Genomic DNA, 55,359 nt, shown 5'->3' with positions numbered 1-55,359 from the left:
CTCCTCGGCGCTGTGGCCGTTCTCCACGCTCGGCTGGCCCGACGAGACCCCCGACCTGGCGAAGTTCTACCCGACCAGCGTCCTGGTGACCGGCTACGACATCCTGTTCTTCTGGGTCGCCCGGATGATGATGTTCGGCCTGTACGCGATGGACGGCCGCCAGCCGTTCGACGTCGTCATGCTGCACGGCATGGTCCGCGACCAGCACGGCAAGAAGATGTCGAAGTCGTTCGGCAACGTCGTCGACCCGCTCGACTGGATCGACCGGTTCGGCGCCGACGCGACCCGCTTCACCCTCGCCCGCGGCGCCAACCCCGGCGCCGACGTGCCGGTCAGCGAGGAGTGGGTGCAGGGCGCCCGCAACTTCTGCAACAAGCTGTGGAATGCCACCCGGTTCGGCCTGTCCAACGGCGCGACCGTCGAGGGTGACCTGCCCACCGAGGACCTGTCGACCGTCGACCGGTGGATCCTGTCCCGGCTCCAGCACGTCATCGCCGAGGTCGACGAGCAGTTCGAGGCGTTCGAGCTGGCGAAGGTGTGCGACACGCTCTACCACTTCGCGTGGGACGACGTCTGCGACTGGTACCTGGAGCTGTCGAAGGGCGCGATGACGCCGCAGCGGCAGCGGGTGCTGGGCCACGTGCTCGACCAGCTGCTGCGGCTGCTGCACCCGATCACGCCGTTCGTGACCGAGGAGCTGTGGACGACGCTGACCGGCGCGCCGACGCTGGTGCGGGCCGCCTGGCCGGTCGCCGACCAGGCGCTGGTGGACGACGCCGCCGAGCGGGAGGTCGCCGACCTGCAGCGGGTCGTCACCGAGGTCCGCCGGTTCCGCGCCGACCAGGGCGTCAAGCCGGCCCAGCGGGTCGTCGCCCGGCTCGAAGGCCTCGACGCCGCCGGCCTGTCCGCGCACGAGGGCCTCATCCGGTCCCTGGCGCGGCTCGAGGCGCCCGGCGCGGAGTTCGCGGCCACCGCGAAGCTCAGCGTCGGCGTCGGGGTCACCGTCGAGCTCGACACCCGCGGCACGATCGACGTCGCCGCGGAGCGGGCCCGGCTCGGCAAGGACAAGGCCGCCGCGGAGAAGGAAGCCGCGCAGTGCCGGGCCAAGCTGGAGAACCCGGCGTTCACCGACAAGGCACCCGACGCGGTCGTGGAGAAGATCCGCCAGCGGCTCGCCGCCGCCGAGACCGACCTGGCCCGGATCAACGGGCAGCTGGACGCGCTGTGAGCTGGCAACGGAGCGGGCAACGGCGTGCGGCGGAGGCGCTGGCATGAGCCGGTTCAACGAGGTCGAGCAGGAGCTCAACGGCCGGGGCTTCACCAGGATGGTGTTCGACCTCGGCCGGATCGAGGCCCTGCTCGACTCGCTGGGCAGCCCGCAGCGGGCGTACCCGGCGATCCACCTGACGGGCACCAACGGCAAGACCTCGACGGCCCGGATGATCGACTCGCTGCTGCGCGCGCACGGCCTGCGGACGGGGCGTTACACCAGCCCCCACCTGCAGACGATCCGTGAGCGCATCAGCATCGAGGGCGAGCCGATCACGGAGGAGCGGTTCGTCGAGGTGTACGAGGAGGTCCAGCCCCTCGCCGAGTACCTGGACGCGCGCAGCGACGCGCCGCTGACGTACTTCGACATGACCACGGCGATGGCGTTCGCCGCGTTCGCCGACGCGCCCGTCGACGTCGCCGTCGTCGAGGTCGGCCTCGGCGGCGCCGACGACTCCACCAACGTGCTGCAGGCGCAGACGACCGTGATCACCCCGATCGGCCTCGACCACACCGAGTGGCTCGGCGACACCATCGAGGACATCGCGCTCGCCAAGGCCGGCATCGTGCACAAGGGGTCGACCCTGATCTGCGCGGCACAGCCGGACGAGGCGATGCGCCCGATCCTGGAGCGCTGCGCCGAGGTCGGCGCGACCATCGCCCGGGAGGGCCGCGAGTTCGGCGTCGTCCGGCGCGACCTCGCCGTCGGCGGGCAGGTCCTCACCCTGCAGGGCCTGTCCGGCACGTACGAGGGCGTCTTCCTGCCGCTGCACGGCGAGCACCAGGCGCAGAACGCCGCGATCGCCCTGGCGGCCGTCGAGTCGTTCCTCGGCGCCGGCAACGAGCGGGCGCTGAGCGCCGACGCCGTCCGCGAGGGGTTCGGCGGCGCCACCTCGCCGGGCCGGCTCGAACGGGTCCGCAAGTCACCGCCGATCCTCGTCGACGCCGCGCACAACCCGGTCGGCATGCAGGCCACCGTCCGCGCGCTCAACGAGGAGTTCGCGTTCAGCGGCCTCGTCGCCGTCGTCGCGGCCCTCGCCGACAAGGACGTCGAAGGCATGCTGGAGCTGCTCGAGCCGATCACCGAGAGCATCGTCTGCACCCGCAACAGCTCGCCCCGGGCCATGTCGGCCGCGCAGCTCGGCGCGATCGCCGAGGAGCTGTACGGGCCCGAACGGGTCCACGTCGTGCCCGACTTCGCCGACGCGATCGACGCGGCCGTCACGCTCGCCGAGTCCGACAACGCGATCCCCGGCTCGATCGGCATCCTCGTCACCGGCTCGGTCGTCACCGTCGCCGACGCCCGCGGGCTGCTGAAGCGATGAGCACCACCGGCCTGAAGAACCCCGGCGGCGCCGTCCGCGGCGTCGGCGCGTCCGCGCTCGTCGTGTTCGGCCTGGTCCTGCTGCTCGCGCTGCTGCCCCTGGCGAAGCTCGGCCAGTCGGCCGGCGCGCTGTGGCTCTGCGGCGGGCTCGCCGTGCTCAGCTTCGCCCTCTGCGGGCTGCTGCGGCACGGATGGGCGTGGCACGCGGCGCTGGTCGTGCCGGTCGCGCTGCTCGCCGGCGGCGTCCTGCACTGGTCCCTGCTCGCCCTCGGCATCGTCTTCGGCCTGACGTGGGCTTACGTGTTGTACGTGCGGCGAGCCGTCTACGCGAACAAACCCTGACGCATGCGGGCGAGCCGGCTGCTCTCGACGCTGCTGCTGTTGCAGACCAGGGGCCGGCTCACCGCGCAGCAGATCGCCGACGAGCTCGAGGTCTCGATCCGCACCGTCTACCGCGACATCGAGGCGCTCTCCGCGTCAGGGGTTCCCGTGTACGCGGACCGCGGGCCCGCCGGCGGCTACCAGCTCGTCGACGGCTACCGCACGACGCTGACGGGGCTGACCACCGACGAGGCGGCCGCGCTCTTCCTCGCCGGCAGCGGCGCCACCGCCGGGCACCTGGGCCTCGGGCCGACGCTCGACGCGGCGCAGCTGAAGCTCCTCGCGGCGATGCCCCTGGAGCAGCGCACCATGGCGGCGCGCATCCAGGAGCGCGTCCACGTTGACGCGCCCGGCTGGTTCCGCGACCCGGAGGCGCCGCCGCATCTCGACGCCGTCGCCGGCGCGGTGTGGGACCAGCGGCGGCTGCGGGTGTCGTACCGCAAGTGGGACGGCACCCAGGTCGAACGGAGCCTGGAGCCGCTCGGCCTGGTGCTGAAGGGCACGGCCTGGTACGTCGTCGCCCGCGGACGGGAGCGCGTCAACGCCTACCGGATCTCCCGCGTCGACGCCGTCGACGTGCTGCCGGAGCGGTTCGAGCGGCCCGAGGGCTTCGACCTGCGCGACTACTGGACCGGCTGGTCGGATCGGCTGCAGCGCACCCTGTACCGCGGGGGCGACGCCACCGTCCGCGTCGGGCCCCGCGCGGTGAGCATGTGGTGGATGCTGGGCCCGGTCGCCGAACGGGCCCTGCGCGAGACCGCCGGCCCGCCCGACGCCGACGGCTGGGTGGAGATCGTCCTGCCGATCGAGACCTTCGAGCACGTGCGGGTCGACCTGGGCCGCTTCGGCCCCGACGTCGAGGTGCTCGCCCCGGCGGAGCTGCGCGAGCTGATGCGCCGCACCGCCGAGGAGACCCTCCGCCGCTACTCCGGCTAGCGCCGCAGCTCCCACCTGGTCAGCGCGATCGCGTGGCCGTCGGGGTCGCGGAACGTCGCCGAGCACAGCTCCAGCTGCTCGCCCTGCGGCACGACCCGCGGCCGGTGGACGAAGTCGACGCCCTGTTCGCGGAGCCGCTCGTACGCCTCGTACACGTCGGGGACCTCGAGGTTGAGGTGCACGACCCGGCGGTCGACCGGCGGCATGTCCGCGACCCGGCGCAGCACGACCCTGGCGTCGCCGGTGGCGAGGACCGCGGCGGTGTCGCCGCTGTCGAGCTCGGTGAGGCCGAGGGTGTCGCGGTAGAACCGCCGGGACCGCTCCAGGTCCGACACGATCAGCGTGATGCTCACCCCGTTGACGCCGTCGAGGGGGTTGGGCTGCTGCCGCTGCTCGGTCGCCAGGAACTGCCCGACCGCGCCCTCGGACGGCGGCTGCTCCTCCAGCTGGTCCTCAGGCGAGTCGCCGACGTAGTGCTCCGTGGCGTAAGGGTTCGGGGCGACCGGCTCCTCGTCATCGTCGTCGCCGCTCCCGCCGGGCAGCGCCGTGCCGGGCGTCGGCCACGCGGGCGCGGCGCCGAACACGCCGGTGCCGGGCGGGGTGGCGTCGCGCGAGTGGCCGTTGCTCGACCACGCCGACGTCGTGCGCCCGCCGGCGTCGCCTGTACCCCACGGGCGGACGGTGGCGTTGCCGTTGCTCGCCGGGTCGCCGGCGGCGGCCTCGTTCGCCGACCGCAGCGGCGTCGGCGGCCCGGCCGGCGACGGCCCGAGGACCGGCGACGGCCCGACGACCGGTGCCGGCCCCACGACGGGGGCCGACTCGTCAGTGCCGCCCACGGGCGCGGGGTCGGCGGGGTTGCTGTCCGCCGGGGCCGAGTCCGAGGGAGTGGTGTCGGTGGGAGCGGTGTCGGCGGGTGCAGGGTCGGCGGGCGGCTCGGCGTCGTGGACCTGGATGTGCTCCAGGTGCGGGAGCCGGGTCGGCAGCTGCTCGGTCTCGCGGTCGGGCCACCAGGTGATCCCCGGCGGAAGGGCGGCGGCGCCCGTGGGCTCGTCGGCGGGCTGCTCGACACCCCCCTCGACGGCGGTTTCGACGTCCTGCACTGCGGGCGTCAGCTCCGGAGCCTGTTCCGAGGCCTGCTCAGAAGGCTGGTCGGCGGCGACGGGCTCGGGCAGGTCCGAGGACGGCAGGTCCGGCGGTGGCGAGAGGGTGGAACCCGCCTCCGGGATCGTGTACGATGGTGCGGCCTCCGTGACCGCGGCCGGGGTCTCCTCCGGGGTGGGCGTGACCGCCGGCTCCACGGTCCTCGCCGGTGCGCGGTCGTGGGTGCCGGGGCGGGGACGCGGGCTCGGTCGGCGCCGGGCGCCGCCCCGCACCGGGTTGGACGGCAGGCGCACCACCATCGGCGGGGTGTCCTCGGTCACGACACCCGCGTGCGCGGCCTGGGCGTCGGCGGCGGGATCCGCGATCCCGGCCCCGCTGACGGGCGCGGCGGTGACGGTCCCGACCCCGGCGTGCTCCCCGGCCAGCGCGTGCTCCCCGGTCGCCGCCTGCCCGCCGGTTGCCGCCTGCCCGCCGGCCGATGCCGGTGAGGCGGCCGCCGTGGGCGAGCCGGTTGCCGTGGGCGAAGCGCTCGCGGTGGGCGAGCCGGTGGCCTGCGAGCCCGTCTTGGTGAAGGCGACCGCCGCCGGTGCCGCGAATCCCGACGTGCCGGCGGGGTCGCCGGTGCCGGTGCCGCTGGGCGCGGGGGAGGTCGGCCGCTGGGCGGGCCGGGTCTGGCCGGTGCGGTCACCGCGCCCCGACAGCCGGACCGGCTCGATGACCGGCGCCGCGATCGGGGGGAGGTCGGTGAGCGTGGGCCGGTTGTCCGGCGGGAGGTCTTCGGCGGGCCGCTCGAAGGGCGTGACCGAGCCACCGCCTGGCCCCCTGACTGAGCTCCCGACTGGGCCACCGGCCGGACCACCCACAGCGCCGCCGGCGGCGACCCTGGCGCGTTCGCGCTCGCGCTCGTAGTCGTCGGTGGGGGAGTCGACGACGTCGAACTCGTCGCCGTCGACGGAGTAGCGCGGGCCGCCGCCGCCGCCGGAGGGGCGCCGCTCCGACGCCTGGGCGTCCTGGTGCGACTGGACCTTGTCCCAGACGACGGCGAGCTTGCGCGGGTTGCCCTTGAGGACCTGGACCGGCAGGGTCGCGCCGGCGTCGGGCCACTTGTCCAGCGGGATGGCCGGGTCGACGGTGGAGACGGTGACGCCGTTGATGCCCGTCGCCCTGACGACGAGCTTGAGCCGCCCGCGGGCGGTGCGTCCGTCGGTCGTCGGGCGGGGCGAGATATCGGCGACCCTCGCTGTGCCGTAGACGTATTGCCGCACCTTGTTGCGCGAGTTGAGGACAAGGATCAGCACCGGACCGGCCGCGGCCAGGATGATGCCCAACGCGACCACCAACGCGTTGGTCATCCCCAGTCCGCAGAATGCCAGGAAACTACCGACCACGACGAGCAGTGCGATCACGAGTTTCCTGGTGCCGGTGTCCTGCGCACGATTGCTGGACGGCAAAGTCGACCTCCCCAGACGACTGACATCAGGCTATGCCTGATCATCGCCGGAACGGAAGTCTTCGGCACCCGGGCGGGTCGGGTTCAGTGACGCTGGGTAGGCTCGGGGGCGAACCGGACCCATCTTGGAGGCACGTCGTGGCCGAGCGTTCGCTCGTTTTGATCAAGCCTGATGCCGTGCGCCGTGGACTCGTCGGCGAGATCATCGGGCGCCTGGAGCGCAAGGGCCTCGCCATCGACGCGATGCGGCTGCGCACCATGGATCGGACCCTCGCCGACCAGCACTACGCCGAGCACGTGGAGCGCGATTTCTACCCGCCGCTGCGTGACTTCATGACCAGTGGCGACCTCGTCGCGCTGGTCGTCTCGGGCGACGAGGCGATCGCCGTCATCCGCACCCTGATCGGTTCGACCGACGGCAGGAAGGCCGCGCCGGGCAGCATCCGCGGCGATTTCTCGCTGTCCAACCGGGAGAATCTCGTGCACGCGTCCGACTCGGTGGACAGCGCGAAGCGTGAGATCGCCCTGTGGTTCCCGGAGCTCGCGGAATAAAAATCACCCTGAATGGGCGAGACCTGAATGGCGAGGAGGGCGGGTGCTGGGACACCCGCCCTCCTCACTGTGTTGGGGAAGAAAGCCTTAGGGCAGCGTCGCCAGGTGCGGCTTGACGGTCTTGGCGAAGTTGTTGCCGTTCGTGACGTCCCAGTTGATCGACCAGGTCATCGCGCCCCGGATGCCGGGGTAGGTGTGCGGCGGCTTGAACGTGCCGCAGTTGGTGCCGGACGCCAGGCACGACAGCGCCTGGTTGACCAGCGCCGGGGCGACCACGCCACCGCCGGCGGCGCCGGGGCCGGCCGGCAGGCCGAGGGCGACCTGGTCGGGGCGCAGCCCGTTCTCCAGCTGGATGCAGGCGAGCGCGGTCATGAAGTTGACGGTGCCCTGCGAGTACGCGGCCATCTGGTCGCAGCCGAGCATCGCGCCGGAGTTGTAGTACTGGGTGTAGACCACCGTGAGGATGTCCTTGATGGACAGTGCCAGCGCGAAGTAGCCGGCGCCGGTGGACTGCATGTCGATCGTCTGCGGCGCCATCGTGATGATGAGGTTCGCGCCGGCCTTGGCCCGCAGCGAGCGCAGCGCCTGCGCCATGTAGGTCGGGTTGAGCCCGTTCTCCAGGTCGATGTCGATGCCGTCGAAGCCGTACTGCTGCATCAGCGCCCACGCGCTGTTGGCGAAGTTCGTCGCGGCGGTCGCGTCGCCGACGCTGACCCGTCCGGCCTCGCCGCCGACGGAGAGGATGACCTTCTTGCCGCGGGCATGCAGGGTGGCGATGTCGGACTTGAACTCCGCGTCGGTGTAGCCGCCGAGCGCCGAGGCGAGCTGCGGGTCGACCGCGAAGGTCAGCTGGCCCGGCTGCGAGCCGGTCTCGGCGAACGCGACGTCGATCAGGTCGTACTCGCTGGGGACGTCACGCAGCTTCAGCTTCGCCGCGCTGTTGACGAAGTCCTGCCAGTAGCCGGTCAGGAAGTGCTTCGGCAGCGGGCTGGGCGGCGTCGAGGTCGACGGTGACGGCGAGGTCGACGGGGACTTCGAGACCGACGGCGACACCGACGGCGAGGGCGAGGTCGACCGCGACGGGGACGCGGACGGGGTGGTCGGCTCGAGCGTCGTCGGCGGGGTGCCGCCGGGGCCGTTCAGCGAGAAGTCGTCCGCGGTGTAGGCGGGCTGCCCGTACCAACCGTTGACGTAGACGACCGCCGTCTTCTGCGTCGCGGCGGTGGTGAACGACACCGAGAGCTGCGAGTAGGCGCCGCCGGTGCCGGGCGTCCAGGTGCTGGCGTCGACGCCGCCGGTGACGCCGATGAACACGTAGGAGCCGTTGACGTAGCCGGAGAAGGTGTACTTCGTGTTCGGCTGCACGGACACCGTCTGCTGGCACCGGGCGGTGGTGCCGCCGGGCGTGCCGGTGAGCTTGTAGCTGCCGGACCGGGCGCCGCCGGAGGTGACCGCGGCCGACGGCTCGCAGCTCCAGCTGTTGGCGTTGCCGGTCTCGAAGCCTGGGTTGGTGAGCAGCTCGGCGGCCGAGGCGGGCAGCGCGATCACGACCCCGGCGAGGGTCAGCGCGGCCGCTCCGGTGCCCGCGAGCAGGGCGATAGTGCGTGGACGCATCGTGGCTCCAGGTGGGGGTGACGTCGATGGGCGTCGACGTTTGGTGTCACGAAACTCCAGCGGGGAATTAATGTCAAGGTTTCTTTACTATTCTTTATGGCAGCCGGGGAAACCTGGATGCGCGACGCGGTACCCTGGATGCACAGGCGTCGACCCGGCCATCACCGGCGAGCCTCCGGAAGAACGGGCCGCCGGTCATCGGCGGCCTCAGTAGAACCGGACGGGCACCGGTCCGTTACAGCCGGCCAACGAGCGGCCACCGTCAGGTGGCAAGCGGGGTGGTACCGCGGACCTGTGAAGGTTCGTCCCCGCGTGGAGTCGAGACAGCTGACGTCACGCGAGGAGTGCGACCGCCGATGGCCTATCCGATGCACAATGCCGCGCAGGGTGTGCCGGCCAGCCCCGACCTGCCCGAGGTCGAGCGGGGCGTCCTGGACTACTGGGCCGCCGACAAGACCTTCGAGGCCTCCGTCGAGCAGCGTGACGCGGGCGTCGACGGCGCCAACGAGTTCGTGTTCTACGACGGCCCTCCGTTCGCCAACGGCCTGCCGCACTACGGCCACCTGCTGACCGGCTACGCGAAGGACGTCGTCCCGCGGTACAAGTCGATGCGCGGCTTCCGGGTCGAGCGCCGCTTCGGGTGGGACTGCCACGGCCTGCCGGCCGAGGTCGAGGCGGAGAAGCAGCTCGGCATCAGCACGAAGGCGGAGATCCTCCAGCTCGGCGTCGACAAGTTCAACGCCGCCACCCGGGAGTCCGTGCTGCGTTACACGGCCGAGTGGGAGCGGTACGTGACGCGCCAGGCGCGCTGGGTCGACTTCACCAACGACTACAAGACGCTCGACCTGGACTACATGGAAAGCGTCATGTGGGCCTTCAAGACCCTGCACGACAAGGGTCTCGTCTACGAGGGGTTCCGGGTCCTCGCGTACTGCTGGCGCTGCGAGACCCCGCTGTCCAACACCGAGCTGCGCATGGACGACGACGTCTACCGCGACCGGCAGGACCCGGCGCTGACCGTGGCCTTCCAGCTGGAGAGCGGCGAGAAGATCCTCGCCTGGACGACGACCCCGTGGACGCTGCCGTCCAACCTGGCCCTGGCCGTCGGCCCGGACATCGACTACGCGGTGTTCGAGGAGGACGGGCAGCGGTTCATCCTGGCATCGTCCCGCGTCGCCGCCTACGAGAAGGAACTCGCGAGCGCGGTCCAGGTCGAAACCGTCAAGGGTGCCACCCTGGTCGGTCGCCGGTACACGCCGCTGTTCGACTTCCTCGCCGACACCCCCAACGCGTTCCAGGTGATCGGCGCGGACTTCGTCACCACCGAGGACGGCACCGGCGTCGTGCACATGGCGCCCGCCTTCGGCGAGGACGACCAGGCGGCCTGCGCGTCCGTCGGCATCCCCACCGTCGTCACCGTCGACGAGCACACCCGCTTCACCTCGGTCGTCCCCGCGTACCAGGGGCTGCAGGTCTTCGAGGCCAACAAGCCGGTCATCCGCGACCTGAAGGCCGCGGGCGTCGTCGTGCGCCACGACTCCTACACGCACTCCTACCCGCACTGCTGGCGCTGCGACACGCCGCTGGTCTACAAGGCGGTCTCGTCGTGGTTCGTGGCCGTGTCCACGTTCCGCGACCGGATGGTGGAGCTCAACCAGCAGATCACCTGGACGCCGGAGCACATCAAGGAGGGCTCGTTCGGCAAGTGGCTGGCCAACGCCCGCGACTGGTCGATCAGCCGCAACCGGTTCTGGGGCTCGCCGATCCCGGTGTGGAAGTCCGACGACCCGCAGTACCCGCGCGTCGACGTGTACGGCTCGCTCGACGAGCTCGAGCGCGACTTCGGCGTGCGCCCCGGCGACCTGCACCGGCCCGAGATCGACAACCTGACCCGGCCCAACCCGGACGACCCGACCGGGCAGTCCGTCATGCGCCGCGTGCCGGAGGTCCTCGACTGCTGGTTCGAGTCGGGCTCGATGCCGTTCGCGCAGGTCCACTACCCGTTCGAGAACCGGGACTGGTTCGAGCACCACTACCCGGGCGACTTCATCGTCGAGTACATCGGCCAGACCCGCGGCTGGTTCTACACCATGCACGTGCTGGCCACCGCGCTCTTCGACCGCCCGGCGTTCAACAACTGCGTCAGCCACGGCATCCTCCTCGGCGAGGACGGCCGCAAGATGTCCAAGAGCCTGCGCAACTACCCCGACGTCTACCGGGTGTTCGACGAGTACGGCTCCGACGCGATGCGGTGGTTCCTCGTGGCGTCGCCGGTGCTGCGCGGCGGTGACATGCCGGTCACCGAGGTCGGCATCCGCGACGCGGTCCGGCAGGTGCTCCTGCCGCTGTGGAACGTCTGGTACTTCTTCTCGCTGTACGCCAACGCGGACGGCTACACCGCCCGGCGGCGCGCCGACAGCGCGCACCTGCTCGACCGGTACGTGCTGGCCAAGACCGGCGAGCTGGTCGCGACCGTGACCGCGCAGCTGGACGCCTACGACCTGTCCGGCGCCTGCGGGACGGTCCGGTCCTACCTCGACGCGCTGACCAACTGGTACGTGCGCCGCTCCCGCGACCGGTTCTGGTCCGGCGACCACGACGCGTTCGACACGCTCTACACCGTGCTGTCGACGCTGACGCAGGTCGTCGCGCCGCTCGCGCCGCTGACCGCGGAGGAGATCTTCCGCGGCCTGACCGGCGAGCGGTCGGTGCACCTGACCGACTGGCCGTCGGCGGCGGAGTTCCCCGCCGACCACGCGCTGGTCGCGGACATGGACGCGGTGCGGGACGTCTGCTCGGCGGCGCTCTCCCTGCGCAAGGCCCGCGGGCTGCGGGTACGGCTGCCGCTGCAGACCCTGACGGTGGCCACGCCGCGGGCGGAGGCGCTGCGACCCTTCGCCGCGCTCGTCGCCGACGAGGTCAACGTGAAGGAGGTCGTCTTCACCGGCGACGTCGCCGCGCACTGCACGCCGGTGCTGACGCTGGTGCCGCGGGTGCTCGGCCCACGCCTCGGCAAGGACGTCCAGCAGGTGATCAAGGCGGTCAAGGCCGGCGACTGGCAGCACGCCGGCGACGAGGTCGTGGCCGGCGGCGTGACCCTGCAGGACGGCGAGTACGACCTGAAGCTCGTCGCGGCGGACCCGACCCAGTCGGCGCCGCTGCCCGGCGGCGAGGGCGTGGTCGTGCTCGACAGCACGGTCACCCCGGAGCTGGCGGCCGAGGGGCTCGCCCGCGACCTGGTCAGGGTCGTGCAGCAGGCCCGGCGGGACGCGGACCTGAACGTCTCGGACCGCGTCACGGTCCTCGTGCAGGGCGACGGGCTGGACGCGGTGCTCGCCGCGCACGGCGCGTTCGTGGCCGGCGAGGTCCTCGCCGACACGGTGTCGCTGGGGGCGGTGCCCCAGGGCTTCGCCGGAGAGGTCGGCGACGGTCAGGCCGTCGTCGTCAAGGTGACGAAGGCCTAGGCGCCCGCCGGTCGAACTCGCCCTCGGGCATCACGACCACCATCGTGAGGACCGCCTCCACGTCTGCCGCGTTGCGGTAGGTGTGGGGGCGGTCGGCCCGGAAGTCGATCGTCTCGCCGGTCCGCACGGTGTACTGCGAGCCGTCGACCGTCACCACGAGCGAGCCCTCCCGCAGGTGGATCAGCTCCCGCGTGCCGGAGGAGTGGTCGCCGGAGTCGTGCGTCTCGCCGGGCGGCATCCGCCACTCCCAGACCTCGACGAACGCCGGGTCGTTCACGCCGCGCAGCAGCCTGCCGGTCCCGCCGGCGCCGCCCCGCCACAGCACGGGCGGCTCGTCCGCGCCGACGATCCGCACCACCGGCTCCGGCTCCGACTCCAGCAGCCGGCCGATGCTCACCCCGAACGACTCCGCGATCCTGCACAGCGTGCCGATGCTCGGGTTGGTCTTCGCGCCCTCGATCTGCACCAGCATGCCCTTGCTGACGCCGGACCGGCTGGCCAGCTCGTCGAGGGACCAGCGCCGGCCCTGCCGCAGCGCCTTCACGTGCCTGGCGATCGCCGCCTGGGCGACCTGCGCCACATCGTCGGTCAAAATATTTTCCTTCACAGTCAATATCGTGATACGACTGCGGCATGTTCGCCATCGCCGATGAGGTGCTCGACCTGTGCCGGTCCGTGGGCCATGAGGCTACCGTCCTCGCGGTGCTCGCCGACGGACTCCGCAACGGTCCCAGCGACGGCGCCGTGCTGCACCAGGCGATCAAGGACGCCGGTGGTCCCGGCCTGCCGCTCGACGCTCCGTTGCAGGCATGGCGCGACGTCTACCGGGCCTTCGGGGCGAAGCCGCAGCGCACCCCGTGCTCGGCGGAGGCGCTGCGCAAGCGGGCCGCCCGCGGGGACGTGCCCGTGATCGACCGGATCGTCGACGCGTACAACGCCGTCAGCATCCGCTTCGCCGTGCCGATCGGCGGCGAGGACCGCGCCGCGCTCGCCGGCACCGAGCGGCTCGTGCTCGCCGCCGGCGACGAGCCGTTCGACACGGTGAAGGAGGGCGCGCCGGTCGTGGAGACGCCGGAGCCCGGCGAGGTGATCTGGCGCGACGACCTCGGGGTGACCTGCCGGCGGTGGAACTGGCGCCAGGGCCGCCGCACCGCCGTCACCGCCGCCACCACCTCGGCCGTCTTCCTCCTGGAAGGCCTCGACACCGACCTTACGCCGGCCGCGGAGATGCTCGCCGACCTGCTCGACGCAGACACGATCACCGTACGGAGGCTCGCGTGATCGGGATCGTGCTCGCCGCGCTGTCGGGGCTGGTGTGGGGCGTCGGCGACTTCGCGGGCGGCAAGGCCAGCCAGCGCGTCGACTCGAAGACCGTGGTCGTGCTGTCGAAGGCCGCCAGCATCCCACTGCTGCTGCTCTTCCTGGTGCTCATGCCCGCCGCGCCGCACGCCGGCGCCCTCGGCTGGGGCGCCGCCGCCGGCGCGCTCGGCATGGTCGGGATGATGGTGTTCTACCGGGCGATGGCCGGTGGCGCCATGACGATCGTCGCTCCCGTCAGCGCCGTCACCACCGCCCTGCTGCCCGTCGCCGCCGGCCTGCTCTCCGGCGAGCGCCCCGGTGCGCTCGCCCTGACCGGCGCCGGCTGCGCGATCGTTGCCATCGCGCTCGTCAGCCTGGCGCCCGGCGGCGACAGCGACGGCGACGGTGCCGGCAGGATCTCCGCCCGGCTCCTCGGCATGGCACTCGGCGCCGGCGTCGCGTTCGGTCTGTTCTTCATCTGCCTGTCCGCCGCGAGCGACGCCGCCGGCGGTGCCGCCGGGATGTGGCCGGTCCTCGGCGCGCAGGTCACCGCCGTCGTGCTCGGCGCGCCGCTGCTGCTGCGCGGCCGGGGCGCGGCACGTCCGTCCGGGACGCCGCTGCGCTGGCTGCTCGCCGCCGGGATGCTCGACATGAGCGCCAACGCCCTCTATGTCCTGGCCGTCCAGCGCGGGGACCTGAGCATCATCGCGCCGGTCGCGTCGCTGTACCCGGTGAGCACCGTCCTGCTCGCGATGCTCGTCGACCGCGAGCGGCTGCGCCCAGTGCAGCTCGCCGGGCTCGGGCTGGCCGCGACCGCGCTGGTGCTCGTCGCCTCATGAGCGGGCCGGAGCGGAGGGCTGCGAATCGGCATTGCAGGTTTTGCTCAGGCCGACGCCGGAGCGGAGCGGAGGTGGCGGCATGAGCCGCGGGTGGTGTTGCCCACGGTGTGAGCTCAGCGGCTGACCTGACGACCCGCGCCGTCTACAGTGGGCGGCATCGTCTGTTGAGCCTGGTGGAGGGCATTTGTCCGCGCTGTATGCGGTCGGCAAGTTCGCGATCTCTCCAGTGTCCCGCCTGCTGTGGCGGCCCAAGGTCAGCGGACTGGACAACGTGCCGGCCACCGGCCCGGCCATCCTCGCCAGCAACCACCAGTCCGTCATCGACTCGGTGCTGATGGGCGCGCTCATGCCGCGCAACGTCTACTTCCTCGCCAAGGACGAGTACTTCATCGCCCCCGGGGTCAAGGGCACCGTCATGCGCAACGTCATGTACGGGCTGAACCAGATCCCCGTCGACCGCTCCGGCGGCCGGGCCAGCCTGATGGCCCTCGACGCCGCGCTGCCCGTCCTGCGCGACGGCCACGTCCTCGGCATCTTCCCCGAGGGCACCCGCTCACCCGACGGCCGCCTGTACCGCGGCCGCCCGGGCGTGGCGAAGCTCGCCCTCGACGCGCCCGCCCCGATCATCCCGATCGGCCTGCTCAACACCGAGAAGATCCAGCCGATCGGCGCCTCCGTGCCGCGCATCGGCCCGACGGTCGAGGTCCGCGTCGGCGAGCCGCTCGACCTGAGCCAGTGGCAGGGCGGCGAGATCGACAGCCGTGGCCTGCGCGAGCTGACCCTCAAGCTCATGAACGCGATCCAGCAGCTCACCGGCCAGGAGTACGTCACCCGGTACGCCCCGAAGCGCCCCGACCAGATCGCCGCCGCGAACGGCGCGGCAGAGAAGGACTGAGTCAGCCGCGGCGGACGATGGAGCCGCGGATGTTGTGGGTCAGGGTGCCGGCCTGCTCGACGGACTTGCCGGGGAAGACGGCCAGGGCGATGACGCCGTGGTCGGCCCAGCCGCAGACGGTCGCCGAGCGGCCGTCGAACCGGGCCGCGGCGCAGCGCTGCTCGCCGCCGAAGGGGCCGGGGTCGATGTCGCGCACCGCGCCGACCTGCATCGCGGCCGGGAGCTTGCGGATCGAGGCCTCCAGGTCGCGGGTGGGGTCGGTGATGAAGCGGGTGGCGCCCGCGACGAGGACCCGCAGCTGCTTGTTCGAGGCGTCGGTGTACGTGACCGTGAAGCCGGACTCGTCGAGGTGGTCGGAGGTCAGGGCCTTCTGCAGGTCCGTGGCCGCCTTCTTGGCGTTCGCGTCGCTGGAACGGGTGAGCCCCGGCACCGTCGCGTCCACCTGTACCGAGGCCGGGTACTGCACCCAGTAGGGCCGGGCCCAGGCGTACGAGCCGCCGCAGCAGCCCGCGCACAGGGCGAAGAGCAGCAGCATCACCCACGGCCAGCGCCGCTTGCGCCGCCGGTAGGCCGGGGGCGGCGGACCGTAGCCGGGCGGCGGGCGGTAACCGGGCGGGGGACGGTACCCGGGCGGCGGCGGACCGTACTGCGGCACCGGCACGTACCGGATCTCCGGCGGCGGCGGTGAAGGATCAGCGGGCAGGGGGACCGTCCGCGGCGCGGCGGGCAGATCGAGGGTGTCCTCCCACTGCCGTCGCCGGCGTGACCCGCCCGGAGGCACCGACGCCGAGCCCACCCACGTCGGCGTGGCCGGCTGGCGGTCGGTCGGCGATTCATCCGGATGTGTCACACCCTGAAGGCTAGCGACCCCATGCACGGCCCGCCGTTCAGCGGCGGCAGGTTTGACGGACACCTCGCGCGGATACGGTTGCGGTGTGCTGGGTCTACCGGAACGCGTGACCGCCTGCCTGTTCGACCTCGACGGGGTGCTCACCCCGACCGCGATCATCCACAACAAGGCATGGACCAGGACGTTCGACGACTTCCTCGCCGGACGCGACGGCCAGCGGCCGTTCGACCCGGTCGCCGACTACAACGACCACGTCGACGGCAAGCCGCGCGAGGCCGGCGTCCGCGACTTCCTCGCCTCCCGCGGCATCACGCTGCCCGAAGGCACCCCCGACGACCCTCCGGACGCCCAGACCGTCTACGGGCTCGGCAACCGCAAGAACGAGCTGCTGCTCACCCTCATCAAGGAGGGGCTCGAGCCGTACCCGGGCAGCGTGCGCTACCTGAAGGCGGCCGCCGCGGAAGGGCTGCGCCGGGCGGTGGTCAGCTCCAGCGCCAACACGCTGCAGGTGATCACGTCGACCGGCCTCGACGCCTACCTGGAGGCCAGGGTCGACGGCGTCACGGTCCGCGAGCAGGGGCTGCGCGGCAAGCCCGCCCCGGACACGTTCCTGGCGGCGGCGCGGGACCTCGGCGTCGCGCCGGAGCACGCCGCCGTGTTCGAGGACGCGCTCTCGGGGGTCGCGGCGGGGAAGGCCGGCGGGTTCGGCTACGTCGTCGGGATCGACCGGATCGGCGGCGGGCACGCCGACGACCTGCGGGCCGCCGGCGCCGACATCGTCGTGCCGGACCTCGACGCGCTTCTGGAAAGTCAGGACCAGCCGGAAGGGCGGGAGCGCTGATGGCGACATTCCCGGTCGAGCCTTGGGCGGTCCGCGAGACCGAGCTCGACCTCGACGACCTGGGGCAGACCGAGTCGCTGTTCGCGCTGTCCAACGGGCACGTCGGGCTGCGCGGCAACCTCGACGAGGGCGAGCCGTTCGGGCTGCCCGGCACGTACCTCAACTCCTTCTACGAGGAGCGCCCGCTGCCCTACGCGGAGGCGGGTTACGGCTTCCCGGAAGAGGGCCAGTCGATCCTGAACGTCACCAACGGCAAGGTGTTCCGCCTGCTGGTCGACGACGAGCCGTTCGACGTGCGGTACGGCAACCTCCTGAGCCACGAGCGGGTGCTCGACCTGCGGGCCGGCACGCTGCGGCGCGACGTCGACTGGATGTCGCCGGCCCAGCAGCGGGTCAAGGTCAGCACCACCCGCCTGGTGTCGCTGGAGCAGCGGTCGATCGCCGCGTTCCTGTACGAGGTCGAGCCCGTCGACGGCCCGGCGCGGGTGATCGTGCAGTCGGAGCTGGTCGCCAACGAGGACATCCCGCAGACGAGCAAGGATCCGCGGGTCGCCGCGGCGCTCGGTCATGCCCTCGAGCCCGAGGAGCACACGGCCAGCGGGCTCAACGGCCAGCTGCTGCACCGCACGAAGGCGAGCTGGCTGCGGCTCGGCGCGGAGATGGACCACGAGGTCGACGCGCCGGTGCCGGTCCGCTCGCACACCGAGGCCAGAGAGGACTGGGCGCGCACCACGTTCGCGTGCGAGCTGCAGCCCGGCCAGCGGCTGCGGATCGTCAAGTACCTCGCGTACGGTTGGTCCAGCCAGCGGTCCCGGCAGGCGATCCGCGACCAGGTGCACGGCGCGATCGCCGGCGCCCGGCTCGGCGGCTGGGACGGCCTCGTAGCGGCGCAGCGGCGGTTCCTCGACGGCTTCTGGGCGCAGGCCGACGTCGAGGTCGAGGGCGACGCGGAGATCCAGCAGGCCGTGCGGTTCGCCCTGTTCCACCTGATGCAGGCCGGCGCGCGGGCCGAGGCCAGGCCGATCGCGGCGAAGGGCCTGACCGGCCGCGGCTACGACGGGCACGTGTTCTGGGACACGGAGGGCTTCGTGCTGCCGGTGCTGACCTACACGCACCCGCGGGCGGCCCGCGACGGGCTGCGCTGGCGGCACGACACGCTGCAGCTGGCCCGCGACCGCGCCGCGCAGCTGGGCCTGTCCGGGGCGGCCTTCCCGTGGCGGACGATCCGCGGGCAGGAGTGCTCCGCGTACTGGCCCGCCGGCACCGCCGGGTTCCACGTCAACGCCGCCATCGCGGCCGCCGCGGTCCGCTACGTCCAGGCGACCGGCGACACCGCCTTCGAGGCCGACTTCGGCCTGGAGCTGCTGGTCGAGACGGCCCGGCTGTGGCGCTCCCTGGGCCACCACGACCGGCACGGCGTCTTCCACATCGACGGGGTGACCGGCCCCGACGAGTACAGCGCGATCGCCGACGACAACATCTACACCAATCTCATGGCCCAGCAGAACCTCGTCGCCGCGGCCGGCGCCGCCGAACGCCACCCGGACGAGGCGCGGGCGATCGGCGTCGACGACGAGGAGATCGCGTCGTGGCGCGACGCGGCCGCCAGGATCCACCTGCCCTACAGCAACGAGCTGCGGGTCCACGAGCAGTCCGCCGGCTTCACCCGGCACCAGGAGTGGGACTTCGAGCACACGCCTGACGACCACTACCCGCTGCTGCTGCACTACCCGTACTTCGACCTGTACCGCCGGCAGGTCGTCAAGCAGGCGGACCTGGTCCTGGCCATGCACTGGCGGGGCGACGCCTTCACCGCGGAGGAGAAGGCCCGCAACTTCGCCTACTACGACGAGCGCACGGTCCGCGACTCCTCGCTGTCGGCCTGCACGCAGGCGGTGATGGCCGCCGAGGTCGGGCACACCGAGCTGGCCTACGACTACCTCGGCGAGGCGGCCTTCGTCGACCTGTACAACCTGCAGCACAACTCCGGTGACGGACTGCACATGGCCTCGCTCGCCGGGACGTGGCTGGCGCTCGTCGCAGGCTTCGGCGGGATGCGGGACCACGGCGGGGAGCTGTCGTTCATGCCGCGGCTGCCGGACCGCCTGGACCGGCTGTCGTTCGCGATCACCTGCCACGGCGCCATCCTGCGGGTCACCGTCGACCACGAGGAGGCGACGTACCAGCTGGACTCCGGGGAGATGACACTGCGCCACCACGGCGAGCAGTTCACCGTCACGGCGGACAAACCGGTCACGCTGCAGGTCCCGCCGCCGCGGCCGGCCACGCCGGCGCCCAAGCCGCCCGCCAGGCGGGAGCCGAGGCGGCGGCACCGGAACTCCTGAGGCTGCGGCCGGGGGCGTTCTGAGGCTGCGGGTACCCTGGTAGCTCGTGAGCGTCGCAAGCGTCTTCCCGCAACTCGAGCGTCTCCTGCCCAGGATCAGCAAGCCGATCCAATATGTGGGAGGTGAGCTCGGTGCGGTCGTCAAGGACTGGGACTCCGCCACCGTGCGGTGGGCCCTGTCCTACCCGGACGCCTATGAGGTCGGCCTGCCCAACCAGGGCGTCCAGATCCTCTACGAGGTGCTCAACGAGCAGCCGGACGTGCTCGCCGAGCGCACCTATGCGGTGTGGCCCGACCTGGAGGCGCTCATGCGCGCCGAAGGTGTGCCGCAGTTCACCGTGGAGGCGCACCGCCCGGTGACCGCGTTCGACGTGTTCGGCATCTCGTTCGCCACCGAGCTCGGCTACACCAACATGCTCACCATGCTGGACCTGGCCGGCATCCCCCTCGACTCGCGCGAGCGCGACGACCGGCACCCGGTGGTCGTCGCCGGCGGGCACGCCGCGTTCAACCCCGAGCCGATCGCCGACTTCATCGACGCCGCCGTGCTCGGCGACGGCGAGGAGGCGGTCCTGGAGATCACCGCCATCGTGCGGCAGTGGAAGGCCGACGGCTCGCCCGGCGGCCGCGACGAGCTGCTGCTGCGCCTGGCGCGGACCGAGTCGGTCTACGTGCCGCGCTTCTACGACGTCGACTACCTGCCCGACGGGCGCATCCAGCGGGTCGTGCCCAACCGCGCCGACGTGCCCTTCCGGGTGCACAAGCGCACCACGATGGACCTGGACGCGTGGCCCTACCCCAAGCGCCCGCTGGTGCCCCTCGCGGAGACGGTGCACGAGCGCTACGCCGTCGAGATCTTCCGCGGGTGCACGCGGGGCTGCCGCTTCTGCCAGGCCGGGATGATCACCCGCCCGGTGCGCGAGCGCTCGATCACGACCGTCGGGCAGATGGTCAAGGAGGGGCTCGAGTTCTCCGGCTTCCACGAGGTCGGCCTGCTCTCGCTCTCCTCCGCCGACCACTCCGAGATCGGCGACATGTGCTCCGGCCTCGCCCAGCAGTACGAGGGGACCAACGTCTCCCTGTCGCTGCCCTCGACCCGGGTCGACGCGTTCAACGTGACGCTCGCCCAAGAGCTGGCCCGCAACGGCCGGCGCACCGGCCTGACCTTCGCGCCCGAGGGTGGCTCGGAGCGGATCCGCAAGGTGATCAACAAGATGGTCACCGAGGAGGACCTGATCCGGACCGTCGTCACGGCGTACAGCAACGGCTGGCGGCAGGTGAAGCTGTACTTCATGTGCGGGCTGCCGACCGAGACCGACGACGACGTGCTGCAGATCGCCAAGCTGGCGCACGACGTCATCCGGGCCGGCCGGGAGGCCACCGGCTCCCGGGACATCCGCTGCACGGTGTCGATCGGCGGGTTCGTCCCCAAGCCGCACACGCCGTTCCAGTGGGCGCGCATGGAGCCGCCGGAGGTCATCGACCACCGGCTCCGGGCGCTGAAGACCGCGATCAACGCCGACCGCAACCTCGGCAAGGCGATCGGCTACCGGTACCACGACGGTCAGCCCTCCCTGATCGAGGGCCTGCTCAGCCGGGGTGACCGGCGGGTCGGCGCGGTCATCCGGCGGGTCTGGGAGTCCGGCGGCCGCTTCGACGGCTGGTCCGAGCACTTCTCCTACCAGCGCTGGGTCGACGCCGCCGCGGCGGTGCTGCCCGAGCGCGGCGTGGACCTGGACTGGTACACCACCCGCGAGCGCGACCAGCACGAGGTCCTGCCGTGGGACCACCTCGACTCCGGCCTGGACAAGGACTGGCTCTGGCAGGACTGGCAGGACTCGCTCACCGGGTTCGAGCAGGACGACTGCCGGTGGACGCCGTGCTTCGACTGCGGAGTGTGCCCGAGCCAGGACACCGAGATCCAGATCGGCCCCACGGGCAAGAAGCTGTTGCCGCTGACCCCGGTCGGCGCGGGACTGCGGATGCCTGAGGCGGTGCACCGTCATGGCTAAGCGACAGCCTGAGGGCGGCCAGGACCCCGTCGTGCAGCGGATCCGGCTGCGGTACTCGAAGCGGGGCCCGATGCGCTTCACCTCGCACCGCGACTTCGCCCGGGCGTTCGAGCGGGCGCTGCTGCGCGCCAACGTGCCGATCGCGTACTCGCAGGGCTTCACCCCGCACCCGAAGGTCTCCTACGCCTCCGCCGCTCCGACCGGCGTGGCCAGCGAGGCCGAATACCTGGAGATCGGCCTGCGGGCCGTCGTGGACCCGGGCGACCTGCGGGCCGCCCTCGACGCGGCCCTCTCGCCCGGCCTCGACGTGATCGAGGCCGTCCAGTCGCCGCTCAACGGCGGCGGCAGCCTGGCCGACCGCATCGACGCGTCGGCCTGGCACCTCGAGCTGCCCGGCGTCACGCCGGCCGAGGCCGAGGCGGCGGTCCAGGCCTTCCTGGGCGCCACCGAGGTGCTCGTGGAGCGGCTCACCAAGCAGGGCAAGCGGGTCTTCGACACGCGTGCCGCGGTTGTCCGGCTCGCCGTACTTTCCGTCCCTTCGACCCCCGGTGACGTACCTTCCGAGGTCGCCGAGGCACCGTGTGCGATACTCGACCTTGTCGTGCGGCAGGGAACCCCGACCGTGCGACCCGATGATGTGCTGTCCGGTCTGCGTGTAGTAGCCGACCTGGAGCCTCCGGTCCCGCCTCGTGCGACCCGACTGGCTCAGGGAGTGCTGACCGCGCAGGGAGAGCTTGTCGATCCGCTCGCCGCGGATCGGCCGGCGGTCGTCGTCGGGGCTTCGTCACTGGAGTAGTCGGCGAGGTTGGCAGACTTTCGGCGGATCGTCCGTGTGAGCGGATACCTCCGCCGGCACAACATATATGCGGTGCCCCCGTGTGGCTGCGTTGCTACGCGCCCGGGAGCGCCAGAACTGGAGAACGTCCGCATGTTCGACAACGAGTCGGCAAGCGGCGAGGCAACCGGCGACGCGCCGGTTGCAGACGCCGCTACCACCGAAGAGACCACTCCCGTCCGCCGCACGCGGCGCCGGACCACCAAGGCGGCCGCCACCCCCGCCGCTGAGCCAGACGCGGCCGCTGCCGAGGCGACTCCGGAGGTGACCCCGGAAGCGGCACCGGAAGCGGCACCGGCGGAGGAGGCCGCGCCGGTCCGCCGGACGCGCCGCAGAGCGGCGAAGGCGACAGCGAGCGCCGAATCGGACGATTTGGGCGAGTCTGGACAGCAGGCGCTGCCGCTGGACGCCGGCACCCCGGCCGCCGCCGCTGCGGACAGCCCAGCGGCCGCCGGCGACCAGGCCCCTGAGGCTGGTGAGCCGGCCGTCGCCGCGCCGGTCAAGCGCACCCGCCGCCGGGCGGTCAAGGCCGCGCCGGTGGAGGAGCCCGAGCCGCTGCCGGTGCCCGAGGCCGTCACCCCCGAGGTCGCCGAGGCACCGGTCGCCGAGGCTCCGGAGGAGACCGCTCCGGCCGAGACCGAGGACGAGGAGGCGGTCGAGGAGACCGCCGCCGAGGAGGTCGTCGCGCCGGTCGAGGAGCCGCCCGCCCGCCGGGGGCGCCGGGCCGCGCCGATCCAGGTGCTGTTCATGCCGCCGAGCGAGGAGGTGGAGCCGGTCCGCCCGGCCGCCCCGGCGTTCGGTGCCGCGTCCGGCGCCACGTCCGGCATCGACCCGTTCGCCGCGCCGGCCGTCGCCGCCGTCGACTACGAGGACCTGGGCGAGGAGGCTCCCGAGGAGCCCGTCGGCCGCAGCCGCCGGCGCCGGGGCCGCCGCGGCGCCGAGGAGGCGCCCGCCGCCGTCGAGGCTCCGGTGGAGACCGACGAGGTCGACGCCGAGGTCGACGAGGATGAGGACGAGGACGAGTTCGAGCCCGGCACCCGCCGCCGGCGGCGGCGCGGCCGCCGTGGCCGTGGCCGTGGCCGTGGCACGCTCGGCGACGACGTGGACGAGGTCGAGGGCGAGGCCGAGACCGACGCCGAGGGCGAGGAGGAGGCGGCCGCCGACGAGGACGCCGAGGCGTCCGACGAGGGCGACGAGGACGGCGAGGGCATGACCCGCCGCCGGCGCCGCCGCCGGCGCAAGGGCTCCGCCGACACCGAGCCCGCCGACGACCCGCACGTGGTCGTGAAGATCCGCGAGCCCCGCCCGGCCGCCCGCGAGCGCGAGCGCGACGAGGTGCAGGGGATCTCCGGCTCGACCCGCCTGGAGGCGAAGCGCCAGCGTCGCCGCGACGGCCGCGAGCAGCGCCGGACCCGCCCGCCGATCCTGTCGGAGTCGGAGTTCCTGGCCCGCCGCGAGGCGGTCGACCGCACGATGGTCATCCGGCAGAAGAACGACCGCACGCAGATCGCGGTCCTGGAGGACAAGGTGCTCGTCGAGCACTACGTCACCCGGGCCTCGTCCAGCTCGATGGTGGGCAACGTCTACCTCGGCCGCGTGCAGAACGTGCTGCCCAGCATGGAGGCGGCGTTCGTCGACATCGGCCGGGGCCGCAACGCGGTGCTGTACGCCGGCGAGGTCAACTGGGACGCGACCGGCCTTGAGGGCCGCACCCGCTCGATCGAGCAGGCCCTCAAGTCGGGTGACTCGGTGCTGGTCCAGGTGACCAAGGACCCGATCGGCACCAAGGGCGCCCGGCTGACCAGCCACATCGCGCTGTCCGGCCGGCACCTCGTCTACGTGCCGCACGGCAACGCGTCCGGCATCAGCCGCAAGCTGTCGGACATCGAGCGCAAGCGCCTCCGCGACGTGCTGAAGAACCTGGTGCCCGACGGCGCCGGGGTCATCGTGCGCACCGCGGCCGAGGGCGCCAGCGAGGACGACCTGGCCCGCGACGTGAAGCGGCTACAGGCGCAGTGGGAGGCCATCCAGGAGAAGTCCGGCAGCAGCAGCGCGCCGGCCCTGCTCTACGAGGAGCCCGAGCTGGTCGTGCGGGTCGTCCGTGACCTGTTCAACGAGGACTTCGGCGAGCTGGTCATCCAGGGCAACGACGCCTACGAGTCGGTCGAGCCGTACCTGTCGCACGTGTCGCCGGACCTGGTCGACCGGGTCAAGCGGTACACCGGCGTCAACGACGTCTTCGCGGACCTCCGCATCGACGAGCAGCTGATCAAGGCCCTCGACCGGCGGGTGTTCCTGCCCTCCGGCGGCAGCCTCGTCATCGACCGCACCGAGGCGATGACCGTCATCGACGTCAACACCGGCAAGTACACGGGCGCCGGCGGCAACCTCGAGGAGACGGTCACCCGCAACAACCTCGAGGCGGCCGAGGAGATCGTCCACCAGCTGCGGCTGCGGGACCTCGGCGGCATCATCGTCATCGACTTCATCGACATGGTCCTGGAGTCCAACCGCGACCTGGTGCTGCGCCGGCTGACCGAGTGCCTGGGCCGGGACCGGACCAAGCACCAGGTCACCGAGATCACCTCGCTCGGCCTGGTGCAGATGACCCGCAAGCGGGTCGGTCAGGGCCTGCTCGAGGCGTTCAGCGAGACCTGCGAGGTGTGCAAGGGCCGCGGCCTGATCATCCACACCGAGCCGATCCCCGAGAAGCGCGGTGGCGGCGGCAGCGCCGGCAGCAACGGTCACGGTGCGACGAAGGTGGCCGCGGCGACCGTCACCAGCGGCGTGGAAGAGGCCGACGTCCAGCCGGCCCGCACCGGTCGCCGGCGTGGCCGCCGGGGCGGCGCCGCGGTCGCGGAGGTGGCCGAGGTCGCCGAGTCCGTCGAGGAAGAGACCGACTCGGTGGACGTGCCGCACACGGTGGAGGACGTCGAGGAGGAGGCGGAGTTCACGCCGATCGCCTCCGAGGACGACCCGGACAACATCGACGACGACGAGGACGAGTCGGCCGGCAACGGTGCCCGCCGCCGGACCCGCCGGGGTGGTCTGCGCAGGCGGACCCGCCCCTGATTTGGGGGGTACGCCACCGATGGCGTACCCTTCTCAAGGCGCACTTTCGTGCGTCGGGTCTTTGCGTGCTTTGTATGGGTCACGCGGATGACCAACCGCCAGTAGCTACGACAGGAGTCCGCGTCCGATGTACGCGATCGTCAAGACCGGCGGCAAGCAGTACAAGGTCGCCGAGGGCGATGTGATCGAGGTCGAGAAGCTCGCGGGCCAGCCTGGCGACTCCCTGTCGCTCGCGGCGGTGCTGCTTGTCGACGGCGAAGATCTCATCACCGACGCGGCGAAGCTTGCCAGCGCTGCGGTGACCGCTGAGGTCGTCGCGCACACCAAGGGTCCGAAGATCCGGATCCACAAGTTCAAGAACAAGACCGGCTACCACAAGCGCCAGGGTCACCGCCAGCCGCTGACCCAGGTGAAGGTCACCGGCATCTCCACCGGGAAGTAGGGGCAGCGCGATGGCACATAAAAAAGGTGCGTCCAGCTCGCGGAACGGGCGCGACTCCGCTGCCCAGCGGCTCGGCGTGAAGCGTTTCGGCGGTCAGCTGGTCAACGCCGGCGAGATCATCATCCGGCAGCGCGGCACCAAGTTCCACCCGGGTGACCTGGTGGGCCGCGGTGGCGACGACACGCTGTTCGCGCTCGCCGCGGGCCACGTGCTCTTCGGCACCAAGCGGGGCCGCAAGACGGTCAGCATCACCCCAGCCGCAGGCTGAAGTTTCTTTCCGGACGGCGGGCCGGGGGCATATTCGCTCCCGGCCCGCCGTTCTTGTGTTCGTGAGGTCCTCGGGGTGCGGCAGTGCCGTGCCGCCGGCGATCTGTGAGGTTGAGGGGATCGGGTCGTGACCACGTTCGTTGACCGCGTCGTGCTGCACGTGAGGGCGGGCGACGGTGGCCATGGCTGCGTGTCCATCCACCGCGAGAAGTTCAAGCCGTTCGGCGGCCCCGACGGCGGTGACGGTGGCCACGGCGGCAGCGTCAAGCTCGTCGTCGACCCGGCCGTGCACACGCTGCTCGACTTCCACTTCCACCCGCACCAGAAGGGTGGCAACGGCGCCGGCGGCGCGGGCAACGACCGCGACGGCGCCAACGGGCAGACGCTCGTGCTGCGGGTGCCCGACGGCACCGTCGTGCACAGCATGGACGGCGAGGTCATCGCCGACCTGATCGGCGAGGGCACCGAGTTCGAGCTGGCCCGCGGCGGGCGGGGCGGCCGCGGCAACGCGGCCCTCGCCAACACCCGCCGCAAGGCGCCCGGCTTCGCGGAGCTCGGCGAGCCCGGCGAAGAGATCGACGTCGTCCTGGAGCTCAAGAGCGTCGCCGACATCGGCCTGGTCGGCTTCCCGTCGGCCGGAAAGTCGTCGCTGATCTCGGTCATCTCCGCGGCCCGGCCCAAGATCGCCGACTACCCGTTCACCACCCTGGTGCCCAACCTGGGCGTCGTGCAGGCCGGCGACAACACGTTCACCGTCGCCGACGTGCCCGGCCTGATCCCCGGCGCCGCCACCGGCAAGGGCCTCGGCATGCAGTTCCTGCGGCACATCGAGCGCACCGCGGTGCTGGTCCACGTGGTCGACACCGCCGCCCTGGAGACCGAGCGCGACCCGGTGTCCGACATCGACGCGATCGAGGCTGAGCTGGCGGCGTATGGCGGCCTGGAGGACCGGCCGCGGATCGTCGCGCTGAACAAGATCGACGTGCCGGACGGGCGCGACCTCGCCGACATCATGCGCGCCGACCTGGAGGAGCGCGGCTACGCCGTGTATGCGGTGAGCGCCGTCACCCACGAGGGGCTCAAGGAGCTCATCTTCGCGATGTCGGAGCTGGTCGGGCAGCAGCGCAAGCTGGCCCCGCCGCCGGAGCGCACCCGCATCGTCATCCGTCCCGCCGCCGTCGACGACAGCGGCTTCACCATCGTCCAGGACGACGAGGGCGTCTTCGTGGTCCGGGGCGGCGCGCCCGAGCGCTGGGTCCGGCAGACCAACTTCGACAACGACGAGGCCGTCGGCTACCTCGCCGACCGGCTCGCCCGCCTCGGCGTCGAGGACGCGCTCAAGAAGGCCGGCGCGGAGCCCGGGTCGCCGGTCCGCATCGGCGCCCGCGAGTTCGACTGGCAGCCCAACACGTACACCGCCGACGACTTCGTGCCGGGCAACCGGGGCACCGACTACCGCCTGGAGGAGCCCAACAAGCGGGTCCGCGCCGCGGAGCGCAAGGCGATGCGGGGTGCCCGCCGCCAGCCGTACGAGACGCTGGAGCTCGCCCCCTCGGACGAGGACGACCAGGACGACTTCTGACCCGCCGATCCGTTTGTACGAATCTGCGGGTTACGTCCGTCTACTGTCCGCTCAGCCTCTGCTACGAAAAACCGGCAATGGCCGCCGAGGCCATCGCGCGGGGGCTCGCGTGAGGCTAATGTTCGGTCGGTGGGCATCCTCGAGCGGCTGACCCGACCTGCGCGATCGCCACGTGAGCGCTTCGCCGACCAGGTGCTGGCAGAGTTGCGCAGGCTCGGTGTCCGGGACGCCGAGTTCCGCCCGACCCAGTTCGCGATCGTGTGCGAGTGCGGTCAGGACGCGTACAGCTGGCTCTTCCTGGCCAAGGCATTCAGCCAGTACCAACGCAGACCCGGCGACCGGAAGCGCTTCGTGCGGGACTTCGTGGCCAGCAGCCTCGCGCCGCCGGCCCAGCCTTCGACGTTCGAAGAGGCGCTGCCGCGGCTGCGCCTCGCCCTGCGGCACGCCGCCCGTGGCACCCGCACGCTGCGCCGGCCCGCGCTGCCGCACCTCGACGAGGTCGTGCTCGTCGAGGACATCCCGGTCGACCTGGACAGCCCGGCCCGCTGGGGGGTCAGCGCCGAGCAGATCTTCGCGGCCGCGCACGAGCACACCCTCGCCCGCGCCGAACTGCCGGCCAGCGCCGCGCTCTTCGGCCCGTCGGTGCTGCACGTGCCCGACCACTCCGGCGACCACCTGGTCTCCTGGGTGCTCCTGGAGGGCTGGCTGGCCGACCTGGACGAGCAGGTCGGCGGGCGGGCCGTCGCGTTCCTGCCGAGCACGCTGATGCTGCTGGTCTGCGCCGACGAGCCGCGCCTGGTGGAGCAGCTGTTCGACCTGGCCGCCGACGAGTACGCGCGCACGCCGGTGCCGCTGTCGCCCATGGCGTACACCACCGACGACGACGGACGGGTCGTGCCCTTCGACCCGTCGCCGGGCCACCCGGCGTTCCACGCCGCGGCGAAGGCCCGCCGCCGCCTGGCCACCGACGTGGCCGAGCACCAGCGGCGGACCCTCGCCGACCCGCGCCTGTCCGACTGCACCCTGACCGCCCGGCCCGACGGCTCCACGTTCACCACCGCCGTCTGGGCGGTCGGCACGCCGACGCTGCTGCCGGTCGTCGACTTCGTCGGGGTGGCGCTGCCGGGGGAGCGGGTGTTCTACGTGCCGTGGGCGCTGATGATCGAGGCCGACCTGCTGATCGAGGAGATCGACTTCCGGCCGGCGCGCTTCACCGCGGTCGACCGGCCGTCACCGGCGTCGCTGGGCTACCTGCGGGAGCGCGCCGTCCACCTGTGAGGCCGATCGCCGCCTTGGCGCGGCGCACGGTCGCGTCGGCGGTCTGGGCGGCCTGCTCGGCGCCCTTGGCGAGGACGGCCTCGATCTCCTCGTCGGTCAGCTCCTGGTAGCGGCGCTGGAGCGGCTCCAGGGTGGCGATCACCGCGTCGGCGACCTGGGTCTTGAGCCGGCCGTACCCGCTGCCCCGGAAGTCGATGCTCTCCGGCGCGCGGTCGGTCAGCGCGCCCAGGATGTCGAGGAGGTTGGCGATGCCGGGGCTGCCCTCCGGGTCGTACACCACCTCCGTGCCGGCGTCGGTGACCGCCCGCATCACCTTGCGGCGCAGCACGTCCGGCGGGTCGAGCAGGAACAGCACGCCCGCCGTGGAGGCGTTGGTCTTGCCCATCTTGCGGGCCGGGTCGGCGAGGTCCGCGATCCGGGCGGCGAACGCCGGGTGGACCGCCCGCGGCACGGTGAACGTGCGGCCGTACCGCTCGTTGAACCGCTCCGCCAGGTCGCGGGTCAGCTCGACGTGCTGGCGCTGGTCGCGGCCCACCGGTACCTCGTCGATGTCGTGCACCAGGATGTCGGCGGCCATCAGGACCGGGTACGTCAGCAGCGACAGCCGTGAGCCGCCACCGCCGCCCTTCTCCTTGAACTGGATCATCCGGTGCGCCTCACCGTAGCTGGCGACGCATTCGAGCAGGTAGTGCAGCTCCAGGTGGGCGGCGACGTCGGACTGGCGGTAGAGCAGCGTCCGATCGGGATCGACGCCCGCGGCGAGCATCAGGCCGGCCACCTCGCGGGACCGGCTCTGCAGCAGGACGGGGTCGTGCTGGACGGTCAGGGCGTGCAGGTCGGCGATGAACGCCACCGTGTCCTGCTCGTGCTGGCCCCGGACGACGGGTCTGATGGCGCCGACGTAGTTGCCGAGCTGCAGCGGGCCGGTGGGCTTGAAGCCTGAGATGCGGCGGGACATGGGGGGCTCCTCGGTCTGGGTCTGGAGGCCCGCCGCCACCGGGACACGCAAAAGGCCGCCCGGAAACGGACGGCCTCGATGGGGATGTGTGCAGGAAACAGCGGCCGCCCCTAGCGGGCGCGCCAGCTCGAATCACGGTGCAGCACGTCACCACGATAGCAGCCCGCGATGGCACTTGCCGTGGTCACAGTGGCCCCCTCTCTGGCCCCTCCCAAGCGGCGGATCCAGGTGTTGGCTGGAGCGGAGGTTCGATCGGGGAGGCGCGACATGCACGAGATGACAGGGGCGGACATCGACGTGGCGGGGGAGCGGCACTGGCTGCGGCTCAGCTGTCCCGGCTGCCGGGGGTGGCTGGGGGTGCCCGGTGAGGTGCCGCCGGGGATGGCGGCGCAGCTGGTGGCGCGGCGCATCGACGCGTTCGTGCAGCGGCACGCGCGGTGCGGGCGGTGACCATGCTGCGCCAGTTTCGCCTGACCGCCAGCGGGCCGCTGGACGACGAGCGGGCCGACCTGTTGTTCGACAGGGCGGACGACCTGAGCGTGGAGGTGGTGCCCGGCGAGGGGGTCGCCTGGGTGGCGTTCGACCGGGTCGCGCCGACGCTGGTCGACGCGGTCGTGTCCGGGGTCCGCGACCTGGACGCGGCGGGGGTCGGCATCGTGCGGGCGGTCGCCGACGACCCGCTGGTGACCCTGGAGGTGATCGCGGCCCGGGTGCGGCGGCCGGTCGAGGTCGTGCGGGGGTGGACGCACGCCGGGTTTCCGGCGCCGGTCCGGGAGCACCCGCGGCGGCCGGTCTACCACTGGCCGGACGTGTCCGCCTGGCTCGACCTGCACCGCGCGCCGGTGCCGTCCGCCGGGAACGCCGACGTGACGCTGGAGGCGGTCACGCTGGCGCTCCGGCTGCGGGCGCTGGCACCGCAGCTGGAGCGGATGCCGCCGATCCGGTCGCTGCTGTATCCGTGACGGTCGGTCGTCGCCGCGGCCGTCGCTGTTGCGGCGGCTGCGGCGTTACGGCTTTGCGTCTGTCGCCGCTGTGCGGCTTTTCAGACGTCGAACTCGCCGTCTTTGGCGCCGGCCACGAAGGCGTCCCACTCGTCCTGGGTGAAGACGAGCACCGGGCTGTGCGGGTCGGCGCCGTTGCGCAGGCCGATCAGGTCGTCCACGAACGCGACCTCCACGCGGCTGCCGTGGCTCTCGCCCGGGGCCGAGCGCCACACGGCGCGGGAGCTGTCAAAGGCACCCTTCGGGTGCGACAACGTCATGGAACTTGAGGCTACACGTACAACATGGGACGACGGAAACGGAGCACTCGTCCGGGCGACGTGGTGATCACTACGATGCCAGGATGCGCGTGGGCATCATGGGTGGGACGTTCGACCCGATCCACCACGGCCACCTGGTCGCGGCGAGCGAGGTGGCCGATCGGTTCGGGCTGGACCAGGTGGTGTTCGTGCCGACCGGCGACCCCTGGCAGAAAACGGGGTCGGTGGTCAGCTCGCCGGAGGACCGCTACCTGATGACGGTCATCGCGACCGCCTCCAACCCGCGGTTCACCGTCAGCCGCGTCGACGTGGACCGCGGCGGGCCGACGTACACCGTCGACACGCTGCGTGACCTGCGCGAGCAGTACGGCGCGTCGGCGGAGCTGTTCTTCATCACCGGCGCCGACGCGCTCAAGAAGATCCTGTCGTGGAAGGACGCGCGGGACCTCTTCGACCTCGCGCACTTCGTCGGCGTCACGCGGCCCGGGTTCGAGCTCGACGCCTCCCACCTGCCGGCGGACTCGGTGAGCCTGGTCCAGGTGCCGGCGATGGCGATCTCGTCCACCGACTGCCGGCGGCGGGTCGCGTCCGGCAAGCCGGTCTGGTATCTCGTCCCCGACGGAGTGGTGCAATACATCGCTAAGCGCGGTTTGTACCGAAAAGTCGACAACATCTGAGGGGCAGAGTGTCGTACGGGCGTGAGAGGCTAGAACGAGCCCGGCACAGCAGGCCGGGGGAGACCGACGAAGGGAGCCCGGTGCCCGCGACTGAGCGTGCCATCGAGCTGGCGCTCACCGCTGCACAGGCGGCCGCCGACAAGAAGGCTGAAGACATCGTCATCCTGGATGTCGCCGACCAGTTGGCCATCACCGACGCGTTCGTGATCGCGTCGGCGCCCAACGAGCGGCAGGTCCTCTCGATCGTCGATGCCATCGAGGAGCAGCTGGTGCAGCTGCCCGAGAAGGCGAAGCCGGTGCGTCGCGAGGGCAACCGGGGCGGGCGCTGGGTCCTGCTGGACTATGTCGACATCGTCGTGCACGTGCAGCACAGCGAGGAGCGCGAGTTCTACCAGCTCGACAAGCTGTGGAAGGACTGCCCGGTCATCGAGTTCGTCGACCGCGACCTGCCCGCGCCGGCGTGACCAGGCTGATTCTCTGGAGGCACGGACAGACCTCCTGGAATGCCGGTGGGCGGGTGCAGGGGCAGATCGACACGCCGCTGTCCGAGACCGGTCTGGCGCAGGCGGCCGCGGCCGCGCCGCGGCTGGCCGCGCTTGAGCCCGCCGTGCTCGTCTCCAGCGATCTGCGCCGCGCCAGCACCACCATGGACGCCTTGGCCGCGCTCGTGGACGTGCCGGTCACCCGTGACCCGCGCCTGCGCGAGCGCAGCTTCGGCGAGTGGGAGGGGCTGACGCACGCCGAGATCGGCGCGACCTGGCCGGAGGCGTTCGAGCGGTGGCGGCGGGGCGAGCCCGTCGACGACGCCGGCGTCGAGGAGGTCGACGCGCTCAGCAAGCGCATGACCGAGGCGCTGCAGGAGATCGTCGCGGCGGCGCCGGACGGGTCGACGATCGTGGTCGCGACGCACGGCGCCGTGGCCAGGCACGGCACGTGCGCGCTGCTGGGCTGGCCGCACGCGCTGGCGGCGACGCTGGGCGCGCTGCACAACTGCCACTCGACCGACCTGCGGTTCGACGCGACCCGGGGGTGGCAGCTGGCTGGCCACAACCTGCCATGATTGTCGCGGAACCGGGCGGGCGCCGGTAGCGTCGAAGGGATCATGGCAGTGCGTTCTGTGCTTCTGGTGGCCGCCGTAGCTCTCGCGCTCGGCGGCTGTGCCGCGTCTCCGACCTCCTCTCCCGGGGAGCCTCCGTCGGTCTCCGCTCCCGCTCCCGCTCCGTCGTCCATGTCGGTCGCGCCGTCGTCGGCCGCCCCCGGCTCCGCTCCCGCCGCCATCACCGTCTCCGGTCAGGTCGTCGAGGGTGTCGAGTCGGGCTGCCTGCTGCTTCGCGCGCCCGACAAGACGTACCTGCTGATCGGTGGTGACCGGGCCGTGCTGCAGGTCGGCAAGCAGGTCACCGTCACCGGGCGGCCCACCCCGGACCTGATGAGCACGTGCCAGCAGGGCACCCCGTTCCAGGTGAGCTCGGTCCAGGGCGGCTGATCGGCTACCGTGCCGTCATGACCGGAGCGGAGCGGAGCGGACGGTCGGGTACCGTGCCGTCATGACCGGACCGGAGCGGACGGTCGGGTACCGTGCCGTCATGACCGGACCGGAGCGGAGCGTCGGCATCATGAGCGCAGTCCGTCGGCCAGGCCGATGCCGGAGCGCAGCGGAGGTGGCGGCATGACCGGCGCACCCTCCGCCGTCGCCGTTGTCACCGACTCGACCGCCTGCCTGCCGGCCGAGCTGGCCACCGACCCGGCGCGGCGGCTCACCGTCGTGCCGCTGGCCGTCGTCGTCAACGGCGTCCCCGGCCTCGACACCGTCGATGTCGACTCCGCCACCGTCGCCGAGGCGCTCAACGCCCGGCGGGTCGCCGTCACCACCTCCAGGCCCTCGCCGGAGGCGTTCGCCGACGTCTACCGGGGGCTGCTCGCCGCCGGGGCGACCGCGGTCCTGTCCGTGCACCTGTCGGCGAAGCTCTCCGGCACCTACGACGCGGCCAGCCTCGCGGCGGCCGAGTTCGGCGATGCCGTCTCCGTGGTCGACACCCAGTCCACCGGGATGGGGCTGGGCTTTCCCGCCCTCGCCGCGGCGGCCGCGGCCTCTTCGGGTGCCGCGCTGTCGGAGGCGAGGCAGGCCGCCCTTGACGCGGTCGGCCGCACCTCGACGCTCTTCTACGTCGACACCCTGGAGTTCCTGCGCCGGGGCGGGCGGATCGGGGCGGCGGCGGCGCTGCTCGGCACCGCGCTGTCGGTGAAGCCGATCCTGCACACCACCGACCAAGGCGTCGTCGTGCGGGAGAAGGTCCGCACGGCGAGCCGCGCGCTGGCCCGGCTGGTCGACATGGCGGACGAGGCGGCGGGGCCGTCGGTCGTCGACGTGGCGGTGCACCACCTGGCCGCGCCGGAGCGCGCCGATGCGCTGCTCACGACGTTGAAGGAGCGGCTCGGGGAGCGGCTGCGGGGGGTGTACCTGACGGAGGTGGGCGCGGTAGTCGGCGCCCACGTCGGGCCGGGGATGGTGGCCGTGGTGGTGCACACGGTGTAGCCGCCGCTGTCGGTTGTCCCTTCGTGTCGGTTGTCCACAAGCGCGTGGTTGTCCACAGGGCGGTGCGTTCGCGGGGGTGGCGCGGTCGTGACCGGTCTTAGCGTGACCGGGCATGAGGCGCAGTACTGCAGACGGTGACAGCGAGACGGCGGGGCGGCTGGCGAGGGTGGTCGGGCTCCCGCCGGATCCCGATCCGTATCCGTGGGATGAGTCGTTTCGGTCCGCCGGGTCTCCGGACCCTCGCCCTGACCTTGGCCTGGACCCCGGTCCCGGTCCGGACGCCTCCGGTGGGCGGTCGTGGCTGTCGGCGGTCGACCCCGGTCGGCGCGGAGTGCGGACCCTCGTCGTGGTCGCCGTGCTGGTCGTCTGCGTGGCCGCGTTCCTGGCCTGGCGCTCCCGGCCGCAGGTCACCCCGGCGCCGCCGGTCGCCTCCGTCTCCGCCGCCCCGCCCGCGGCGGCCTCCAGCGCCCCGCCCCGGCTGGTCGTCTCGGTCGTCGGCAAGGTGCAGCGCCCCGGCCTCGTCGACCTGCCACCCGGGGCCCGCGTCGCCGACGCCATCACCGCCGCCGGCGGCCTGCTGCCCGGCGCCGAGCCGACCGGCCTCAACCTCGCCCGCAAGGTCGTCGACGGCGAGATGATCGCGGTCGGGATCCCTGCGCCGCCCGGTGCCGCGCCACCCGGTGCGGGCGGCGGCTCCGGCGGCGGTGGCCCCGTCAACCTCAACACCGCCACCGTCGCGGAGCTCCAGACGCTGCCCGGCATCGGTCAGGTCCTCGCGCAGCGCATCATCGACTACCGCGACCGTCACGGCGGCTTCCGCGCCGTCACCGACCTGCGCCAGGTCGAAGGCATCGGCGACGCCAAGTTCGCGCAGCTCAAGGACCGGGTGACGGTGTGAGCACCGACCTGCGCCTGGCCGGCGCCGCGGTCGGTTGCTGGCTGACCGCGCTGGGCTGCCTGTTCTGCCCCGCGCGGGCCGGCTGGGCGGTCGGTCTCGGCGCGGTGGCCCTCGCCGCGCTGTGGGGGCGGCTTCCCGTGCGGGCGCTGCGCCCGACCCGGTGGGTGGTCGTCGCGGCACTGCTCGGCGTCGCCTGCGGCGCGGTCACCACCGCCGCCCGGGTCGGCGAGCGCGACGCCGAGCCCCTCGCCGGCCTCGCGGCCGCGCACACGACGGTGCGGCTCGGCCTGCGGATCTCCGACGACCCGCGGCTCGGCCGTTCCACGGCGGGCCGGTCGCCGACGGTCGTCGTGCCCGCCCGGCTGACCTGGCTGCGCACGGCCGACGGCACGAACGTGGACCTGGGCGCACGGGTGCTGGTCCTCGCCGCCGACAAGGGCTGGCTGGGGCTGCTGCCGGGCCAGCGGGTCGAGACGACCGGCCGGCTGTCCCCGGCCGACGGCGGCGACCTGCGCGCCGCGATCATCTCCGTCACCGACGCCCCGGCCCGCGTCACCCCGGCGCCGGCGATCCAGCGGGCCGCCGGCACGCTGCGGTCCGGCCTCCAGCGGGCCTGCCTGCCCCTGCCCGCGGAACCGGGCGGCCTGCTGCCGGGGCTCGTCGTCGGCGACACCAGCCGGCTCGACCAGCAGCTCGCCGACGACTTCCGCGCCACCGGCCTGACCCACCTGACCGCCGTGTCCGGCGCGAACCTGGCGATCGTGGTCGGGCTGGTGCTGCTGCTCGCCCGATGGTGCCGCGCCGGCCCGAAGGTCGCCGCGCTGATCTGCGTGCTGGCCCTCGCGGGGTTCGTCGTGCTGGTCCGGCCGTCGCCGAGCGTGCTGCGGGCCGCGGCGATGGGCGGCCTCGCCCTGGTCGCGCTCGCGCTCGGCCGCCCGCGGGCGGTCCTGCCGTCCCTCGCGACCAGCGTCCTCGTGCTCGTGGTCGCCGACCCCGAGCTGGCCATCGACGCCGGCTTCGCGCTGTCCGTCCTCGCCACCGGCGGCCTGGTCCTGCTCGCGCCGCGCTGGGCGGAGGCCCTGCGCGCCAAGGGCTGGCCGGCGTTCGCGGCCGAGGCGGTCTGCGTGCCCGCCGCGGCGCAGGCGGCGTGCGCGCCGGTGATCGCCGGCATCTCCGGCGGCGTCAGCCTGACGACCGTGCCGGCCAACCTGCTCGCCGCGCCCGCCGTCGCCCCCGCCACGATCCTCGGCATCATCACCGCCGTGACGTCGCCGGTGCTGCCTGGCGTCGCGGCGTTCACCGCCTGGGTGGCCGCCTGGCCGGCCCGCTGGCTCGTCGCGATCGCCCACCACGGCGCCGCCGTCCCGGACGGTGTGCTCCCGTGGCCGGGCGGCGCGTTCGGCGGGATCCTGCTCGGCGGGCTGCTCGCGGCGCTGATCCTCGCGTTCCGGCGCCGGGCGGTGCGGCGGATCGTCGTCGTCATCACCCTCGCCGGCGTGCTCGGCGCCGTCCCCGTCAGAATCCTCACCGGCGGCTGGCCGCCGCCCGGCTGGGTCGTCGTCGCCTGCGACATCGGCCAGGGCGACGCGCTCGTCGTGGCCGCCGGGGGCGGCGACGCCGTCGTCGTCGACGCGGGACCGCAGGCCGACCCCGTCGACCGCTGCCTGCGCGACCTCGGGGTCCGCCGCGTCCCACTGCTGATCGTCAGCCACTTCCACGTCGACCACATCGGCGGCCTCGACGGCGTCCTGCGCCGCCGCCGCGTCGACCGGCTGCTCGTGCCGCCCTTCGCCGAGCCCGCGAGCGGCCGCCGGGCCGTCCTCGCCCGCGGCGTCGCCACCCTCGACGCGCCCGCCGGCACCGTCCTCACCGCCGGCGCGGCGCGGCTCACCGTCCTCGGCCCGGCCCGCCCCGTGACCGGCACCCGGTCCGACGTCAACTCCGATAGGGCGGATTGCCTCCCGCGCATCCCGTGAACGAGCAGCAGGTCAGCGGCACCCCGAACGTCTCGGGGCTGTGCCGCTTGTGCCTGGTGTGCGCCCCGCGCACCCAGTGAAGTGATACGGCCGTGAGACGTCGGGACCGCCAATCAGGCGGCCCCGGATGCGGTGTCTGACCACCGTCCGGGGCCTCGACCGGGATGGAGCCCCGATCGTGACCCAAACCGTACCCAAGGCAACCGTCGGACCGGCCACGGCCGCCCTGACCGCCGGTGCCGAACACTTGGCCGTCTGGCACGGCCCCGACACCTCCGGCGCCCGGGTGCGCGCCGGGCACGACGCCCTCACCGCGATCGACAGCGCCCTGCGCGCGCTGTACGACGCCCGCGCCGCGCTGGTCGCGGAGATCCGCCGGGACGACGTCGAGCGCGCCGCCCGGGTCGACGAGTTGCTCGCCCAGGTCCGGGCCGAGCGGTTCGGCCACCCCGCAGGCTTCACGTACATCCGCGAGCCGGAGGAGCACGTCTGTGACGACGAGCCCTTGCGGCCGGGTGTCGAAGGCTGGCGCATCGGCAACCGGGGCGCCCGGTGAGCCTGGAGGCGACCACGTGGGCGTTGACGCTCGCGCCGGACGTGCCGCCGCAGACGATGACGGTCCTGCTCGGCCTCGCGAACCACGCCCACGCGAACGGTCGCGGCGCCTACCCGAGTCAGGACCGGCTCGCCTGGTACGCCCGCAAGACGGTGCGGTCCGTGCGCAACGACCTGGCTGAGCTGGAGCGGCTCGGGTTGATCCGGCGCGGTGACCAGCGGCACGTGGCGTTCATGCCGCCGGACCGGCGACCGGTCGTGTGGGACCTGGCGATCGAGCGCCGCCGGGAGGTGCCCACGCACCTCGACCCGGCCGCCGAGCCGCGCTCCGGCACCACGACGGAGCCTGTGGATAACCGGGCGGAAGCAGGGTTCCGGGCGGTGCTGAACCGGCCGGAAGCCCAGTACCGGACGGCCGGAAGCCAGGTACCGGACGGCCGGAAGCGGGCTTCCGACGAACCGTCCAGAACCTTCAAGAACTCTCTCCGCGCGCCCGCGCCCTCCCGGGCGGGCGGCGCTGCACTGCCACCCGCCGCCGGGACCGCGCGCTGCGCCAAGCACCCCACCCAGCTTGCCCACACCTGCCCGACCTGCCGGTCGGAAGCCCTCGGAGGGTCGCGATGACCACCACGCGGATCACGTCGCTGTTCTACTTCGTCGTCCTGGGCGTCGCCCTCACCGGCGCCGGGCAGGCCGCCGCCGGATGGCTCGGGTGGTGGCCGCCGTTCGCGTTCGCGGCGGTCGCCGCCGTCGAGCTGGGTGGGGTCGCGCTGTCCGCGCACGCCGACGAGCGGCGCCGCGTCGGGGAGCGGGCCGTCGGCGCCCGGTTGCTGTCCGGTGCCGTCGCGGTCGGCGCGATCCTGGTCAACTTCTTCGGCCACGCCGACCAGGTCGGGCAGGCGTACTTCTTCGCCGGGATGTCCGGCCTGGGGTACTCGGTGTGGCTGATCCACTCCGGTGCCCGCCGTCGCGACCAGCTGCGCCGGGTCGGCAAGCTCGGCGACACCGCCCCGGTCTACGGGCTGCTGGCGTGGCTGCGGCACCCGGCGCTGACCCTGCGGGCGCGCGGCCTGGCGCTGGCGAACCCGACGCTGGGGAAGGTCGGCAGCCTCGCCTCCGCCCGCGCCGAGGTGCGCCGGGAGGTGCGCACGTCGGCGATCGCGAAGGTGCTGCACCGCAAGATCCGTGCGTCCGTCGACCCGGCCACCGCCGACATCGCGACCGCCGTCTACGACCTCGACGAGATCGCTGAGCGGCTGCGCGTCGGCGCCGACTACAACGGGCTGACGGCCCTGATCGCCGCCGACCTGGTTCCGGCCCGGCTCGCACCGGCGACCACCGCCCGGGCGCGGATCGTGGAGGTCGAACGGGAGCGGATTCCGGCGGAGTTGGAGGCCGTCGAAGTTCCGGCCGCCGAGTCGGTGAACGTCGAGGTCAGCGCCCCGGCGGAGGAGGCCGCAGTTCCGGAGATCGCCGCCGCCCCGGAGGCGGCACCGCAGGCACCTGAACGGCCCGCCAGAAGGCCCAAGAAGGCGTCCGGCACCTCCGTGCCGAGGCGCACCGCGATCGCCACGCAGCAGGCCGCACAGACGCTCGCGAACACCGGCATGAACACGCAAGAGGTCGCGCAGCTGCTCGGCATCTCGGAGCGCTACGCCAGGCAGCTGCTCGGCTCCCGCGAGCTGCCCGCTGCCGCCGCAGGGCCCGCGACCGGTCACGACGGCCAGGCCGACGACGTCGACCGGATCAACGGTGCCGAGGTCGAGCTGACCGGGGTGACCCGATGACTGCCGATACCAGCCACGCCACCTCCTTCGAGGTCGACCTGGACGAGGAGCCGGAGCCGACGCGGGAGCCGGTGTACGTCGACATCACCACGCGGGACCACGAGCGGCGGCCGGTCATCCCGGCCGCACTCCGGGGCACCAGCAACATGAAGGCCGCCGCCCGGCGGGCCGCTGGCCGTGCCGGGCACACCCTGGCCTACCACGTGGTGCGCCTGCCGCGTTACGTCGTCCTGGCGGCGTTCTGGGCGGTCGTCGGCGCCGGTCGGCTCGCCGGGCGGCAGGTCCGCTGGTGGTGGGTCGCCGAGCAGTCCACCCTCCGGCAGGAGGCGGCGACCCGCAACGACCCGGCGACGTGGCTGGCGCTGCACCGCGAGGCCCGCGCCACCCGGCTGTGGCGGGCCACGGTGCTCGGCGCCGAGCTGCTCGGCATCATCGTCGTCGGCTTGGTCCTCGCGCTCGTCGCCCCCGGATGGGTGCAGGTGCTCACGATGGCGGTCACGGTGCCGCTGCTGGCGCGAGTCGGTCGGCCGGTCGGCAGGCCGATCATGTCGGCGGCCGTGGTCACCCCGAGGTTCCGGAAGCTGACCGCCGACATCGTGCTGCGCGCGTACTACGCCGCCCGCCTCGGCGACCCGGTCAAGCCCGGCCAGGAGATCACGTTCGGCAGCACCATGGCGCGCGACGGCAACGGCTCCCGCGTCGTGGTCGACCTGCCGTACGGCCGGGGCCTCGACGACGCGGTGAAGGCGCGCGGCGCCATCGCCTCCGGCCTCGACGTCGCGGTGTCGCAGGTGTTCATCACCCGCGACCCGACCTCACACCGGCGGCACGTGCTGTGGGTCGCCGACGTCGACCCTCTCGCGGTGCCCGCCGGTCGCACACCGCTGCTGCGGCTACGGCAGACGGACATCTGGGAGCCCGCGCCGTTCGGCCTCGACGAGCGCGGCGGCAAGGTGCTGCTCGGCCTGCTGTGGAACAGCGTCATGATCGGCGCGATCCCCCGGCAGGGCAAGACGTTCTCCGCCCGCGCACTCGCTCTGTACGCCGCGCTCGACCCGTACGTGCAGCTCACCGTCTTCGACGGCAAAGGCTCCCCGGACTGGCGGAAGTTCGCCCTCGTCGCCGACCGGTGCGGGTTCGGCCTGGCGATGACCCGCGACGGCGACCCGGTGGAGCTGTTCCTGGAGGCGTTGCGCGAGATCAAGGCCGACGTGCAGGACCGCTACCAGCGGCTGTCGGAGCTGCCCGCGTCGGTCTGCCCGGAGGGGAAGCTCACCAGGGAGATCGCCCGCGACCCGAAGTACCGGATGCCGGTCCGCCTGGTCGTCATCGACGAGTTCCAGGAGTATTTCGACCTTGGCGAGCCCTCCAAGGAGATCGCGAGCCTGCTGGTCTTCCTGGTGAAGGTCGCCCCGGCCGCCGGGGTAATCGTGCTCGGCGCCACCCAGAAGCCCTCCGGTATCGGCACCGGCGCCGTCGCCCAGCAGTTCACCGCCTTCCGCGACAACTTCGCGGTGCGGTTCAGCCTGCGCACCGGCTCCTGGCAGGTCTCCGATCTCGTCCTCGGGTCCGGCGCCTACTCCGAGGGCTACGACTCCTCGACCCTGCTCCCGGCCTACAAGGGCGTCGGCATCCTGCGCGGCGCCACCGACGCGACGCCGACGGTGCGGACGTACCTGGCCGACCAGGAGGACGCCGAACGCATCCTCACCGCCGCCAGGGCCCTGCGGGAGCGGGCCGGGACGCTCACCGGCGAGGCCGCCGGGGAGTCCGCCGCCCGGCAGGCCCGCGACGTCCTGGCCGACGTCGTCAAGGTGTGGAGCCACGTCGGACGGCCCGGCGTCCAGTGGCCCGCGCTCGCCGAGCTGCTCGCCGCGCACCTCCCCGAGGGATACGCGGGCGCAACGCCCGAGTCGGTGTCGGCGCTGCTGCGCGCCGAGGGCGTCACGTCGGTCGACGTCAAGGCGTCCGGCGTGGTCTTGAAGGGCTGCAAGCTCGCCGACGTCGAGACGGCGATCCACCGGCGGCAGCTCACCGGGTAGCGCCCGGCCCGCGACCGGTAGCGGCGGCGCGACCCACGCCGCTACCGGTCTGACCGGCCCAAACACCGTCCGGTAGCGGGTCGCGCAGACCCTCCCCGCCTCTCCTCCCACCCCCTGAAGGGCCTTTCGATGCTCCTGCTCGCCGCGACCGCGACCGCCGACCACCCTGTGCGCGGCGGCCTGGTCCTCGCCGCCGTCGTCTTTGCCGGGGCCGCGTTCTACGCCGCCTCGTGCGCCTGGTGGCCCTTCAAGGCCTGCCGCCGGTGCTCCGGCGCGGGGAAGCTCCGCAGCCCCTTCGGGCGGGCCTTCCGGCTGTGCCCGCGCTGCAAGGGCACCGGTCGCCGACTGCGGCTCGGCCGGGTCGTCTACAACGCGATCGCCCGCGTCCGCCGCGACGGGACCCGGGGGAACCGGTGAGCCGCCCTCGTCGACGTGCTGGTGCTCGGGCGCATCGGGCTGGAGATCAAGGAGGGCATCCTGACTGGTGCGCCGGTGGTCATCGGTGCGGCCTGGGCGAGCATCGCAGCGACCCGCACGCGGTCGACGTCCCCGGTGTCGGCCGGATGATCGTCGTGCGGGTCCTGGCTGCGGACGGCTCCGAGCACGCCGAGGTGCGCGGGTCGGTGCGTCTGCCCGATCACGAGGGGTGGGCCCGGCGCAGGCTGCTGCACCTACTCGCCGACCTCGCTGGGGCGCTGAGCAGGTGATAGGTGCTGACGAGCGGTGCCCACCGATCGCAGCTATCTCGTGGTAGGCGGTGAGCCCAGGACTTCGGCCGCCGCTCGGAACACCCTGCGCGAGAAGCTGAGGAGGGCAATCCCACGCACCATCGGCAGGTCACGCTCGACGATCTGCCGGATGCTGTCACGCTCGCGAGCAGCTAGGCATTCAAGCGCAGTGCCTAAGATCACCAGCGGCAGCAGGCCGATTCCACCGAATATGCGGACGCAGGTGCGGAGTGCCCGAACGCTCGGATGCGCCCCACGATGGGACCCGAGGGATGCGGAGGTGAGGTCATGCATCAGGCGCCTCAGCAACCGTCCCTCGATGTTCTTGAGCGTCAAATGCAATCGACGCCCACACGCTCTGCTCAGCCCGCCCAAGGCGAAGCTCAAGGCCGTTCCGAGCTTGAGAATCCCTCCAGGCCGCTCGGCAATCAGCGCGGCCCACTCCTCCGCGTAAATCGCGCGGCGATCGGGGTTGATCGTCCAGAGCCTGGCCGCTACAGGGACGATGCGGAGCGCGGCCCACTTGAAGACGCTGAGCAGGTCGCCGAGTGCCCAGCCGACCAGCCCGCCGATGATGATCTCGTTCCAGTTCACGCGTGTGCCTCCCCGCCGAGCAGATGGCCCCAGCGCGAGGCGGTCTGCGGGCGGCGCTCGGCGAGCAACTGGTGGGCGTGCGCTCGGCCGTTCGGGGTGAGCTTGTAGAAGCGGCGGCGCGGCCGGTTGTCCTCCGGGCCGAGTTCCTCCCACCGTTCGGTGAGCAGGTCGGCACCGGCGAGGCGCTCCAGGATCTTGTACACGGTCGGTCCGGCACGCTTGGTGCCCTTGATGATCGCCCAGCCGTGAAGCTCGAAGTCCTCGGCGGCGAGCAACGCCTCCAGGACATCGAGCGTCGGCTGGGTCACTCGCTCGGTCATGCTCTAACTGTACTACATGAATTAGACCTAGGTGAAATAAGGTCGGACGAAGCCCTTGGGTGCCTCGGGGTGCCAGAGGGTCACTGTGGCTGCACGGCTGGCGACTGTCAGCTTCTCTCGCCATCGGTAGCTCAACGTCACTATCACTGAGGCAAGGGGTGACGGCGAACTTCGATCGCTAGAACGAACGTACGATTATGCCGCCAGAGTTGATGTGGCGATGGCCACCGCGCTTTTCCATTGACGCAGGGTCATGAGAACGGCCCGAAATTGGATCATTACATCAAGTCACCCTGGTCGCGCCCATGCCGTCGGATTGGAGGGGCCCTATCGTTCTGGATTTCGGCAGCTCAAGGCTGTTACGGCTGGCCAGGACGGGTCGCCTTCGGGCGAGTCGCTGTGACTTGCGGCTAGTCACAGCGACTGACTGTAGTCGTAGTGATGCCTCCAGTAGTCGCGGCGCCCGGCTGCGCCGAACTGTCGGGTGTGTGTGCCAGCATGTTCAAGGACGCGAAAGTCGTCTGACCAAAGAAGTCGTCCAGCTACGTCTCGACCCTCCCGCGAACGTGCCGCGGGGGAATCGCTACAACGAAGACGGGCCGCCGGTGTCCTACCACCGACGGCCCAGGCACGAAGTCCCGAACGGCTCTGTACGCGCATTAAGGAGTTCGCGTTGTCCAAAGTACAGGGGACCGTCGGTCCCCAGAGCAAACCTGCCCGGAAATCACAGGATCCGCAGGTTGAGCCCAAGTCGCCGATGACGTCGCCGCAGCTCATCGCGATCTTCGCGGTGCTGTTCGTGTTCATGTTCGTCGTGATCGTGCTCTGGCTCGGCGGCGCGATCAGCACCCTGCCCACCATGCTCACGGCGCTCGGCGGTGCGCTCGCCGCCGCGCTCGGTGGCGTCGCGGCCATCGTCGCGGCGACGAGTTGACGCAGCAGCGGGAACGGTCCGTCGGCGCCCTGATGCGGCAGGCGAGGCGGGCTGTCGACCTGACGGTGGGCGGCCCGCCCTGCGTGCGCTTCTGCCCGGCGGGGTGGCGAACACGCTGCTGATGCGGCCGATCGACACCACCGTGATCGTGGTGCCGACCTGCGTGATGAAGGTCCTCACCGGCTTCGACTACCCGGGGTGTGTCGTGGTGGCTGGCGCCTCTGCCCACCGCGATTCGCGGCGCCAGGGCTGTCGCCACCCTGGCGATCGACGAGATGTACAAGCAGGGCACCCACCTGGACAGCGGTTTGCTGCCGGTACCGCGTCGGCGCTGGATGCCGCCGTTGCCCTAGTAGCTCGCACAACAATCAGCAGGTCAGCGGCACAATCCAATCGGCACGTAGCTATCAGAACATCCAGTCGGCGTGTTGGTGCGGGTGCCCCGGAAATGTCGGAGCCCTGTGGCAGCATGCTCTCAGCGAGCAATCGCCTGTAGTGGCGGCGACCTCTTCGACACTTCGGCCGAGGACCGAAGTTGGCGAGGGTCACCCGAACTACAGGCGAGCCGCCGGTCTTGCACACCGGCGGCCCGCACGCGAAGTCACCAACGTCAGCTTGCGACCGGACCCAGGAGAACTCCGCAATGCCCAAAGTACACCGGGGCCATCGGCCCCAGAGCCACCGCACCCAGGACGCGCCACCTCAGGATGGCGAGTGGAGCCTTGAGGGCTCCCCGCCCTTGAGTCCGGCACTCGACGCGCCCAGGTCAACGCTCGTGTCGCCACCGCTCATCGCGGTTTTGGCGGTGCTCGTCGTCCTCGTCGTCATGGTCGTCGTGCTGGCGCTCAACGGCGCGATCGGTACCCTGCCCGCAACGGTGGCGGCATTCACCGGCTTGCTCGGCGGCCTCGCCACCCTGGTCGCGGCGATGAATCGACAGCGGCGGCACTGACGGTCCAGGCGAGCCGTCGACCGTCAGCATGCTGGGCCAGGCGTCAGTACGAGCCGTTGCATGGCAGGCGGCCCGCCGAGCCCACCTTCCGTCGACCGGCGTGCGTTCCGCGTCGGCTTCGAGCGGTGCGACCTGCGTGAGCCGTGACCCACATCGGCAACAACCTGACCCGCAGAGTCAACAAAACTTGGGCCGCAGAATCAAACACTTGACGAGCAGAGGTGCGAGATTGCTCTAGAGCGGGCCACCGGCGGCAACCAGTGACCCGCTGCAACGAATTGCCCCCAGTCCTCCACAGACGAAAGGAGCCTGCTCGTCGATGAGCAGCGTAACCGAAGAGGACCCAGGTCCTCAGGATGAACCTGTGCACACACCCTCTGGCCTCGGCGAATTCATCCGGGGGCCATGGTTCCCGCTGGTGTGCGTGCTCGTCGTCATCCTCGTGATCGTCGTTGTGCTCGTGCTCACCGGCTCGATCACCGGCCTGCCCGCCGTGCTCACCGCCCTCGCGGCGGTCATCACGGCGGTCGGTGGCCTCATAGCCGCGACGCGCTTCAGGAGCTGACGTGCGGGTCGGCGGCTAAGGTCGCCGACCCATCATCCACAGTGGACGATCAGCGTCGGTGCGCGGATCCTGGAGGTCATGCGCACCGCCGTCGAGGTCATCGCCCACCGGGTCCCGGACCGGCCGGAGGAGATCGCTGTCCCGTGCGCGGAGCACGGCGTCTGGGAGCGCCGCAGGATCACCACGGTCCCGACCGGGACGCCGCACTTCGACCGGTGCCTCCGCGTCGAGGTCACCATCGTGATCGACCCGGAGCCGTTCGACCCCCGGTGGGCCTTCCGCCTGTACGGCCGTCCGAACATCGCCGCGTCCTACGCCCGCCGGTAGCCCGGCGCCGAGGCCGGAACCGCGGCTTGAACGAGTCGAGCCGCAGCCCACTCGGACTGCGGCTCGGTTGCACCGGGTACTTCAGCAGGGCGCCGTTGCCATTGCCTCGGTCTGAACGTTTGCCTGACTCAAGGCGTGCGCGATCTCGTCCCCGGTCGGCCAACCGGAGGTCCCGTCACCGAGCGCGTGGAGCGCTGTCCGGGTTGCCGTAGACGCCTTGATCAGTGCTTCCAGGTGGTCCTCAGTCATCACACACAGGTCCACTGTCACGACCTTGGTTCGGGCGTCGCCAGCGACAGAGGTGTCGCTTAGCGTGGCGTCGCTCTCCTCCAGGTCCATGAGCTCGTCCGTGAACGCTTCGACGTGCTGATGGAAGTCATCCGAGGTTGTGGGACTGGTGGTGGCAAGCGTGAGTTCGATCATGACTCTGATCGCGGCGGGGTTCGTCATCGCTCCTCCTTCCATCACCAACACGGCAGCTTCTGCACGAAGCTTAGGCAATTTCGGTAGTAATTCGGGTCTGATGGGCTGAGATGTACCGTTTTGATGTGCATCCCGCAGGACTCGGGGCATAAAACTTTGTAGTACCTCTTCTTCCTGGTAATACGCCACCCATGGGTGTGAAACTCCAGCAGAAGCTCCTCACCCATCTTCTCCGTGTGCTTCTGCCAGTAGCCCAAGCATGGCTCCGAACATGAGGGAGTATCTAGTTTTCTTTGTCACTGCTGTCAAGCGCTTGAACACTTAGTAGCAGCTCAGCTACTTGATCGCCATGTGTAAAAAGGTCACTTCACGCACCTAGGCGAAAACACGACATCGACGTGAACCGTTTTTCTGTGGCCATATGAGTCCCGGTTGAACGCTCACTAAGGGCCACATGGCCAGCAAGCGAACGCCGAGCCTGCCCTCTGTGCAGCGTTCACGCACGAACCCCGCGGTGGTCGTGCAGCGCGGGATGCTCGTCAAGTTATGCACCCCTGTCGGCTACTCACTCCAGCCGACAGCGAGCGAAAACTGACCGCTCGGCCTGGAATCTCGGCGACGCGTGCGCATGATTTCGACTGGCCGCGCCTACGCGATGCGTCTTCGGCTCTTCGTGGCTAACTGAAGGGCGACCCCGGATGATGCTGGCGGCTGCCGGGCATCTCGTTTTGCCGCGGCCCGCGCTACTGGCTCGGCATTCCCGGCATTTTCGCAGGTCAGATGCGCGAACCCCATGTGATCGAACGCGTGTTCTAGTGGCGTTCACCGGCATGGACGACACCACTGCCGCGACCTGCACGGCCTCGAAGATGACCCCGACGGCGACCGGTGACCGCGAGGTGGCGTGCGTGAAGAACGCCGGGCACGTCGAGCGCGGCGACCTGGTCCACGAAGGCAGGATCGGCGTCTTCCCGGTTCGCTGGACGAACGCATAGACCAGATACCCTCGGGGTGAACGCTGACACGCCACGTGTCCGCCGTAGGTCCTCCGGACGGTGCCCATGCCCAGTGAGGTCGACCCGCGCTTCGCCGACCGTCTGCGCGAACTGCTTCAGCAGCGGGGCCTCTCGTACCGGGCGCTGGCCGCGCACATCCACTACGGCAAGAGCCACGTGCACGACTTGGCGGCTGGGCGGAAGACGCCGACGCCGGACGTTGCCCGCCGTCTCGACGACGCGCTTGGCGCAGGCGGGGAACTGATCGCCCTCGCGGCGGCGCCCGCCACCACCTCCGACCTCGCGCCTGACGGTGGCGACCTGGACGCCGAAGTGGAGGCGATCGAGCTGGTGCGCAGGATCGAGGCCAGCGACGTCAGCGACGGCACCCTCGGTCGACTGGAGCGGGTCGCCGACCGGATGGCGATGTCGTACGCGGGCACCCCACCGGCCGAGCTGCTGCCGAGGGTGCGGCGGCACCTGGCCTACGTCACGCGGTTGCAGGATGCGCGGATGACGCTCGCGCAGCGCCGTCGGCTTCTCGTCGCCGGGGGATGGCTTGCGCTCCTGGCGGCCACCCTGCACATCGACCTGCGCCAAGGCGGCGCTGCCGAGGCGTGGTTGCTCACCGCCGAGGAGATGGCCGGGCACGCCGGACATGACGAGATCGCCGCGTGGTGCTACGAGACCAGGGCGTGGGACGTGCTGACGGCCGGTCGGTACCGGGAGGCCCTGGAGCTGTCGCAGCGGGCGCAGGCCATCGCACCCGCAGGTTCGTCGGCGCTGATCCAGGCGACCGCGCAGGAGGGGCGTGCGTGGGCCAGGATGGGTGCCGCGCAGGACACTCGGGGCGCCCTGGAGCGGGTGGCGCGGCTGGTGAGCAACCTCGCCACCCCGGAGCACCCGGAGCATCACTACCGGTACGACCCGGCGAAGGCGATCTCCTACACCGCGACGACGCTGTCGTGGGTCGGCGACCCGGCTGCCGAAGACTTCGCCCGGACCGCGATCGGCGAGCTGGAGGCGGAGCCCGGTGGGGTGCCCCGCCCACGGCGGGTCGCGTCGGCCCGACTTGACCTCGGTCTCGCCCTGCTCGCCGCCGGTCGACCGGATGAGGCCAGCGCGGAGGCCCTGGCCGCGATCACCTCCGGCCGCATCGTGCCGTCGAACTGGTGGCGCGTGGTCGAGGTCTTCCGGGGTGTCGAACGGGCTGGTGTCCCTGAGGCGGCCGAGCTGCGCGACGCCTTCCAGGCATTCCGCCCGGCCCTACCAGCTGCTCCCGCCTGAGCTGTCCGCCGTCTTGCGGACGTCCGTGGACAGCAGCGGACGCGCCGGAGCACCCAAATCTGGCCGGTGAGCGGCACGCTACGGATCAACACACACCGATCGAGTGCGCGAGTCCGGTGTGTTCCGTAGACGGGGTGCGGTGGCTGCCGGGCGGATCGCTGCGAGCCGTGGCCGCCGCGCCCCTCCAACTCGTGGAGGTCGACGTGCAGCTCGACGAGGCCGTCGCGCAGCGGCAGCACCACCGGCGGGAGCCGGGCACGATCCGGTGTTCGGTCTGCCACGAGCACCATCCGTGCCGGGCCTGGCGGCTCGCCCGCGCCCAGGTCTTGATCATGGTCCGGAGGGCCTTCCAGGCGGCGCGGTCGGGGGAGCCGCTGTGAGCGAGGCCCACCGGCCGGTCCAGCCGTCGTGGACCTGCGGCACCTGCCAGGCGCCCTGGCCGTGCGAGCCGCGCCGGATCCGCTTCGCCGCCGACTACGCCGGGCGCCGCCAGGAGCTGCGGGCCGTGCTGGCGTTGTTCATGATCAGCGCCCTCGACGATCTGATCGAGCCCATCGAGGTGGTGCACAGCAGGTTTGTCGGCTGGGTCTCCGGCCATAGTTGATCCCTCTGGCGGGGTAAAAGTCGCCGATGCGCTGCGGGCTGCCGTAACCACTTTGTCCACCTGGTCGTTTGGCGCCTCAAAATCAGAAGGAGGTTCCGATATGGACCAATGCTGTGACCCTGAGCTGCGTGCCGCCCTCGACGACTGGATCACCGGCGGCTTCGCGTCGTACGTGCGGCTCGTCGACCGGGCTGTCACCCCGGTCGAGCTGCTCCGGCAGATCCTGCCGTCGCACCCCTGCGAGTACGTGCTGCGCCACGACCGCGCCGAGACGGTTGCGGAGCACGTCGGCTACGACGGGCCGGTTGTGGAGATGACGTACCCGCTCGCGGCCAGCACCCTGCTGATCGACATCACCCAGGGGAACCGGGCGGCTCAGGAGCACCTGCGCGGCAAGCTGGAGCCGGTGACCTTGGAGCCGGTGCTCCCGGGTCAGCCGTACCCGCTGATTGACTAGCCGTTGCGGCGGTGTGCGATCGTCGGTCGGCAAAGTCTATGCTCATGCTGGCTTCAACCGTGCGTCGCCTAAGCGGATGAAGATCACCGTCATCAGCTCGACGATCTAGCGGCGCGCCAGATCTATGAATAGCGTCCCGGCTATGACGTCTGAGATTCCCGACCTGGCTACCCCGATCCAGCTCGTCACCTCCGTGGAGGGCAGCAGCATCCGTGTCCGCCTCGCTGGGCGAACTGTCGCGCACGGAGTCTGGGTGAGCGGAATCCACGACCCTCGCGAGATGCAGAACAGGCTGCACGAAGGTGCGCTGGACGCGTTGGCAGAGGCGGTTAAGCTCGCCGCCCACCCCGACTTGTGGATGTTCAACTGGCAGCTGACGAACAAACGGGAGCTGCTGCCTGGACGTCGTGACGACGCCTGACCGACCGACGGAACGGACCCGGCCCCGCCGTCGCGGCGGGGCTGGGCCTATCCGATGCGTGCCTGTCCGTTGTCCTGTAGATCGATCGCGACCGTCTTACCCATCTCCTGGCGGGCGGCCCGCTCCTGTTGGCGAAGGTCTTCGAGCGTCTCGCGGGCGTTGCCGTCGTCGTTGTGTGAGATGGATTCGGCGACCCTCGTCGCACGCGCGACCAGGAGTCGCCATTGGTCGGCCTTGACCTTGGCGTCTCTGGAGCCGAACGCCATCACCCGGGCGAACACCCTCTGCTGCGCCTCAAACGAGGGCAAGGGCGGCGGGTCTGGCCTCGGGCCGATCATCGGGTGCACCAGGACGATCCACATGCCGACGACCTCCGCCATCTCCAGCAATTCGACGTAGGCGTCGGCGCGGCGGTCGCGGATCCACTGCTCCTGGGCGGCAGCCCGCTCGTGTTGGTGGCGTTCCTTGGACAGCCTCAACTCATGCTTGCGAGCGGAGGATGCGATCCATACGCCGCTTGCGACACCGGCGGCGCCGATCACTGCACCGCTGAGTGGTCCCACCCAATCCCATGCCACTGCCGCAGTGTGGCGGGGCGGGCGCCGGGCGCGCAAACCCTTGGCGAGCTACGCACACCATGATGACGAGCGCCAGGTATGTGCAGACATTGACTCGCCGCGTCCCGCGTCCCGCGACATGCGACGTGCCTTGCGCAGCTTTTGGTGTCGGACCACTACGGTGCGCTGATGGACACATCTGATGTGATCGCCATCTGGGCTGCCTCAGGTGCAGCGGCCATCTCGATCGCTGGCGTGGTCGTCGGCGCCATCACCATCGCCTCTGCTCGCAAATCCGCCCGGGAGGCCCTCCAGTCGGCACGTGTGTCTGCCGACGAGGCAAAACGCTCCGCGGACCAGGCCGAAGAAGCGAAACGGATCATGCTCGACCAGCGGCACGACGAGCTGCGCCCGAAAGAGGCGATGGACATGACGTTCAGCGTGCGCGGGAATCCACGAGACGGGACGACCAATCTGTGGGGCCAGTTCACCACGACGCGGGACTACCGGGTTCGGGCAGAGGCCCACACCGGCAACTCCAGGTCGCAGCTCAGCGTCGATCTTCTCCTTCGCGCGGGTGCCTGCGACGTGATGATCGAGATGTGGCCGGAAGGGCGGGAGCGATCCAACACCAAGTTTGTGGTGCTGAAGTTCTGGCCCCCCGAGGACGTCGATGAAACCGAGCACTGGAACTGTCGGTGTGGTCGTGGCGTCCACTACGGCGACGGCACCGGACCCGGCCACTGGGAGGTGCGGGTGCCGGTCGACTACCAAGAGCTGATTGACGGCCCGGAGCTGATCCGCCAAATCAGGAACCGCCCGCGCCGATAGGGGTATGGCACGGCGGGTCAAGCATCCCCGACAGGCTCATCGTGCGCGAACAGCCCGGCTACCAGGTACGCCGGTGAACGGTCGAGCGACCCGCGCGACCGGTCGTAACGCCTGGTCGTTCGGGGATCGGCGTGACCTAGAAGATCTTGCACATCGCGGAGGGGTGCACCGGCGTCGAGCGCTGCCGTGGCCAGCGTGTGCCGAAGCCCGTGTGGTGAGAGTCGGTCGGCGTTGGGCAGACCGGCGGCCTTCGCGGTGCGGCGCACCAGCGTGAACACGTTAGGCTGCGCCATCCGGCCGCCGGAGGAGGTCACGAACAGGGGGCCGGTCAAGGGGACGGCAACCGCGTCGGCCTGGTCCCCGCCGTCACCCTGGCGTTGGTCGAGGTACGCGTCGAGGTCGCGGCCGAGCGGCGCCGGGATCGGCAACTCGCGCATCTTGCCGCCCTTGCCGGGTACCTGAACCGTCCGGTGACCCCGGTTGTGGCGCAAGTGCTCGACGTCGAGCGCGATCACCTCGCCGACGCGCAAGCCGAGCTCGGCCATGAAGCCGAGCAGCGCGGTATCCCGGCGTGCCGTCCGACCGGTGGCGGCCCGCGCCGACCGCATGAAGGCGCCGACCTGCGTGTTGGACAGCCCGACCGTCGGCGAGGCGTCCCGGTCGACCTCCGGCCGGTCGACCGCGTTCACCGGGTTCACGGTCGTGACGCCGTTCGAGACCAGGTAGTCGAACCAGGAACTGAGCGCGGAGAGCTGCCGTGCCCTGGTCGCCGCCGCCCGAGGCGCGCCGGACCCGACAAACGCGTCGAGGTCGCCTCGCCGGGCCTGCCGGGGGTCGAGACCGGAGCGCTCGCACCACGAGAGAAAGCCGGACAACTCCCGGAAGTACGCGCGACGGGTGTGGTCCGATCGGCGGGAGGCGAGCCACGCGGCTGTAGCCGACCGGCAGTTCCACCGGTCTGCCTGGTCGTCGTCCGGGAGGGGCAGTGCGGCGACGGCAGCAATGATCGGGTCGGTGTGGTCGGCGGCGGCGAGAGCGCGAGTCACGTACATATGATAACTGTAATTATCACATAGGCAACCACGATGGTTGACATGTGCGCAAGTCGCCCCTGTAGCGGGTTCGCCCGGCCTACCCTCCGTTGGGGAGGTAGCCGTGGAGACGGATGTGAACGTGTGTGACTGCGCCACTTGTGGCCACCCCTGTAGGGACGGTGCCGACCGGAAGCCCTGCCCATCCTGCGGTGGGATGACGCGCTCGATGGGAAGGTCGTGCCACGACAGCGTCAGCGTCACCGACGTGGTCACCCGCGTTGCCATGACTTACCAGCCCGTCCGGCCATGGCGGGAGCATTGGCGGCGAGTCGAGCGCTACCACCTGCGGGTGCGGGCCATTTACGACGGAACGGCGCCCGGAAACAGCGAGGACTGGAAGGACGTCATCTTCGACTTCTTTGTCGCGGCGCACCACCTGTTCGAGTGGATCGAGAGTGATCCACGTGAACCCCTGGTGGTCGCGCCCGTCGCCCGTGAATGGGTCAAGGCCGATCAGAGCCTGTGGCTTGCACGGGAGTTCTCCAACACCTACAAGCACCACACGCGCAGCACTGGCGTGCCCGTTCGGATCGGTGGCACGATCACCGAACGAGGGCAGAACAGCATGGTGATCGAGTGGCTCGATCCCATCTCAGGGGTGCCGAACGCGATCGACGCGTTGGACCTGGCCGACCGGTGCATGCAGGCCTGGCGCAACTTCTTCGTGCTGCACGGCCTGAACCCCGCTGGCTAGTCGGTGTAGCTGTATCCGTCGTCCCAGGCGTACTCGCCGCCTTCGTCGCCGACCTCGAACTCGTCGTCCAGGTCCTCGTCGAGGACCGCCGCGTCGAATCCCTCCGCCGGTCGGCGGGTGCCGTCGAGCAGGTCCGACGTCGGCGGCCGACCCCAGCCGGTCGCCCGGGTCGCGAACCGCCACAAGCTGGAGGCCTCGACGATCTCCGCCTCGCGGGCGCCCTGAACCGACCGGCAGGCCTGCGCCTCGAAGTCGAGTTCGGTCGGCCAGTCCCGGGTGGCGTGGGACACGCCGCCGCCGGTCTCGGTGATCCGGTCGTTCACTTCCGCCAGCCAGCCCATTCCAGTCTCCTTGCGCTCCCACGGCGTTTACTTCATACAGCGTAGACCGTTTCGGTAAGCTGTGGACGGCTTCCACGGCCGCCTCGCGCCGCCTCGACCCACTGCCCCGGGTCGGGGCGGCGCACCCATGTGACCGCCAGGCGTGTGTGTGACGCCTCACATCCGGCGTACCGCGCTTTACCAGGGGAAATCCTCCCGTTCGCGGTGTCGGTCGGTATGGTTTGCCACGCCCTTAAACTACTGGCTCGATAGGATTTGATGCGGTCTAGGTTGCCGGGCGGGCGGCGGCGCCCCGAAGGGTGTCTCCGGGGCGCCGTCGCTCGTCCTAGCCCGGGAGGTCCGCCCTGCCCTCCCGCTTGGCGGCCCGGGTACTGCTGGCGGTTCCGGGCCCGCTGACGACCACCACACCGGCCTTCCTGGGTGTCACCGGGACGACCAGATATCGATTGCCTCCGAGTGGGATGACCCTCACCTGCGTCGCGGGGGTGCGCTGCTGGTTGTTCACCACCCGGTAGAACCCGCCACTAGAGCTGTTGGCGCTCATGTCCTTCCTTTCGTTGAGTTGGAGCGATCGGGCGACGGTGGGCGGCCTGGGATGCTCCGCAGGGGCCGTCCGCCGGTTGCATAGCGAGCACGCGGCCTGGCACCGGGCTGAGTCGTCGCCGTACGCCTTGCCCGTGCACGGCTCACCGGACCACCCCCGCCCCAGCTTCGATGAGCATGCCGCCCACGAGGATCAGCGGTAGCGGCGTCGCCTCCAGGAGCTGTCGCATCAGGTTGGCCTTCGTGGTGCGCATGGTCTCGATGGCCTGCTGCCGCTTCCTGCGCCTGACCCAAGCCGTGTCGCTGGCGTGATCGATGTGAAGGACGAACCCGGCCCCCTTGAGGGCCTCGACGACTCCGGTGAGTCCGAGGTTCTCCACGGTCCACATGCAACGGTCCGGGTCCCATCGGGCACCCCCAGCCCTGAGGGCGTCCTTGGCCCAGATCGGTGAGTGGATGAGTGCTTCTTGCCCCTGCACCTCGATCCGGACGATTCCCCGGACGGGCCGACCGGACATACGCCCTCCTAAAGGAGGGCGCACGTCCGTCCGGTCAACGTTGGCCACGGTTGACGTCATGTCCGGTCGAATTTCCGGTGCTTGACCTGCGGTTTCGTCAAACGTCCGGTCGATTTCCACTCGGATGTCCGCTCGAAGTTGCCTGAGTCGACCGTTGTGGATGTCCGGTCGAATTCCGCTCATGACGTAGCGCCCTGCGATCATCACGTCACTCATGGCTTATGCCGTCTTCCTGGTACGCGTTCTCCGAGTGCTGCGCGACACGGGCGGCCGGGTTTGCCGTGTAGAAGACGTTTCGGCCCTGCTCGCGCTTGACAAGCACGCCCTGGGTGATGCGGGTGTTGGCGAGTTTGCGGGTGGCGTCCTCGTTCTTGCCCAGGAAGGCGGCGAGCTTCTTGAGGGGCACGCCCTCTGCGCCGAACCCGTTCACGTAGTGCCAGAGACCCTCGCCGTGCCCCTGGGCGAGGTGGCCGGATCGGGTGCCGTTGACGGCCGTGAAGGTGAGCGTGATGTCGTCGAGCTTCTGGGCGTCCTTCGACTTCGTCTGGTCGAGCTTCCGGTCACGGGACTCACCGACGCGGGCGATCTTCCACACCGCGTCGGCGTCGTCCTCGATGCAGGACGCGCCCCGGCTGCGCTCCCCGGCGTGCCCGGTGTGGTGAACGTAGAGCGTTGTCGCTCCGGACCGTTCGCGGATCTGGTCGGCGAATCCGGTGAGGACCGGGCTCATCTGGGTGTTGCTGTCCTCGTCGAGCCCGGCCGTGCACCGGCGCAGCGTGTCGATGACGACCAGGTCGGCACCGACGTCGGTGGCAACGTCTGCGAGGTGCTTGGCGT

Annotated in this window: 60 protein-coding genes (2 of these 60 running past the window's edge); 46 read left to right on the top strand and 14 right to left on the bottom strand. The window is 71.4% G+C overall.

What is annotated here, in order from left to right:
- The 4 genes in view from ABZ321_RS43865 to ABZ321_RS43850 are tightly spaced (at most 43 nt apart) and all read left to right on the top strand, a layout consistent with a single transcriptional unit that may run on beyond the window.
- A protein-coding gene (locus tag ABZ321_RS43865; RefSeq protein WP_354901754.1) for a valine--tRNA ligase crosses the window boundary here: on the top strand, positions 1–1,228 show its end. The gene continues 1,391 nt to the left of window position 1, outside the view; 1,228 of the gene's 2,619 nt are visible here — the last part of the coding sequence; its start codon lies off the left edge, out of view; the stop codon is at positions 1,226–1,228.
- A 43-nt stretch (positions 1,229–1,271) separates the two neighbouring features.
- A complete protein-coding gene (locus ABZ321_RS43860; RefSeq protein WP_354901752.1) occupies positions 1,272–2,594 on the top strand; it encodes a folylpolyglutamate synthase/dihydrofolate synthase family protein in 1,323 nt (440 codons plus the stop codon).
- The gene (locus ABZ321_RS43855; RefSeq protein ID WP_344512276.1) at positions 2,591–2,935 is read left to right on the top strand and encodes a DUF4233 domain-containing protein; all 345 of its coding nucleotides are present in this window, start codon (positions 2,591–2,593) and stop codon (positions 2,933–2,935) included. The genes ABZ321_RS43860 and ABZ321_RS43855 overlap by 4 nt, the downstream gene beginning before the upstream one ends.
- Before the next feature lie 3 nt (positions 2,936–2,938).
- Entirely contained in the window at positions 2,939–3,910 is a 972-nt protein-coding gene (locus ABZ321_RS43850) for a YafY family protein (protein ID WP_344512278.1), read from the top strand.
- Here ABZ321_RS43850 and ABZ321_RS43845 read toward each other — a convergent pair.
- Positions 3,907–6,363, bottom strand: coding sequence for a VOC family protein (locus ABZ321_RS43845; protein WP_354901749.1), 2,457 nt, complete (start codon positions 6,361–6,363; stop codon positions 3,907–3,909). The two genes, ABZ321_RS43850 and ABZ321_RS43845, sit on opposite strands and share 4 nt — an antisense overlap.
- A gap of 236 nt (positions 6,364–6,599) precedes the next feature.
- Here ABZ321_RS43845 and ndk point away from each other — a divergent pair, with 236 nt between their 5' ends.
- Positions 6,600–7,013: a nucleoside-diphosphate kinase gene (ndk, locus tag ABZ321_RS43840; protein ID WP_354901747.1), complete on the top strand. Its 414-nt coding sequence runs from the start codon at positions 6,600–6,602 to the stop codon at positions 7,011–7,013.
- Between the two features lie 87 nt (positions 7,014–7,100).
- Here the strand turns inward: ndk and ABZ321_RS43835 are convergent, their stop codons facing one another.
- A complete protein-coding gene (locus ABZ321_RS43835) occupies positions 7,101–8,627 on the bottom strand; it encodes a glycosyl hydrolase family 18 protein (RefSeq protein ID WP_344512284.1) in 1,527 nt (508 codons plus the stop codon).
- A 356-nt stretch (positions 8,628–8,983) separates the two neighbouring features.
- Here ABZ321_RS43835 and ileS point away from each other — a divergent pair, with 356 nt between their 5' ends.
- Positions 8,984–12,091 (top strand): isoleucine--tRNA ligase, encoded by a 3,108-nt coding sequence (gene ileS / locus ABZ321_RS43830; RefSeq protein ID WP_344512286.1) that lies wholly within the window; start codon positions 8,984–8,986, stop codon positions 12,089–12,091.
- Here the strand turns inward: ileS and ABZ321_RS43825 are convergent.
- Entirely contained in the window at positions 12,072–12,683 is a 612-nt protein-coding gene (locus ABZ321_RS43825; RefSeq protein ID WP_344512288.1) for an XRE family transcriptional regulator, read from the bottom strand. The two genes, ileS and ABZ321_RS43825, sit on opposite strands and share 20 nt — an antisense overlap.
- Before the next feature lie 41 nt (positions 12,684–12,724).
- Here ABZ321_RS43825 and ABZ321_RS43820 point away from each other — a divergent pair, with 41 nt between their 5' ends.
- The 3 genes from ABZ321_RS43820 (at position 12,725) to ABZ321_RS43810 (ending at position 15,124) form a co-directional block, all read left to right on the top strand.
- Entirely contained in the window at positions 12,725–13,372 is a 648-nt protein-coding gene (locus ABZ321_RS43820) for a phenylalanine--tRNA ligase beta subunit-related protein (protein ID WP_344512290.1), read from the top strand.
- On the top strand, positions 13,369–14,229 hold the full coding sequence (locus tag ABZ321_RS43815; protein WP_344512292.1) for a DMT family transporter: 861 nt from the start codon (positions 13,369–13,371) through the stop codon (positions 14,227–14,229). The genes ABZ321_RS43820 and ABZ321_RS43815 overlap by 4 nt, the downstream gene beginning before the upstream one ends.
- 184 nt (positions 14,230–14,413) lie before the next feature.
- On the top strand, positions 14,414–15,124 hold the full coding sequence (locus tag ABZ321_RS43810) for a lysophospholipid acyltransferase family protein (protein WP_354901744.1): 711 nt from the start codon (positions 14,414–14,416) through the stop codon (positions 15,122–15,124).
- A 1-nt stretch (position 15,125) separates the two neighbouring features.
- Here ABZ321_RS43810 and ABZ321_RS43805 read toward each other — a convergent pair whose 3' ends face one another.
- A complete protein-coding gene (locus ABZ321_RS43805) occupies positions 15,126–15,974 on the bottom strand; it encodes a hypothetical protein (RefSeq protein WP_354901742.1) in 849 nt (282 codons plus the stop codon).
- Between the two features lie 85 nt (positions 15,975–16,059).
- Here ABZ321_RS43805 and ABZ321_RS43800 point away from each other — a divergent pair, with 85 nt between their 5' ends.
- From ABZ321_RS43800 to ABZ321_RS43760, 9 genes are all read left to right on the top strand, one after another.
- Entirely contained in the window at positions 16,060–16,815 is a 756-nt protein-coding gene (locus ABZ321_RS43800; RefSeq protein ID WP_354901740.1) for a beta-phosphoglucomutase family hydrolase, read from the top strand.
- A complete protein-coding gene (locus ABZ321_RS43795; protein WP_354901738.1) occupies positions 16,815–19,160 on the top strand; it encodes a glycosyl hydrolase family 65 protein in 2,346 nt (781 codons plus the stop codon). Before ABZ321_RS43800 ends, ABZ321_RS43795 begins: the two co-directional genes overlap by 1 nt.
- 46 nt (positions 19,161–19,206) lie before the next feature.
- The gene (locus ABZ321_RS43790; protein WP_344512301.1) at positions 19,207–21,171 is read left to right on the top strand and encodes a TIGR03960 family B12-binding radical SAM protein; all 1,965 of its coding nucleotides are present in this window, start codon (positions 19,207–19,209) and stop codon (positions 21,169–21,171) included.
- On the top strand, positions 21,164–21,967 hold the full coding sequence (locus ABZ321_RS43785; RefSeq protein ID WP_344512303.1) for a TIGR03936 family radical SAM-associated protein: 804 nt from the start codon (positions 21,164–21,166) through the stop codon (positions 21,965–21,967). Before ABZ321_RS43790 ends, ABZ321_RS43785 begins: the two co-directional genes overlap by 8 nt.
- Before the next feature lie 132 nt (positions 21,968–22,099).
- Complete coding sequence (locus tag ABZ321_RS43780; RefSeq protein ID WP_354901736.1) at positions 22,100–25,078, top strand: Rne/Rng family ribonuclease; 2,979 nt, start codon at positions 22,100–22,102, stop codon at positions 25,076–25,078.
- 127 nt (positions 25,079–25,205) lie between these two features.
- Positions 25,206–25,520, top strand: coding sequence for a 50S ribosomal protein L21 (gene rplU / locus ABZ321_RS43775; RefSeq protein ID WP_033365478.1), 315 nt, complete (start codon positions 25,206–25,208; stop codon positions 25,518–25,520).
- 10 nt (positions 25,521–25,530) lie between these two features.
- Positions 25,531–25,788, top strand: a complete 258-nt coding sequence (gene rpmA / locus ABZ321_RS43770; protein WP_033365480.1) for a 50S ribosomal protein L27 — start codon at positions 25,531–25,533, stop codon at positions 25,786–25,788.
- A 126-nt stretch (positions 25,789–25,914) separates the two neighbouring features.
- Positions 25,915–27,369: a GTPase ObgE gene (gene obgE / locus ABZ321_RS43765; protein WP_344512311.1), complete on the top strand. Its 1,455-nt coding sequence runs from the start codon at positions 25,915–25,917 to the stop codon at positions 27,367–27,369.
- Positions 27,370–27,498: 129 nt separating this feature from the next.
- Complete coding sequence (locus ABZ321_RS43760) at positions 27,499–28,647, top strand: hypothetical protein (RefSeq protein WP_344512312.1); 1,149 nt, start codon at positions 27,499–27,501, stop codon at positions 28,645–28,647.
- Here the strand turns inward: ABZ321_RS43760 and trpS are convergent.
- Positions 28,580–29,605, bottom strand: coding sequence for a tryptophan--tRNA ligase (gene trpS / locus ABZ321_RS43755; protein ID WP_354901735.1), 1,026 nt, complete (start codon positions 29,603–29,605; stop codon positions 28,580–28,582). The two genes, ABZ321_RS43760 and trpS, sit on opposite strands and share 68 nt — an antisense overlap.
- Before the next feature lie 267 nt (positions 29,606–29,872).
- Between trpS and ABZ321_RS43750 the strand changes: the two genes are divergently transcribed.
- Positions 29,873–30,055 (top strand): hypothetical protein, encoded by a 183-nt coding sequence (locus tag ABZ321_RS43750; protein ID WP_344512316.1) that lies wholly within the window; start codon positions 29,873–29,875, stop codon positions 30,053–30,055.
- Entirely contained in the window at positions 30,052–30,567 is a 516-nt protein-coding gene (locus tag ABZ321_RS43745) for a hypothetical protein (protein ID WP_344512318.1), read from the top strand. Before ABZ321_RS43750 ends, ABZ321_RS43745 begins: the two co-directional genes overlap by 4 nt.
- Positions 30,568–30,647: 80 nt before the next feature.
- Here ABZ321_RS43745 and ABZ321_RS43740 read toward each other — a convergent pair whose 3' ends face one another.
- A complete protein-coding gene (locus ABZ321_RS43740; protein ID WP_033365485.1) occupies positions 30,648–30,866 on the bottom strand; it encodes a DUF397 domain-containing protein in 219 nt (72 codons plus the stop codon).
- An 83-nt stretch (positions 30,867–30,949) separates the two neighbouring features.
- On the opposite strand from ABZ321_RS43740, the gene nadD reads away from it, so the two are divergent.
- The 14 genes from nadD to ABZ321_RS43670 all read left to right on the top strand — a co-directional run bounded on the left by nadD (position 30,950) and on the right by ABZ321_RS43670 (position 42,044).
- On the top strand, positions 30,950–31,543 hold the full coding sequence (gene nadD, locus ABZ321_RS43735; RefSeq protein WP_344512320.1) for a nicotinate-nucleotide adenylyltransferase: 594 nt from the start codon (positions 30,950–30,952) through the stop codon (positions 31,541–31,543).
- A gap of 80 nt (positions 31,544–31,623) precedes the next feature.
- A complete protein-coding gene (gene rsfS, locus ABZ321_RS43730; RefSeq protein ID WP_344512322.1) occupies positions 31,624–32,007 on the top strand; it encodes a ribosome silencing factor in 384 nt (127 codons plus the stop codon).
- Positions 32,004–32,603, top strand: coding sequence for a histidine phosphatase family protein (locus ABZ321_RS43725; RefSeq protein WP_354901732.1), 600 nt, complete (start codon positions 32,004–32,006; stop codon positions 32,601–32,603). The genes rsfS and ABZ321_RS43725 overlap by 4 nt, the downstream gene beginning before the upstream one ends.
- A 168-nt stretch (positions 32,604–32,771) precedes the next feature.
- Complete coding sequence (locus ABZ321_RS43720; protein ID WP_344512326.1) at positions 32,772–33,029, top strand: hypothetical protein; 258 nt, start codon at positions 32,772–32,774, stop codon at positions 33,027–33,029.
- A gap of 183 nt (positions 33,030–33,212) precedes the next feature.
- A complete protein-coding gene (locus ABZ321_RS43715) occupies positions 33,213–34,079 on the top strand; it encodes a DegV family protein (RefSeq protein WP_354901730.1) in 867 nt (288 codons plus the stop codon).
- 112 nt (positions 34,080–34,191) lie between these two features.
- Positions 34,192–34,977 (top strand): ComEA family DNA-binding protein, encoded by a 786-nt coding sequence (locus ABZ321_RS43710; protein ID WP_354901729.1) that lies wholly within the window; start codon positions 34,192–34,194, stop codon positions 34,975–34,977.
- Positions 34,974–36,953 (top strand): ComEC/Rec2 family competence protein, encoded by a 1,980-nt coding sequence (locus ABZ321_RS43705; protein ID WP_354901727.1) that lies wholly within the window; start codon positions 34,974–34,976, stop codon positions 36,951–36,953. The genes ABZ321_RS43710 and ABZ321_RS43705 overlap by 4 nt, the downstream gene beginning before the upstream one ends.
- A gap of 178 nt (positions 36,954–37,131) precedes the next feature.
- Positions 37,132–37,509, top strand: coding sequence for a hypothetical protein (locus tag ABZ321_RS43700; RefSeq protein WP_354901725.1), 378 nt, complete (start codon positions 37,132–37,134; stop codon positions 37,507–37,509).
- On the top strand, positions 37,506–38,132 hold the full coding sequence (locus ABZ321_RS43695; protein ID WP_354901723.1) for a helix-turn-helix domain-containing protein: 627 nt from the start codon (positions 37,506–37,508) through the stop codon (positions 38,130–38,132). Before ABZ321_RS43700 ends, ABZ321_RS43695 begins: the two co-directional genes overlap by 4 nt.
- Positions 38,129–39,295 carry a hypothetical protein gene (locus ABZ321_RS43690; protein ID WP_354901721.1) on the top strand — a complete coding sequence of 389 codons (1,167 nt, stop codon included), beginning with the start codon at positions 38,129–38,131 and terminating at the stop codon, positions 39,293–39,295. Before ABZ321_RS43695 ends, ABZ321_RS43690 begins: the two co-directional genes overlap by 4 nt.
- Positions 39,292–41,337 (top strand): cell division protein FtsK, encoded by a 2,046-nt coding sequence (locus ABZ321_RS43685; protein ID WP_354901720.1) that lies wholly within the window; start codon positions 39,292–39,294, stop codon positions 41,335–41,337. The genes ABZ321_RS43690 and ABZ321_RS43685 overlap by 4 nt, the downstream gene beginning before the upstream one ends.
- 129 nt (positions 41,338–41,466) lie before the next feature.
- On the top strand, positions 41,467–41,754 hold the full coding sequence (locus ABZ321_RS43680; RefSeq protein WP_354901718.1) for a hypothetical protein: 288 nt from the start codon (positions 41,467–41,469) through the stop codon (positions 41,752–41,754).
- A 15-nt stretch (positions 41,755–41,769) separates the two neighbouring features.
- Positions 41,770–41,904 (top strand): hypothetical protein, encoded by a 135-nt coding sequence (locus ABZ321_RS43675; protein WP_354901717.1) that lies wholly within the window; start codon positions 41,770–41,772, stop codon positions 41,902–41,904.
- On the top strand, positions 41,901–42,044 hold the full coding sequence (locus ABZ321_RS43670) for a hypothetical protein (RefSeq protein WP_354901715.1): 144 nt from the start codon (positions 41,901–41,903) through the stop codon (positions 42,042–42,044). The genes ABZ321_RS43675 and ABZ321_RS43670 overlap by 4 nt, the downstream gene beginning before the upstream one ends.
- A gap of 33 nt (positions 42,045–42,077) precedes the next feature.
- Here the strand turns inward: ABZ321_RS43670 and ABZ321_RS43665 are convergent, their stop codons facing one another.
- Together ABZ321_RS43665 and ABZ321_RS43660 are read right to left on the bottom strand one after the other, a co-directional pair.
- Positions 42,078–42,659: a hypothetical protein gene (locus ABZ321_RS43665; RefSeq protein ID WP_354901713.1), complete on the bottom strand. Its 582-nt coding sequence runs from the start codon at positions 42,657–42,659 to the stop codon at positions 42,078–42,080.
- Positions 42,656–42,979: a PadR family transcriptional regulator gene (locus tag ABZ321_RS43660; protein ID WP_354901711.1), complete on the bottom strand. Its 324-nt coding sequence runs from the start codon at positions 42,977–42,979 to the stop codon at positions 42,656–42,658. The genes ABZ321_RS43665 and ABZ321_RS43660 overlap by 4 nt, the downstream gene beginning before the upstream one ends.
- Positions 42,980–43,736: 757 nt before the next feature.
- Between ABZ321_RS43660 and ABZ321_RS43655 the strand changes: the two genes are divergently transcribed.
- The 4 genes from ABZ321_RS43655 (at position 43,737) to ABZ321_RS43640 (ending at position 45,757) form a co-directional block, all read left to right on the top strand.
- Positions 43,737–43,913, top strand: coding sequence for a hypothetical protein (locus tag ABZ321_RS43655; protein WP_354901709.1), 177 nt, complete (start codon positions 43,737–43,739; stop codon positions 43,911–43,913).
- 805 nt (positions 43,914–44,718) lie between these two features.
- On the top strand, positions 44,719–44,865 hold the full coding sequence (locus ABZ321_RS43650) for a hypothetical protein (RefSeq protein WP_354901707.1): 147 nt from the start codon (positions 44,719–44,721) through the stop codon (positions 44,863–44,865).
- Between the two features lie 319 nt (positions 44,866–45,184).
- Entirely contained in the window at positions 45,185–45,430 is a 246-nt protein-coding gene (locus ABZ321_RS43645; protein WP_354901705.1) for a hypothetical protein, read from the top strand.
- 78 nt (positions 45,431–45,508) lie between these two features.
- Positions 45,509–45,757: a hypothetical protein gene (locus ABZ321_RS43640; RefSeq protein WP_354901703.1), complete on the top strand. Its 249-nt coding sequence runs from the start codon at positions 45,509–45,511 to the stop codon at positions 45,755–45,757.
- Between the two features lie 81 nt (positions 45,758–45,838).
- Here the strand turns inward: ABZ321_RS43640 and ABZ321_RS43635 are convergent, their stop codons facing one another.
- Entirely contained in the window at positions 45,839–46,207 is a 369-nt protein-coding gene (locus tag ABZ321_RS43635) for a hypothetical protein (RefSeq protein ID WP_354901701.1), read from the bottom strand.
- A gap of 803 nt (positions 46,208–47,010) precedes the next feature.
- Between ABZ321_RS43635 and ABZ321_RS43630 the strand changes: the two genes are divergently transcribed.
- The 6 genes from ABZ321_RS43630 (at position 47,011) to ABZ321_RS43605 (ending at position 49,944) form a co-directional block, all read left to right on the top strand.
- Positions 47,011–47,175 carry a hypothetical protein gene (locus tag ABZ321_RS43630; RefSeq protein WP_354901700.1) on the top strand — a complete coding sequence of 55 codons (165 nt, stop codon included), beginning with the start codon at positions 47,011–47,013 and terminating at the stop codon, positions 47,173–47,175.
- A 66-nt stretch (positions 47,176–47,241) separates the two neighbouring features.
- Entirely contained in the window at positions 47,242–48,462 is a 1,221-nt protein-coding gene (locus ABZ321_RS43625) for a helix-turn-helix transcriptional regulator (RefSeq protein ID WP_354901698.1), read from the top strand.
- Between the two features lie 134 nt (positions 48,463–48,596).
- Positions 48,597–48,842 carry a hypothetical protein gene (locus tag ABZ321_RS43620; protein WP_354901696.1) on the top strand — a complete coding sequence of 82 codons (246 nt, stop codon included), beginning with the start codon at positions 48,597–48,599 and terminating at the stop codon, positions 48,840–48,842.
- On the top strand, positions 48,839–49,066 hold the full coding sequence (locus ABZ321_RS43615; RefSeq protein WP_354901694.1) for a hypothetical protein: 228 nt from the start codon (positions 48,839–48,841) through the stop codon (positions 49,064–49,066). Before ABZ321_RS43620 ends, ABZ321_RS43615 begins: the two co-directional genes overlap by 4 nt.
- A gap of 100 nt (positions 49,067–49,166) precedes the next feature.
- Positions 49,167–49,523: a hypothetical protein gene (locus tag ABZ321_RS43610; protein ID WP_354901692.1), complete on the top strand. Its 357-nt coding sequence runs from the start codon at positions 49,167–49,169 to the stop codon at positions 49,521–49,523.
- A 142-nt stretch (positions 49,524–49,665) separates the two neighbouring features.
- Positions 49,666–49,944, top strand: coding sequence for a hypothetical protein (locus ABZ321_RS43605; RefSeq protein WP_354901690.1), 279 nt, complete (start codon positions 49,666–49,668; stop codon positions 49,942–49,944).
- 47 nt (positions 49,945–49,991) lie between these two features.
- Here the strand turns inward: ABZ321_RS43605 and ABZ321_RS43600 are convergent, their stop codons facing one another.
- The gene (locus tag ABZ321_RS43600) at positions 49,992–50,522 is read right to left on the bottom strand and encodes a hypothetical protein (RefSeq protein WP_354901688.1); all 531 of its coding nucleotides are present in this window, start codon (positions 50,520–50,522) and stop codon (positions 49,992–49,994) included.
- A 168-nt stretch (positions 50,523–50,690) separates the two neighbouring features.
- Between ABZ321_RS43600 and ABZ321_RS43595 the strand changes: the two genes are divergently transcribed.
- On the top strand, positions 50,691–51,332 hold the full coding sequence (locus ABZ321_RS43595; protein WP_354901686.1) for a hypothetical protein: 642 nt from the start codon (positions 50,691–50,693) through the stop codon (positions 51,330–51,332).
- 17 nt (positions 51,333–51,349) lie between these two features.
- Here the strand turns inward: ABZ321_RS43595 and ABZ321_RS43590 are convergent, their stop codons facing one another.
- Positions 51,350–52,207, bottom strand: coding sequence for a tyrosine-type recombinase/integrase (locus ABZ321_RS43590; RefSeq protein ID WP_354901684.1), 858 nt, complete (start codon positions 52,205–52,207; stop codon positions 51,350–51,352).
- A gap of 373 nt (positions 52,208–52,580) precedes the next feature.
- On the opposite strand from ABZ321_RS43590, the gene ABZ321_RS43585 reads away from it, so the two are divergent.
- On the top strand, positions 52,581–53,120 hold the full coding sequence (locus ABZ321_RS43585; RefSeq protein WP_354901682.1) for a hypothetical protein: 540 nt from the start codon (positions 52,581–52,583) through the stop codon (positions 53,118–53,120).
- Here ABZ321_RS43585 and ABZ321_RS43580 read toward each other — a convergent pair.
- The 3 genes from ABZ321_RS43580 to ABZ321_RS43570 form a co-directional block, all read right to left on the bottom strand.
- Positions 53,117–53,461, bottom strand: a complete 345-nt coding sequence (locus ABZ321_RS43580) for a hypothetical protein (RefSeq protein WP_354901680.1) — start codon at positions 53,459–53,461, stop codon at positions 53,117–53,119. The genes ABZ321_RS43585 and ABZ321_RS43580 overlap by 4 nt on opposite strands.
- Before the next feature lie 686 nt (positions 53,462–54,147).
- Positions 54,148–54,738, bottom strand: coding sequence for a hypothetical protein (locus tag ABZ321_RS43575; RefSeq protein ID WP_354901679.1), 591 nt, complete (start codon positions 54,736–54,738; stop codon positions 54,148–54,150).
- Positions 54,731–55,359, bottom strand: the 3' portion of a protein-coding gene (locus ABZ321_RS43570; RefSeq protein ID WP_354901677.1) for an AAA family ATPase. It continues 589 nt past the right edge of the window; only the last 629 of its 1,218 coding nucleotides appear in the window; the start codon falls outside the window, past its right edge — the gene reads right to left on this strand; its stop codon occupies positions 54,731–54,733. Before ABZ321_RS43570 ends, ABZ321_RS43575 begins: the two co-directional genes overlap by 8 nt.

This window comes from Dactylosporangium sp. NPDC006015, from assembly GCF_040614215.1.
Lineage (GTDB): Bacteria > Actinomycetota > Actinomycetes > Mycobacteriales > Micromonosporaceae > Dactylosporangium > Dactylosporangium maewongense.
The sequence above is the reverse complement of the archived record's forward strand: the minus strand, read 5'-3'. Positions and strand labels throughout refer to the sequence as shown.

What these genes read in the sequence shown, in the direction of transcription:
- ileS (WP_344512286.1), top strand. Translation starts at nt 8,984, where the DNA reads ATGGCCTATCCGATGCACAATGCCGCGCAGGGTGTGCCGGCCAGCCCC.
- ABZ321_RS43625 (WP_354901698.1), top strand. Translation starts at nt 47,242, where the DNA reads ATGCCCAGTGAGGTCGACCCGCGCTTCGCCGACCGTCTGCGCGAACTG.
- ABZ321_RS43635 (WP_354901701.1), bottom strand. Translation starts at nt 46,207, where the DNA reads ATGACGAACCCCGCCGCGATCAGAGTCATGATCGAACTCACGCTTGCC.
- ABZ321_RS43610 (WP_354901692.1), top strand. Translation starts at nt 49,167, where the DNA reads ATGGACCAATGCTGTGACCCTGAGCTGCGTGCCGCCCTCGACGACTGG.
- ABZ321_RS43860 (WP_354901752.1), top strand. Translation starts at nt 1,272, where the DNA reads ATGAGCCGGTTCAACGAGGTCGAGCAGGAGCTCAACGGCCGGGGCTTC.
- ABZ321_RS43605 (WP_354901690.1), top strand. Translation starts at nt 49,666, where the DNA reads ATGACGTCTGAGATTCCCGACCTGGCTACCCCGATCCAGCTCGTCACC.
- rplU (WP_033365478.1), top strand. Translation starts at nt 25,206, where the DNA reads ATGTACGCGATCGTCAAGACCGGCGGCAAGCAGTACAAGGTCGCCGAG.
- ABZ321_RS43680 (WP_354901718.1), top strand. Translation starts at nt 41,467, where the DNA reads ATGCTCCTGCTCGCCGCGACCGCGACCGCCGACCACCCTGTGCGCGGC.
- ABZ321_RS43710 (WP_354901729.1), top strand. Translation starts at nt 34,192, where the DNA reads ATGAGGCGCAGTACTGCAGACGGTGACAGCGAGACGGCGGGGCGGCTG.
- ABZ321_RS43690 (WP_354901721.1), top strand. Translation starts at nt 38,129, where the DNA reads ATGACCACCACGCGGATCACGTCGCTGTTCTACTTCGTCGTCCTGGGC.
- ABZ321_RS43720 (WP_344512326.1), top strand. Translation starts at nt 32,772, where the DNA reads ATGTCGGTCGCGCCGTCGTCGGCCGCCCCCGGCTCCGCTCCCGCCGCC.
- ABZ321_RS43660 (WP_354901711.1), bottom strand. Translation starts at nt 42,979, where the DNA reads ATGACCGAGCGAGTGACCCAGCCGACGCTCGATGTCCTGGAGGCGTTG.
- ABZ321_RS43630 (WP_354901700.1), top strand. Translation starts at nt 47,011, where the DNA reads ATGGACGACACCACTGCCGCGACCTGCACGGCCTCGAAGATGACCCCG.
- trpS (WP_354901735.1), bottom strand. Translation starts at nt 29,605, where the DNA reads ATGTCCCGCCGCATCTCAGGCTTCAAGCCCACCGGCCCGCTGCAGCTC.
- ABZ321_RS43655 (WP_354901709.1), top strand. Translation starts at nt 43,737, where the DNA reads ATGACGTCGCCGCAGCTCATCGCGATCTTCGCGGTGCTGTTCGTGTTC.
- ABZ321_RS43595 (WP_354901686.1), top strand. Translation starts at nt 50,691, where the DNA reads ATGGACACATCTGATGTGATCGCCATCTGGGCTGCCTCAGGTGCAGCG.
- rpmA (WP_033365480.1), top strand. Translation starts at nt 25,531, where the DNA reads ATGGCACATAAAAAAGGTGCGTCCAGCTCGCGGAACGGGCGCGACTCC.
- ABZ321_RS43670 (WP_354901715.1), top strand. Translation starts at nt 41,901, where the DNA reads ATGATCGTCGTGCGGGTCCTGGCTGCGGACGGCTCCGAGCACGCCGAG.
- ABZ321_RS43575 (WP_354901679.1), bottom strand. Translation starts at nt 54,738, where the DNA reads ATGAGTGACGTGATGATCGCAGGGCGCTACGTCATGAGCGGAATTCGA.
- nadD (WP_344512320.1), top strand. Translation starts at nt 30,950, where the DNA reads ATGCGCGTGGGCATCATGGGTGGGACGTTCGACCCGATCCACCACGGC.
- ABZ321_RS43850 (WP_344512278.1), top strand. Translation starts at nt 2,939, where the DNA reads ATGCGGGCGAGCCGGCTGCTCTCGACGCTGCTGCTGTTGCAGACCAGG.
- ABZ321_RS43785 (WP_344512303.1), top strand. Translation starts at nt 21,164, where the DNA reads ATGGCTAAGCGACAGCCTGAGGGCGGCCAGGACCCCGTCGTGCAGCGG.
- ABZ321_RS43640 (WP_354901703.1), top strand. Translation starts at nt 45,509, where the DNA reads ATGCGCACCGCCGTCGAGGTCATCGCCCACCGGGTCCCGGACCGGCCG.
- ABZ321_RS43580 (WP_354901680.1), bottom strand. Translation starts at nt 53,461, where the DNA reads ATGGGCTGGCTGGCGGAAGTGAACGACCGGATCACCGAGACCGGCGGC.
- ABZ321_RS43685 (WP_354901720.1), top strand. Translation starts at nt 39,292, where the DNA reads ATGACTGCCGATACCAGCCACGCCACCTCCTTCGAGGTCGACCTGGAC.
- ABZ321_RS43740 (WP_033365485.1), bottom strand. Translation starts at nt 30,866, where the DNA reads ATGACGTTGTCGCACCCGAAGGGTGCCTTTGACAGCTCCCGCGCCGTG.
- ABZ321_RS43845 (WP_354901749.1), bottom strand. Translation starts at nt 6,363, where the DNA reads ATGACCAACGCGTTGGTGGTCGCGTTGGGCATCATCCTGGCCGCGGCC.
- ABZ321_RS43645 (WP_354901705.1), top strand. Translation starts at nt 45,185, where the DNA reads ATGAGCAGCGTAACCGAAGAGGACCCAGGTCCTCAGGATGAACCTGTG.
- ABZ321_RS43780 (WP_354901736.1), top strand. Translation starts at nt 22,100, where the DNA reads ATGTTCGACAACGAGTCGGCAAGCGGCGAGGCAACCGGCGACGCGCCG.
- ABZ321_RS43795 (WP_354901738.1), top strand. Translation starts at nt 16,815, where the DNA reads ATGGCGACATTCCCGGTCGAGCCTTGGGCGGTCCGCGAGACCGAGCTC.
- ABZ321_RS43750 (WP_344512316.1), top strand. Translation starts at nt 29,873, where the DNA reads ATGCACGAGATGACAGGGGCGGACATCGACGTGGCGGGGGAGCGGCAC.
- ABZ321_RS43835 (WP_344512284.1), bottom strand. Translation starts at nt 8,627, where the DNA reads ATGCGTCCACGCACTATCGCCCTGCTCGCGGGCACCGGAGCGGCCGCG.
- ABZ321_RS43585 (WP_354901682.1), top strand. Translation starts at nt 52,581, where the DNA reads ATGACGCGCTCGATGGGAAGGTCGTGCCACGACAGCGTCAGCGTCACC.
- ABZ321_RS43855 (WP_344512276.1), top strand. Translation starts at nt 2,591, where the DNA reads ATGAGCACCACCGGCCTGAAGAACCCCGGCGGCGCCGTCCGCGGCGTC.
- ABZ321_RS43715 (WP_354901730.1), top strand. Translation starts at nt 33,213, where the DNA reads ATGACCGGCGCACCCTCCGCCGTCGCCGTTGTCACCGACTCGACCGCC.
- ABZ321_RS43820 (WP_344512290.1), top strand. Translation starts at nt 12,725, where the DNA reads ATGTTCGCCATCGCCGATGAGGTGCTCGACCTGTGCCGGTCCGTGGGC.